Origin of the sequence: Mesorhizobium sp. M0904, from assembly GCF_040319475.1 — a bacterium.
In the GTDB taxonomy this organism is placed as follows: Bacteria; Pseudomonadota; Alphaproteobacteria; order Rhizobiales; family Rhizobiaceae; genus Mesorhizobium.
Genome location: NZ_JAMYOC010000012.1, coordinates 1 through 54,751, shown reverse-complemented (window position 1 = coordinate 54,751; position 54,751 = coordinate 1). Strand labels below are relative to the sequence as shown.

At 63.4% G+C, this 54,751-nt stretch carries 56 protein-coding genes, 1 tRNA gene and 2 pseudogenes (1 of these 59 cut by a window edge); 28 read left to right on the top strand and 31 right to left on the bottom strand.

Translation table 11 applies throughout. The features are described 5' to 3' along the window. A protein-coding gene (locus tag NKH80_RS14465; RefSeq protein ID WP_352649318.1) for a LysR family transcriptional regulator crosses the window boundary here: on the top strand, positions 1-60 show its end. It extends 798 nt beyond the left edge of the window; only the last 60 of its 858 coding nucleotides appear in the window; the start codon falls outside the window, past its left edge; it ends in the stop codon at positions 58-60. 71 nt (positions 61-131) lie between these two features. Here NKH80_RS14465 and NKH80_RS14460 read toward each other — a convergent pair whose 3' ends face one another. Both NKH80_RS14460 and NKH80_RS14455 read right to left on the bottom strand, forming a co-directional pair. Further along, the gene (locus NKH80_RS14460) at positions 132-2,747 is read right to left on the bottom strand and encodes a TIGR02302 family protein (protein ID WP_352801916.1); all 2,616 of its coding nucleotides are present in this window, start codon (positions 2,745-2,747) and stop codon (positions 132-134) included. Between the two features lie 212 nt (positions 2,748-2,959). Further along, a complete protein-coding gene (locus NKH80_RS14455; protein WP_352880601.1) occupies positions 2,960-3,901 on the bottom strand; it encodes a threonine/serine dehydratase in 942 nt (313 codons plus the stop codon). A gap of 63 nt (positions 3,902-3,964) precedes the next feature. Between NKH80_RS14455 and NKH80_RS14450 the strand changes: the two genes are divergently transcribed. Then, positions 3,965-4,267, top strand: coding sequence for an ArsR/SmtB family transcription factor (locus tag NKH80_RS14450; RefSeq protein WP_352992114.1), 303 nt, complete (start codon positions 3,965-3,967; stop codon positions 4,265-4,267). A gap of 10 nt (positions 4,268-4,277) precedes the next feature. Here the strand turns inward: NKH80_RS14450 and lysA are convergent, their stop codons facing one another. The 3 genes from lysA to argH form a co-directional block, all read right to left on the bottom strand. Continuing rightward, a complete protein-coding gene (gene lysA / locus NKH80_RS14445; RefSeq protein ID WP_352737914.1) occupies positions 4,278-5,549 on the bottom strand; it encodes a diaminopimelate decarboxylase in 1,272 nt (423 codons plus the stop codon). Positions 5,550-5,566: 17 nt separating this feature from the next. After that, on the bottom strand, positions 5,567-5,773 hold the full coding sequence (locus tag NKH80_RS14440) for a hypothetical protein (RefSeq protein WP_023677931.1): 207 nt from the start codon (positions 5,771-5,773) through the stop codon (positions 5,567-5,569). 71 nt (positions 5,774-5,844) lie between these two features. Further along, positions 5,845-7,245: an argininosuccinate lyase gene (gene argH, locus NKH80_RS14435; RefSeq protein WP_352880597.1), complete on the bottom strand. Its 1,401-nt coding sequence runs from the start codon at positions 7,243-7,245 to the stop codon at positions 5,845-5,847. 35 nt (positions 7,246-7,280) lie between these two features. Between argH and tlpA the strand changes: the two genes are divergently transcribed. Further along, the gene (gene tlpA / locus NKH80_RS14430; protein ID WP_352737912.1) at positions 7,281-7,964 is read left to right on the top strand and encodes a thiol:disulfide interchange protein TlpA; all 684 of its coding nucleotides are present in this window, start codon (positions 7,281-7,283) and stop codon (positions 7,962-7,964) included. Between the two features lie 2 nt (positions 7,965-7,966). On the opposite strand, the pseudogene NKH80_RS14425 reads toward tlpA, so the two are convergent. Next, positions 7,967-10,398: pseudogene (locus NKH80_RS14425) on the bottom strand (bifunctional diguanylate cyclase/phosphodiesterase). Positions 10,399-10,692: 294 nt separating this feature from the next. Here NKH80_RS14425 and ugpB point away from each other — a divergent pair. The 4 genes from ugpB to ugpC all read left to right on the top strand — a co-directional run bounded on the left by ugpB (position 10,693) and on the right by ugpC (position 14,901). Continuing rightward, positions 10,693-12,003, top strand: a complete 1,311-nt coding sequence (ugpB, locus tag NKH80_RS14420; RefSeq protein WP_352992112.1) for a sn-glycerol-3-phosphate ABC transporter substrate-binding protein UgpB — start codon at positions 10,693-10,695, stop codon at positions 12,001-12,003. 81 nt (positions 12,004-12,084) lie between these two features. After that, complete coding sequence (gene ugpA / locus NKH80_RS14415; RefSeq protein WP_352483564.1) at positions 12,085-12,969, top strand: sn-glycerol-3-phosphate ABC transporter permease UgpA; 885 nt, start codon at positions 12,085-12,087, stop codon at positions 12,967-12,969. A gap of 8 nt (positions 12,970-12,977) precedes the next feature. Next, positions 12,978-13,826, top strand: a complete 849-nt coding sequence (gene ugpE / locus NKH80_RS14410) for a sn-glycerol-3-phosphate ABC transporter permease UgpE (RefSeq protein ID WP_352992110.1) — start codon at positions 12,978-12,980, stop codon at positions 13,824-13,826. 7 nt (positions 13,827-13,833) lie between these two features. Beyond that, positions 13,834-14,901 (top strand): sn-glycerol-3-phosphate ABC transporter ATP-binding protein UgpC, encoded by a 1,068-nt coding sequence (ugpC, locus tag NKH80_RS14405; protein ID WP_352992108.1) that lies wholly within the window; start codon positions 13,834-13,836, stop codon positions 14,899-14,901. A 22-nt stretch (positions 14,902-14,923) separates the two neighbouring features. Here ugpC and NKH80_RS14400 read toward each other — a convergent pair whose 3' ends face one another. The 3 genes from NKH80_RS14400 to NKH80_RS14390 form a co-directional block, all read right to left on the bottom strand. Then, the gene (locus NKH80_RS14400; protein WP_352992106.1) at positions 14,924-16,006 is read right to left on the bottom strand and encodes an ABC transporter ATP-binding protein; all 1,083 of its coding nucleotides are present in this window, start codon (positions 16,004-16,006) and stop codon (positions 14,924-14,926) included. Continuing rightward, a complete protein-coding gene (locus NKH80_RS14395; protein ID WP_352992104.1) occupies positions 16,003-17,586 on the bottom strand; it encodes an ABC transporter permease in 1,584 nt (527 codons plus the stop codon). Before NKH80_RS14395 ends, NKH80_RS14400 begins: the two co-directional genes overlap by 4 nt. 166 nt (positions 17,587-17,752) lie before the next feature. Then, complete coding sequence (locus NKH80_RS14390) at positions 17,753-18,760, bottom strand: iron ABC transporter substrate-binding protein (RefSeq protein ID WP_352476288.1); 1,008 nt, start codon at positions 18,758-18,760, stop codon at positions 17,753-17,755. A gap of 202 nt (positions 18,761-18,962) precedes the next feature. Here NKH80_RS14390 and NKH80_RS14385 point away from each other — a divergent pair, with 202 nt between their 5' ends. Both NKH80_RS14385 and NKH80_RS14380 read left to right on the top strand, forming a co-directional pair. After that, on the top strand, positions 18,963-19,505 hold the full coding sequence (locus NKH80_RS14385) for a sigma-70 family RNA polymerase sigma factor (protein ID WP_352476289.1): 543 nt from the start codon (positions 18,963-18,965) through the stop codon (positions 19,503-19,505). Positions 19,506-19,507: 2 nt separating this feature from the next. After that, the gene (locus tag NKH80_RS14380) at positions 19,508-20,146 is read left to right on the top strand and encodes an NrsF family protein (RefSeq protein ID WP_352992102.1); all 639 of its coding nucleotides are present in this window, start codon (positions 19,508-19,510) and stop codon (positions 20,144-20,146) included. Positions 20,147-20,155: 9 nt separating this feature from the next. Here NKH80_RS14380 and NKH80_RS14375 read toward each other — a convergent pair whose 3' ends face one another. From NKH80_RS14375 to NKH80_RS14345, 7 genes are all read right to left on the bottom strand, one after another. Next, a complete protein-coding gene (locus tag NKH80_RS14375; RefSeq protein ID WP_352476291.1) occupies positions 20,156-21,034 on the bottom strand; it encodes a 3-hydroxybutyryl-CoA dehydrogenase in 879 nt (292 codons plus the stop codon). A 114-nt stretch (positions 21,035-21,148) separates the two neighbouring features. Next, on the bottom strand, positions 21,149-22,078 hold the full coding sequence (locus tag NKH80_RS14370; RefSeq protein WP_352737902.1) for an electron transfer flavoprotein subunit alpha/FixB family protein: 930 nt from the start codon (positions 22,076-22,078) through the stop codon (positions 21,149-21,151). A gap of 154 nt (positions 22,079-22,232) precedes the next feature. Then, positions 22,233-22,982: an electron transfer flavoprotein subunit beta/FixA family protein gene (locus NKH80_RS14365; RefSeq protein WP_352476294.1), complete on the bottom strand. Its 750-nt coding sequence runs from the start codon at positions 22,980-22,982 to the stop codon at positions 22,233-22,235. 206 nt (positions 22,983-23,188) lie between these two features. Beyond that, entirely contained in the window at positions 23,189-23,992 is an 804-nt protein-coding gene (locus NKH80_RS14360) for a rhomboid family intramembrane serine protease (protein ID WP_254816674.1), read from the bottom strand. A 22-nt stretch (positions 23,993-24,014) separates the two neighbouring features. Further along, positions 24,015-24,596 (bottom strand): cob(I)yrinic acid a,c-diamide adenosyltransferase, encoded by a 582-nt coding sequence (locus tag NKH80_RS14355; protein ID WP_254816675.1) that lies wholly within the window; start codon positions 24,594-24,596, stop codon positions 24,015-24,017. 25 nt (positions 24,597-24,621) lie between these two features. After that, positions 24,622-24,813 carry a twin transmembrane helix small protein gene (locus tag NKH80_RS14350; RefSeq protein WP_352505113.1) on the bottom strand — a complete coding sequence of 64 codons (192 nt, stop codon included), beginning with the start codon at positions 24,811-24,813 and terminating at the stop codon, positions 24,622-24,624. 23 nt (positions 24,814-24,836) lie between these two features. Beyond that, a complete protein-coding gene (locus NKH80_RS14345) occupies positions 24,837-25,703 on the bottom strand; it encodes an SDR family oxidoreductase (protein ID WP_352992099.1) in 867 nt (288 codons plus the stop codon). A gap of 57 nt (positions 25,704-25,760) precedes the next feature. Here NKH80_RS14345 and NKH80_RS14340 point away from each other — a divergent pair, with 57 nt between their 5' ends. Beyond that, positions 25,761-26,615, top strand: a complete 855-nt coding sequence (locus tag NKH80_RS14340; protein WP_352505115.1) for a YihY/virulence factor BrkB family protein — start codon at positions 25,761-25,763, stop codon at positions 26,613-26,615. Here the strand turns inward: NKH80_RS14340 and NKH80_RS14335 are convergent. Both NKH80_RS14335 and gluQRS read right to left on the bottom strand, forming a co-directional pair. Then, positions 26,582-27,472, bottom strand: coding sequence for a DMT family transporter (locus tag NKH80_RS14335; RefSeq protein WP_352505116.1), 891 nt, complete (start codon positions 27,470-27,472; stop codon positions 26,582-26,584). The two genes, NKH80_RS14340 and NKH80_RS14335, sit on opposite strands and share 34 nt — an antisense overlap. Before the next feature lie 149 nt (positions 27,473-27,621). Beyond that, positions 27,622-28,497 carry a tRNA glutamyl-Q(34) synthetase GluQRS gene (gene gluQRS / locus NKH80_RS14330; RefSeq protein ID WP_352992096.1) on the bottom strand — a complete coding sequence of 292 codons (876 nt, stop codon included), beginning with the start codon at positions 28,495-28,497 and terminating at the stop codon, positions 27,622-27,624. A gap of 123 nt (positions 28,498-28,620) precedes the next feature. Between gluQRS and NKH80_RS14325 the strand changes: the two genes are divergently transcribed. Together NKH80_RS14325 and NKH80_RS14320 are read left to right on the top strand one after the other, a co-directional pair. Continuing rightward, complete coding sequence (locus NKH80_RS14325; protein ID WP_254816680.1) at positions 28,621-29,262, top strand: DNA-3-methyladenine glycosylase family protein; 642 nt, start codon at positions 28,621-28,623, stop codon at positions 29,260-29,262. 129 nt (positions 29,263-29,391) lie between these two features. Next, positions 29,392-29,949 carry an HNH endonuclease gene (locus NKH80_RS14320; RefSeq protein WP_254816681.1) on the top strand — a complete coding sequence of 186 codons (558 nt, stop codon included), beginning with the start codon at positions 29,392-29,394 and terminating at the stop codon, positions 29,947-29,949. A 219-nt stretch (positions 29,950-30,168) separates the two neighbouring features. On the opposite strand, the gene NKH80_RS14315 is transcribed toward NKH80_RS14320, so the two are convergent. Together NKH80_RS14315 and NKH80_RS14310 are read right to left on the bottom strand one after the other, a co-directional pair. Further along, entirely contained in the window at positions 30,169-30,687 is a 519-nt protein-coding gene (locus NKH80_RS14315) for a disulfide bond formation protein B (RefSeq protein ID WP_352992094.1), read from the bottom strand. A 19-nt stretch (positions 30,688-30,706) separates the two neighbouring features. Further along, a complete protein-coding gene (locus tag NKH80_RS14310) occupies positions 30,707-31,294 on the bottom strand; it encodes a YqaA family protein (protein ID WP_023721063.1) in 588 nt (195 codons plus the stop codon). A 274-nt stretch (positions 31,295-31,568) separates the two neighbouring features. Between NKH80_RS14310 and NKH80_RS14305 the strand changes: the two genes are divergently transcribed. Next, positions 31,569-31,653 (top strand) — tRNA-Leu (locus NKH80_RS14305). Between the two features lie 379 nt (positions 31,654-32,032). Here NKH80_RS14305 and NKH80_RS14300 read toward each other — a convergent pair. Further along, the gene (locus tag NKH80_RS14300) at positions 32,033-32,464 is read right to left on the bottom strand and encodes a winged helix-turn-helix transcriptional regulator (RefSeq protein WP_352456668.1); all 432 of its coding nucleotides are present in this window, start codon (positions 32,462-32,464) and stop codon (positions 32,033-32,035) included. Positions 32,465-32,614: 150 nt separating this feature from the next. On the opposite strand from NKH80_RS14300, the gene NKH80_RS14295 reads away from it, so the two are divergent. Both NKH80_RS14295 and NKH80_RS14290 read left to right on the top strand, forming a co-directional pair. Then, the gene (locus NKH80_RS14295) at positions 32,615-33,433 is read left to right on the top strand and encodes an antibiotic biosynthesis monooxygenase (protein WP_352505127.1); all 819 of its coding nucleotides are present in this window, start codon (positions 32,615-32,617) and stop codon (positions 33,431-33,433) included. Between the two features lie 148 nt (positions 33,434-33,581). After that, positions 33,582-34,319 (top strand): SDR family NAD(P)-dependent oxidoreductase, encoded by a 738-nt coding sequence (locus NKH80_RS14290; protein WP_352456666.1) that lies wholly within the window; start codon positions 33,582-33,584, stop codon positions 34,317-34,319. Positions 34,320-34,406: 87 nt separating this feature from the next. Here NKH80_RS14290 and NKH80_RS14285 read toward each other — a convergent pair whose 3' ends face one another. The 5 genes from NKH80_RS14285 to NKH80_RS14265 all read right to left on the bottom strand — a co-directional run bounded on the left by NKH80_RS14285 (position 34,407) and on the right by NKH80_RS14265 (position 39,329). Next, on the bottom strand, positions 34,407-34,613 hold the full coding sequence (locus NKH80_RS14285) for a sugar phosphorylase (RefSeq protein WP_352646633.1): 207 nt from the start codon (positions 34,611-34,613) through the stop codon (positions 34,407-34,409). 182 nt (positions 34,614-34,795) lie between these two features. After that, positions 34,796-35,272 (bottom strand): hypothetical protein, encoded by a 477-nt coding sequence (locus NKH80_RS14280; RefSeq protein ID WP_352992091.1) that lies wholly within the window; start codon positions 35,270-35,272, stop codon positions 34,796-34,798. Between the two features lie 211 nt (positions 35,273-35,483). After that, complete coding sequence (locus tag NKH80_RS14275; RefSeq protein ID WP_352992089.1) at positions 35,484-36,092, bottom strand: hypothetical protein; 609 nt, start codon at positions 36,090-36,092, stop codon at positions 35,484-35,486. Positions 36,093-36,648: 556 nt separating this feature from the next. After that, positions 36,649-37,929, bottom strand: a complete 1,281-nt coding sequence (locus NKH80_RS14270) for a GNAT family N-acetyltransferase (RefSeq protein WP_352992087.1) — start codon at positions 37,927-37,929, stop codon at positions 36,649-36,651. Further along, a complete protein-coding gene (locus NKH80_RS14265) occupies positions 37,929-39,329 on the bottom strand; it encodes a lipopolysaccharide biosynthesis protein (protein WP_352992085.1) in 1,401 nt (466 codons plus the stop codon). The genes NKH80_RS14270 and NKH80_RS14265 overlap by 1 nt, the downstream gene beginning before the upstream one ends. 275 nt (positions 39,330-39,604) lie before the next feature. Here NKH80_RS14265 and NKH80_RS14260 point away from each other — a divergent pair, with 275 nt between their 5' ends. After that, positions 39,605-39,790 (top strand): hypothetical protein, encoded by a 186-nt coding sequence (locus NKH80_RS14260; protein ID WP_254816687.1) that lies wholly within the window; start codon positions 39,605-39,607, stop codon positions 39,788-39,790. A gap of 342 nt (positions 39,791-40,132) precedes the next feature. Here the strand turns inward: NKH80_RS14260 and secA are convergent, their stop codons facing one another. Continuing rightward, positions 40,133-42,865: a preprotein translocase subunit SecA gene (gene secA, locus NKH80_RS14255; protein ID WP_352900249.1), complete on the bottom strand. Its 2,733-nt coding sequence runs from the start codon at positions 42,863-42,865 to the stop codon at positions 40,133-40,135. A 252-nt stretch (positions 42,866-43,117) separates the two neighbouring features. Between secA and NKH80_RS14250 the strand changes: the two genes are divergently transcribed. Continuing rightward, a complete protein-coding gene (locus NKH80_RS14250) occupies positions 43,118-44,035 on the top strand; it encodes a peptidylprolyl isomerase (protein ID WP_352992081.1) in 918 nt (305 codons plus the stop codon). Positions 44,036-44,078: 43 nt separating this feature from the next. On the opposite strand, the gene NKH80_RS14245 is transcribed toward NKH80_RS14250, so the two are convergent. Further along, positions 44,079-44,735: a TetR/AcrR family transcriptional regulator gene (locus NKH80_RS14245; RefSeq protein ID WP_352992199.1), complete on the bottom strand. Its 657-nt coding sequence runs from the start codon at positions 44,733-44,735 to the stop codon at positions 44,079-44,081. Between the two features lie 110 nt (positions 44,736-44,845). On the opposite strand from NKH80_RS14245, the gene NKH80_RS14240 reads away from it, so the two are divergent. Further along, the gene (locus NKH80_RS14240; RefSeq protein WP_352505137.1) at positions 44,846-45,082 is read left to right on the top strand and encodes a putative antibiotic biosynthesis monooxygenase; all 237 of its coding nucleotides are present in this window, start codon (positions 44,846-44,848) and stop codon (positions 45,080-45,082) included. A gap of 3 nt (positions 45,083-45,085) precedes the next feature. Here the strand turns inward: NKH80_RS14240 and NKH80_RS14235 are convergent, their stop codons facing one another. After that, on the bottom strand, positions 45,086-46,312 hold the full coding sequence (locus NKH80_RS14235) for a caspase family protein (RefSeq protein ID WP_352992079.1): 1,227 nt from the start codon (positions 46,310-46,312) through the stop codon (positions 45,086-45,088). A 180-nt stretch (positions 46,313-46,492) separates the two neighbouring features. Between NKH80_RS14235 and argJ the strand changes: the two genes are divergently transcribed. From argJ to NKH80_RS14210, 5 genes are all read left to right on the top strand, one after another. Next, positions 46,493-47,734 carry a bifunctional glutamate N-acetyltransferase/amino-acid acetyltransferase ArgJ gene (argJ, locus tag NKH80_RS14230; RefSeq protein ID WP_352737896.1) on the top strand — a complete coding sequence of 414 codons (1,242 nt, stop codon included), beginning with the start codon at positions 46,493-46,495 and terminating at the stop codon, positions 47,732-47,734. Further along, positions 47,734-48,513: a GNAT family N-acetyltransferase gene (locus tag NKH80_RS14225; protein WP_352737895.1), complete on the top strand. Its 780-nt coding sequence runs from the start codon at positions 47,734-47,736 to the stop codon at positions 48,511-48,513. The genes argJ and NKH80_RS14225 overlap by 1 nt, the downstream gene beginning before the upstream one ends. After that, positions 48,510-48,932, top strand: coding sequence for a (deoxy)nucleoside triphosphate pyrophosphohydrolase (locus NKH80_RS14220; protein ID WP_352491816.1), 423 nt, complete (start codon positions 48,510-48,512; stop codon positions 48,930-48,932). Before NKH80_RS14225 ends, NKH80_RS14220 begins: the two co-directional genes overlap by 4 nt. Before the next feature lie 126 nt (positions 48,933-49,058). Then, positions 49,059-49,364 (top strand): hypothetical protein, encoded by a 306-nt coding sequence (locus NKH80_RS14215; RefSeq protein WP_352505141.1) that lies wholly within the window; start codon positions 49,059-49,061, stop codon positions 49,362-49,364. 126 nt (positions 49,365-49,490) lie between these two features. Next, positions 49,491-49,670, top strand: coding sequence for a Flp family type IVb pilin (locus NKH80_RS14210; protein ID WP_352476309.1), 180 nt, complete (start codon positions 49,491-49,493; stop codon positions 49,668-49,670). A gap of 48 nt (positions 49,671-49,718) precedes the next feature. Here NKH80_RS14210 and NKH80_RS14205 read toward each other — a convergent pair whose 3' ends face one another. Beyond that, a complete protein-coding gene (locus NKH80_RS14205; RefSeq protein ID WP_352737894.1) occupies positions 49,719-50,591 on the bottom strand; it encodes a methyltransferase domain-containing protein in 873 nt (290 codons plus the stop codon). 54 nt (positions 50,592-50,645) lie between these two features. On the opposite strand from NKH80_RS14205, the gene NKH80_RS14200 reads away from it, so the two are divergent. The 4 genes from NKH80_RS14200 to NKH80_RS14185 are packed head-to-tail and all read left to right on the top strand — an operon-like array spanning position 50,646 to position 53,070. Continuing rightward, positions 50,646-51,446, top strand: a complete 801-nt coding sequence (locus NKH80_RS14200) for a ComF family protein (protein ID WP_254816698.1) — start codon at positions 50,646-50,648, stop codon at positions 51,444-51,446. A 37-nt stretch (positions 51,447-51,483) separates the two neighbouring features. Further along, positions 51,484-51,753, top strand: coding sequence for a glutaredoxin 3 (gene grxC / locus NKH80_RS14195; RefSeq protein WP_254816699.1), 270 nt, complete (start codon positions 51,484-51,486; stop codon positions 51,751-51,753). Between the two features lie 10 nt (positions 51,754-51,763). Next, complete coding sequence (locus NKH80_RS14190; RefSeq protein WP_352649345.1) at positions 51,764-52,648, top strand: carbon-nitrogen hydrolase family protein; 885 nt, start codon at positions 51,764-51,766, stop codon at positions 52,646-52,648. Next, a complete protein-coding gene (locus NKH80_RS14185; RefSeq protein ID WP_352704427.1) occupies positions 52,645-53,070 on the top strand; it encodes a DUF1178 family protein in 426 nt (141 codons plus the stop codon). Before NKH80_RS14190 ends, NKH80_RS14185 begins: the two co-directional genes overlap by 4 nt. A gap of 107 nt (positions 53,071-53,177) precedes the next feature. On the opposite strand, the gene NKH80_RS14180 is transcribed toward NKH80_RS14185, so the two are convergent. Beyond that, positions 53,178-53,978 (bottom strand): SDR family NAD(P)-dependent oxidoreductase, encoded by an 801-nt coding sequence (locus tag NKH80_RS14180; RefSeq protein WP_352992076.1) that lies wholly within the window; start codon positions 53,976-53,978, stop codon positions 53,178-53,180. A gap of 180 nt (positions 53,979-54,158) precedes the next feature. On the opposite strand from NKH80_RS14180, the pseudogene NKH80_RS14175 reads away from it, so the two are divergent. Further along, positions 54,159-54,751: pseudogene (locus tag NKH80_RS14175) on the top strand (hypothetical protein); the annotation flags it as partial.

Below are 54,751 nucleotides of genomic sequence, written 5' to 3'. Positions count from 1 at the left end.
TCCGGCGAGGCCATCGACGGCATGGAAGAGGCGATCCGCGAGGCGTTCACCAACCGTTAAAGAATGCCGCTCAGTCCGGCGGTGGCGGCCACCACGGACCGCGCGCGGCGATCTTCCGAATACAGGCAGCCTTACTTCAGCTCCAGCAGCCGCTCCAGATAGCTGCGCTCGATATCGGGGCTGAGTGCATTGCCGAGCCGCTTGCGGATCGCTTCGAGGATTTGGCGGGCACGCTGCACGTCGATCTCGTCAGGCACTCTCACCGAACTCCCGTCATCGGGACCCTCGCTGGTGCGGGGCCGCCCGAGCGGGTCACGGTCGGCATTCTGCTGTCGTCCGCCCTGGCCGTTGCCGCCCTGGTCGCCTTGCATCGCCTGCAATTGCTTCATCATGTCCTTGGCGCCCCTGCGCAAGGCTTCCAATGCGCGGCCCTGGTGACCGACGGCCTGGTCGCCTTCGCCCTCGCCGAGCGCCTGTTCGGCATTGCCCATGGATTTGCCGGCCTCGCCAAACCCCTCATTGGGGTCGAGGCCCATGCCTTCGAGGCTCTTCCTCAATTGATCGAGCTCGCTCTGCAGCTTGCCCTGGCCTTCCTGCAACTGCTTCATCGCATCGGCGAATTCCTGCGGCGTCATCTGCCCCGGCCGGCCGAGCGGATCGCGGTCGTCGCCCAGGCCGGGCTTGCCCTGTTCGTCCATCGGGCCCGGCTCACCGTTCTCGCCGAGCTGCTCGTCGCGGTTCTGCCCGCGCTGTTGCTGGCCACGCTGCATCTGGTCCATGCGGAAGGTGTCGTTCATCATCTCCTGCTGGCGCCGCATGATCTCGCCCAGCTTATCCATCTGCTGACGCATCTCGCTGTCCTGCTGACCGCCTTGTTGCTGGCGGCCTGCCTGCAGATTGTTCATCATGTCCTGCAGCTCAGACAGCAATTGCTGCGCCTGGTCGCGATTGCCGGATTTCGCCAGGTTCTCGATCTGGTCCATCATGCGGTCGATGTCGCTCTGGCGCAGTTCCCGGCCGTTCTGCTGCATCTGTGGCGCATTCGGATTCTGCTGCGCCCGCGCCGCGAATTCCTGCAGGAACTGGTTCATCGCCTCGCGCAGTTCCTTCATCGCCTTCTCGATCTCCTGGTCGCTGGCGCCGTTCTTGATCGCATCCTGCAGCGCCTGCTGCGCCTGGCGCAGCCGCTTCTCGGCCGCCGACAGATTGCCTTCCTCGATGCCGAGCGCGATCTCCCAGAGGTAAGCGACCTCGTCGCGCAATTGGTCGTCGCTGTCAGCCATCTTCAGCCGGGTGCGGGCGCTCATGATGGCGAGGTAGTGCGTCATGTTGTCGAACGTGTCTTCGGGCCTGAGCGTGATCGCATCCATTAGGTCGAGCACCCGGTCCTTGGCATAGGCGTCGAGCGCCAGCATGCGGCGCTGCTCGACAACAGCCCGCGCCAACGGGTTGGAGAATGGCCGCTCCGGCATCACCAGCGTCTTGGTTTCGCTGGTCGCCGTGTGTCCGGCACCGTCGGTGGCGACAAGCGACAGCTTGACGTTACCACCGGCCCAGACATGGTCGGTCAGGTCCTTCGTCGTCTTAGCGGCATTCGCCTTCCCGCCGCGGCGCGGCAACGTCAGCGGCATTTCCGGCGGGCCATAGAGCGGATGCGCGTTGGGTGCCTGCGGATCGGCCAATGCGAAAACGGCCTTGGCGGAGGCCGCGCCATAGTCGTCGTCAATCTGGTAGTTGAGTTCGAAGGCGCCGTTGACGGCGCGCTTCGGCTCGCCGACAAAGCGGATCTGCGGCGGCTTGTCGGGAATTATGGCGAAGGCCCAGCGGCCGAGCTCGCCGTCGCCGGACTGCAGCGTCAGCGTGCCGTCGGCCGTCAACTTGCCGCTGAACTGGCGCACGGTGGAAGGCGTTGCCGGAGCTGCCTCAGTCTTGGCGGCTTGCGGCCCGGTCGGATCGATGGCGCGGGTGTTGCCGCCGGTGTCGGCGTAACTCAGCGTTTCCTCGCCCGAACCGCCGGTGACGCGCAGCGACACATCGCTGCCCTCCGGAACGGTGAAGGTCGGCGCCGTTTGAGTGGCGTTGTTGGCAAGCACTGGGGCGTTCAGGAATATCGGCGGCCTGCCGGTATAGGCCGGCGGCGTCACCCAGGCATCAATGCGCGGCGGCACGACGTCGCGGGCGGCACGGGCAACAAAGCCGTCGCCCAGCCTGCCGCCCGACGGCCCGAAGGAGAAGGCAAAGGCAGTGACCAACAAAAGCGCGGCAACGGCGCGCAACGCCCACGGGTCGCGTTCCGGCACGCGTGTGCGCGGCACGTCGCCGCCAAGCTCGCCCAGCCGGTCAGCCATGCGCCGCTGATGCTCGCGCCACAGGGCTTGCGAAAAAATGCTTTCCTTGCCGCTCGGGCGATCGGTCTGGACCTGCACCGGGCTGTGCAGCAGCCGGTTGGCCGCCTCGATGCGGCGGTCGACCTCGGCACTGGATGGCGTGCGGAAGAAACGCAGCGGGTAGAGTGCGGCAAGCGCTGCGACGCCGAATGCCGTGATAAGACCGATCCGCGCCAGATCGGGCAAAAATGGGAATAGGCCGAGCCACGAAATGCTGAGGAACAGGCTGGCGACGATGATCAGCGGCAGCAGCAATGGCCAGCCGCGTTCGACGATTATCGAGACCTGCGTCCCCAGCCGGCTCAAGGCAAGGCGCCTGGCCAGACTGCGATCGCTGGTGAAAATGGGTCGTTGCGTCATCGGCCCTTCCTGGCCGGGCGGGATAGCCCAGGCCTCACGAGTCTATCGCATGGGCCCGAAAAGTCGATTTCCGGGAAGCACGATGCGAAGACCTAAAATCTTAGCGCGTACTTCGTGCGTCCAAGCGGATGCACATCGCCCTAAGGATACCAACAAACACGGCGAAGGCGAGGCGGTTCCCCAAAACGTGAACAATAATGCCCCGGATATTGTCAGAATTTCGCCGGATTGGCGTTTGCGCCGCAGACCAGTACGGCAACGTGCTCGCCTCTAGCCGGTGCGTAGCGGCCGGACAGGAGCGCCGCGAAGGCGGCCGCACCGCCCGGCTCGGAGATGATTCGCACGCGGTCCCACAGCGCCGCCTGGGCGGCGATAATGTCGTCGTCGCCGACCAGGATCGAGCGCTCGACAAATGCCTCGGCGATAGGAAACATCATTTCGCCGACACGCTTTGGCGCGAGCGAATCGGCGGCGACGCCCTCAGCCGGCGCGTCGACGGGTCGGCCCGCGGCGAACGCGCGATGAAGCGTCGGCGCACCCTCCGGCTCGACCGCGATGATCCTGATGCGGCCGGAAAACCAGGCGGCGATGCCGCCGATCAGGCCGCCGCCGCCGACAGCAACCAGCAGGGTGTCGAGCTTCGGAAGGTCGGCCTCGATTTCGAGGCCGAGCGTGCCCTGCCCGACCAGCGTCTCCTCCTGGTTGAAGGCGTGGATCTGCAGGGCGCCGGATTTTTCGGCGAAGCTCTCGCTGGCGGCCAGCGCCTCGGCATAACGGGCGCCGCCGACGATCAGCTCGGCGCCGTAGCCGCGGATGCGGTCCAGCTTGGCCTGCGGGCTCACTTCGGGAACAAAGATGGTCGCCTTGTGGCCGAGTCGCATGGCGGCATAGGCGACGGCGGCGCCGTGATTGCCGCCCGATGCGGCGACGACGCCGGCCGCAGGAACCGGCCGTTCGAGGAGATTGGTGAACGCACCACGCGCCTTGAACGAGCCGGAATGCTGCAAGCACTCAAGCTTCAGGTCGACCGGCAGAGCCGGGCGGCCGAAATCGGCCATGTCGACGCGCAGCACCGGCGTGTGGCGCACGAAGGGTCGGATGCGTGGTTCCATCGCCGCAATGCGCTCGCGTGTGATCGTGTGGCCGTGCAGCATGCTTTCACTCCCAGGGCTGACATTCAGAGTTGACATTACTTAGTAACTTGGCAAAGTAGCTAAATGCAAGAGGTCGACTTCTTCAAAGCGATTGCCAACGAGCGCAGGCTGCAGATCCTCGATTGGCTCAAGGACCCGCTCGCGCACTTTCCGCCGCAGGCGGACGGCGATCTGGTCGACGACGGAGTCTGCGCGCTGCTGATCGCTGAAAAGCTGGGGATCACCCAGGCGACGCTCAGCGAACATATGCGCGTGCTCACCCAGGCAGGGCTTTTGCGCAGCAAGCGCATCAAGCAGTGGACATTCTATCGCCGGAACGAGAACAGGATCGCCGAAACCAGGGCGCTCATTCAGCACCGCCTGTAGCTGCAGAGTTCTACTCCAACCAGTCCGGCACCGAATCCAGTCCGATCAGCTCGTCATAGGTCTGGCGCGGGCGCACAACGTGGAAGCGGTCGCCGTCGACCAGCACTTCCGGTACCAGCAGCCTGGTATTGTAGGTGCCGGCCTGGACGGCGCCATAGGCGCCGGCGGTGGCGACAGCGATCAGGTCGCCGGATTTCAGCCGGGGCAGGTCACGGTCGAGCCCGAGATAGTCACCGGTCTCGCAAACCGGGCCGACGACGTCGACCTTCATGCGCGGTGCTGCGGCCGGCTGCTGCGCCACCGGCTTGATGTCGTGGAAAGCGTCGTAAAGCGTCGGCCGGATCAGGTCGTTCATCGCGGCGTCGACGACGAGGAAGTTCTTGGCGTCGCCCTCCTTCACGAAGATTACCTCCGAGACCAGGATGCCGGCATTGCCGACGATCAGCCGGCCTGGCTCGAACATCACTTTCAGCCCGAGTTCGGCGACGACATGCTTTCTGACGATCCGGGCATAGGCATCGGGCAAAGGCGGCGGGTTGTTGTCGACGCGGTAGGGAATGCCAAGGCCGCCACCGACATCGATGTGCTCGATGGCATGACCGTCGGAGCGCAAGGCGCCGACCAGCTCCACCAGCAGCGCAAAGGCCTCGTCGAAGGGCTGCAATTCGGTGATCTGGCTGCCGATATGGGTGTCTATGCCGGTGACCTTGATGCCCGGCAGCTCAGCCGCGCGCGCATAAACCTTTCGTGCCTGCTGCCAGGGAATGCCGAACTTGTTCTCGGCCTTCCCAGTCGAAATCTTGTTGTGCGTCCTGGCGTCGACATCCGGATTGATGCGCAGCGAGATCGGCGCGATCTTGCCCAGCGCGGTCGCGCGGGCCGACAGCAGCTCCAGCTCCGGTTCGGATTCGACGTTGAAACAGAGAATGCCGGCCGAGAGCGCAAAATCCATTTCGCGCGCGGTCTTGCCGACGCCCGAAAACAGGATCTTGCTTGCCGGAATGCCGGCCGCCAAAGCGCGGCGCAATTCGCCCTCCGAGACCACGTCGGCGCCGGCGCCGAGTCTTGCCAACACCTTCAGCACGGCCTGGTTCGAATTCGCCTTCATGGCATAGCAGACGAGGGCGTCGAGCCCGGCAAAGGCCTCTGTGAAGACGCGAAAATGCCTGGTCAGCGTCGCCGTCGAATAACAATAGAACGGCGTGCCGACGCTGGCGGCGATGTCTGATATCGCCACGTCCTCGGCATGCAGCGCGCCGTCGCGGTAGTCGAAATGGTTCACGAGATTGGTCCGAAAAATCAGAGCAGCGGGTCGAGGATGAATTTCTTGTCCTCAACAGGTTTTTCCGGCTCCGGCGGCAAAGGTTGCTTGGCCTTCTCGGCGTCCTTGCGGGCCTGCACGGCGGCCGCGTAGGGCGTATCAAGCGCAGCCTTCCTGCCGCAGGCCGCAACGGTGGCCATTGCTGCCAACAGCGTCAGCGTCACCAAAATCCTGCTTCCGGTCATCGTGCCATCCGTCCGAAACTTTTGCCCGCAGCCGCTTCTAGCCGAGTTTTGCGGCCATTGCACCCCGCGTCTTACGCCTTGGCGAGCCGCTTTTTCCAGTAGCGGATCTGCTTGCGCACCTCGGACGGCGCGGTGCCGCCGAAGCTCGTGCGGCTCTTTACAGAATTCTGCACGGCAAGGACCGAAAACACGTCGGCGCTGATACCGGGGTGAATGGACTGCAGATCCTCCAGCGAAAGCCTGTCGAGCCCGATCTTCCTGTCCTCGGCCAGCGCCACCGCCCGGCCAGTGATATGGTGCGCCTCGCGGAACGGCAGGCCGAGCGTGCGCACCAGCCAGTCGGCGAGGTCGGTCGCAGTCGAATAGCCGGCGCCGGCGGCCTTTTTCATCGCCGCGGTGTTCACCGTCATGTCGCGCACCATGCCGGTCATTGCCGCCAGCATCAGGTCGAGCGTCTCGGCCGCGTCGAAGACGGATTCCTTGTCTTCCTGCATGTCCTTGCCATAGGTCAGCGGCATGCCCTTCATTACTGTCAGCAAGCCGACGAGGTGCCCGGTGACGCGGCCGGTCTTGCCGCGCACCAGTTCGGCAGCGTCGGGATTCTTCTTCTGCGGCATGATCGACGAACCCGTCGAGAAACTATCCGACAGCCTGACGAAGCCGAATTGCGGCGTCGACCAGATGATGATCTCTTCAGCCAGTCGCGACAGATGCGTCGCGCAGATCGCTGCTACGCCCAGGAACTCGAGCGCGAAATCGCGATCCGAAACGCTGTCGAGCGAATTGCGCATCGGCTCGCGGAAGCCAAGCGCCTTCGCTGTCTCGTGCCTGTCAATCGGAAAGCTGGTGCCGGCAAGGGCGGCAGCGCCGAGCGGGCTTTCATCCATACGCTCAATCGCATCGCGGACGCGAGACAGGTCGCGCGCAAACATCTCGACATAGGCCATGCAGTGGTGGCCGAAGGTCACCGGCTGCGCCGCCTGCATGTGGGTGAAGCCCGGCATCACCGTTGCCGCATGCTCCTCGGCGCGATCTAGGAACGCCGTGATCAGCCCCTTCAGCGCCTCGGCGACGCGAAAGCACTCGTCCTTGACCCACAGCCTGAGGTCGACCGCCACCTGGTCATTGCGCGAGCGGGCGGTATGCAGGCGGCCAGCTGCGGGCCCGATCAAATCGGCCAGACGGGCCTCGATATTCATGTGGATGTCTTCCAGCCTGGTGGAGAACTCGAATGTGCCGGCCTCGATCTCTGCCAGGATCGTGTTCAGCCCGTGAGTGATTTTTTCTTGATCGGCCGCCGAAATAATGCCCGTTTGCGCCAGCATCTGGCAATGGGCGATCGAGCCGCGAATATCCTGCGCATAGAGTTTGCGGTCGAACGAGATCGACGCGTTGATCGCTTCCATGATTGCGGCCGGACCCGAGGCAAAACGTCCGCCCCACATCTGGTTGCTGGCCTTCTTGTCGTTCATCGCTATAACCCGTGCTCCGGAGCAGTTTTTCAAAAATGGCAGACGGCAATAGATTTTTCCCGGCTTTGCGTCTCATCCTCGCCGCTTTGGTTGCGGGCGTGCTGGCCGGCGCGGTCGCGGTATATGTCAGGGAAAGCAGTTCTGGCAACAAGGCGCCCGCGCCAGTGGCCGCCGGCGGCGGCAAGGACGACGCCGCCTGCGTCGCCAAGACCGACCGTGCCAAGAAGATCGCCGCCGCTGCTACCGGCCAGGTTGCCGCGCTTTTGCCGGCGGATCCGCCGCAATCGCTGAAAAGCCTTGCCTTCAACGGCCCCGACGGGGAGCCGACGATGATCGCCGATCATGCCGGCAAGACGGTGCTGCTCAATCTGTGGGCGACATGGTGTGCGCCTTGCCGCGCCGAAATGCCGGCGCTCGATGCGCTGCAGAAGGAGATGGGCAGCGATGCGTTTCAGGTTGTTGCCGTCAACGTCGATGCCGGCGACGATGCCAAACCGAAGAAATTCCTGGAGGACACCGGCGTCAAGTCGCTCGGCTACTATCGCGATGCCACGATGGCGCTGTTCAACGACGTCAAGACGCGCGGCCTGGCGCTAGGTCTGCCCGTCACCATGCTGATCGATGGGCAAGGCTGCCTCATCGCCCATATGAACGGCCCGGCCGAATGGTCGGGGCCGGATGCCAAGCGTCTGGTCGAGGCGGCGCTTCAGCCGGGATAGGCTCAGACCGTGCGCAGGCGCGGCTTGAGCACGGCAATGCTTGCGCCGCGTCGGCTGGCTGTGCGGATTGCCGGAGCAGCCACGCCCGTCAGTTCGCCGAACGTCTCGATCGGAGCCGGTTTGCCGAGGTAATAGCCTTGCCCGATCTCGCAAGCCTCGGCGTCCAGGAACTGCAATTCACCCGGCGTCTCGATGCCCTCCGCAAGGACCGGTAGGCCGAGACCGCGTCCAAGCCCCAGCACGGCGCGGACGATCGCCGCGAACTGGGCGTTCTTGTCGACCGATTTGATGAACGACCCGTCGATCTTGATCTTGTCGAAGGGAAAGGCGCTAAGGTTGGACAGCGAAGAGTAGCCGGTGCCAAAATCGTCCATCGCTACATGCACGCCAAGCGCCTTGACCTGCCTCAAGGCCGCCAGCGCGCGTGGCATATCCTTCACCAGGGCTGTTTCGGTGATCTCCAGTTCCAGCCTGCCGGGTGCCAGGCCGGACCTCGCCAGTGCGTCATGCACCTTGCGGCTGAAGTTCGGATTGTGAAGCTGCACGGCGGAGACGTTGACTGCGACCATCAGCGGATTTGTCCAGCGAGCAGCATCGTTACAAGCCGTCGTCAGCACCCAGTCGCCGATCTGGGCGATCGCGCCACTGTCCTCGGCCACGGGGATGAAAACAGCCGGAGAAATATCACCCCGCTCAGGGTGCTGCCACCGGACCAGGGCTTCGAAGCCGATCATCCTGCCGCCGCGGATTTCCTTCTGAGGCTGGTAGACGAGGTGGAACTCCTTGCGGGCGATGGCCTGGCGCAATTCATGCTCCATCACGCGCTTGTCGCGGGCCGCGGTGCCCATGGCTATCTCGAAAAACCGGTAAGTGTCCCTGCCTTCGGTTTTGGCGCGATGGAGTGCCGTGTCGGCGTGGCTGATCAGGCCGGCCTGGTCTTCGGCATCCAGCGGAAAGAAGGCGATGCCGATGCTGGCCGAGACGAGGCCGGAGCCGACCGAAACCCTGTTTTCCTCGCGGATCGCCGCCAGCAAGTCCTCGGCTATCCGGCCTGCGGCCAGGGGGTCGGGGAGGTTCGGAGCTATGATGGCAAATTCGTCGCCGCCGAGACGCGCGAGCATTTGTCCGTGGCGCGGAATGCCGGAAATGCAGTGCGCGAGTTTCTGCAGCATCGCGTCACCGGCGCTGTGGCCGTAGAGGTCGTTGACTTGCTTGAACCGGTCGAGGTCAAGCAGCAGGAGCGCCAGATATCCATCCCTGCCGCCACGATCCATCGAGGCGAATTCTGCTTCCAGCCGGGAAGAAAAGCTCCGCCGATTGGCAGCCCGGTAAGCGGATCGAAATGCGCGAGGCGGAGGATCTCTTCTTCTGCTTTCTTGCGCTCACGGATGTCGCGAACGGCAAGCACCGTATGAGGCCTGCCGCAGTAGGTGATCTTCCTGGCGATCAGCTCGACAGGAATTCTCGCGCCGTCGCTGCCCCTTAATGTCGCTTCCTGCGCCTGTTCGCCGAAGCCGGACATAGCGGCTGCGCTCTGTCCGTCGAAAAGCTCGCCGAGTTGCATCGTATTCAGGGTGGCTGTCGCTGTTCCGGTCAGCTTCGCCATACTGTCATTGGCGCTGACGATGCGGGTGCCATCGCAAACGATCAGACCTTCCACCGCCGCATTGGCGAGATCGTGCATGCGCTCGGCCTCGAGCTTCTGGTGGCGAAAGCGCAGATCGATCCACAGCGCGGCACCTGACAGCACAAGGATTACAAGGCTGGCGACCGCTGCGGCAAAGGCCTGGGAAATGGGCTCGATGGAATGTTCGGATATTTCAATCGAGGAATCCGGAATGATCGACACCGCGGCCATCGCGATGAAATGCAAGCTGCAAATGGCCAGCGTCAAAAGCGCGGCGCCGCCGAGAGTCGCGAGTGCTGACGGGCGGCGCAAGACGACCAGGAGCGCCAGTGCCGCAAGGGTCACGCCGGCCAGAAGCGATATCGCGACAAGGAGCAGGTTCCATACGACCCGGCCTTCGACCTCGAAAGCTGCCATGCCGATGTAGTGCATCGTCGCGATGGCGCCACCGAGAATGGCGCCACCGACGAGGAAATGGTCGATGCCGCGGCGCAAGGTGGCGACCCACATCCCAAGCGCGGTCAGGATGACGGCGGCGGCAAGCGAAAAGGCGGATAATCCCGGATTGTATGCGTTCGGTATTCCCGGCGTAAACGCGGTCATGGCGATGAAATGCGTCGCCCATATGCCGAACCCGGTCGAAGCTGCGGCGATCATCAGCCAGACAAGCCGGTTTCGCTCGGTCGATCGGCCGACATGCTTAAGGAGATTAACCGCAGAGAAACAAGAAATTCCACAGACGAGTGCGGCGAGCGCAACCAGTCTCAGGTCGTGCTGATTTACGATACAATTATAGACCGTCAGCATCCTGGTTCACTCGGTCAAAACTAACAGGGGAGGTGTGACGGATTAGCTCTTGGAGATTTTAACGAATGGTTAACCCGCGGGCCATGAGACGGGTCTTTTCGGGGGAAAACCGACGCCCGCTGCGCCGAAAAGACGGTGATGTGATTTCTGGCGCCCGGTTTCGGTAGCGAGTGCACTTTAGGAAGGAATGATGTTCATTGATCGGCAACAAAACCGTTGTCCGATTGTCATCAGCGCCACATATTGGCTTTGCGGAGGTGCCCCCTTTCGCCAATGACAAACGGGAGATGAAACATGAAGTTCTTCGGCTTTGCGGCCGGTATCGCCGCCACCGTGACCCTGCTTTCCACCACCTCTGCCTTCGCCGTCACGCAGATCAGCTGGTGGCACGCCATGACCGGCGCCAACGCCGAGGTCGTCGCCAAGATCTCCAAGGATTTCAACGCCAGCCAGAGCGACTATGAGCTCGTTCCGGTGTTCAAGGGCACCTATCCGGAGACGCTGAATGCCGGCATCGCTGCCTTTCGTGCCGGGCAAGCGCCCGATATCCTCCAGGTGTTCGACGTCGGCACCGGCGTGATGATGGCGGCCGAGGGTGCGATAAAGCCGGTGGCCGATGTGATGACCGGCGCCGGGATGACTTTCGACAAGAGCCAGTATCTGCCCGGCATCGTCAGCTATTATTCCAAGCCGGACGGCACCATGCTGTCCTTCCCCTACAACTCCTCCTCGCCGATCCTCTACTACAACAAGGACATCTTCCAGAAGGCAGGCCTCGACGTGAACAATCCGCCCAAGACCTGGAACGAGGTTTGGAAAGCCGCCAAGAAGATCAAAACGAGCGGCGCCGCCTCTTGCGGCTATACCTCGACCTGGCTGACCTGGATCCATCTGGAGAATTTCGCGGCGTGGAATGACGTGCCTTGGGCCACCCAGCAGAATGGCCTGGCCGGCGGCGACGTCGAACTCAAGATCAATGCGCCGATTTTCGTCAACCACTTCCAGGCGCTCGCCGACCTGGCCAAGGACGGCACGTTCAAATATGGCGGACGCACCTCCGAAGCCAAGCAGATATTCCTCGCCGGCGAATGCGGCATCTTCACCGAATCGTCGGGCGGCCTCGGCGATATCGTCAAGTCCGGCATGAACTATGGCATCGGCCAGCTTCCCTACGACAGTGACGCCAAGGGTGCCCCGCAGAACACGACGCCGGGCGGTGCCAGCCTATGGGTGTTCGGCAACAAGTCGGACGAGGAATACAAGGGCGTTGCCGCCTTCTTTGCCTATCTGTCCAAGACCGATGTACAGGAATACCTGCACCAGAAGTCGGGATACCTGCCTGTGACGCTCGCCGCGTACGAGGCGACCAAGAAATCAGGCTTCTATGACAAGAACCCGGGCCGCGAGACACCCATCCTGCAGATGATCGGCAAGTCGCCGACCGACAATTCGAAGGGCGTGCGTCTGCCCAATCTGCCGCAGGTGCGTGATATCCAGAACGAGGAGCTGGAGAAGATGCTGGCCGGCCAGCAAACCGCCCAGCAGGCGCTCGACAATGCGGTCGCGCGCGGCAACGCCGCGATCAAGGAAGCCCTGGACAACTAACGAGATCGTCTCGGTCAGTCGGTTGGAATATCGCCCACGCGAGCGCGCGTGGGCGATGCCTGGATAGCGAGGGAAATCAGCCTGTCTCCACGCGTCGTCTTTCCCAACAAGATCCTGCCCTACCTGCTGGTGGCGCCACAGCTCGCCATAACCCTGGTTTTCTTCTACTGGCCGGCTGGTCAGGCGCTTTACCAGTCGATGCTCAGGCAAGACCCGTTCGGACTGAAGAGCAGGTTCGTCTGGTTTGCCAATTTCCGGAAGGTGCTGGCCGATCCGGCCTACCTCAACTCGATCAAGGTCACGGTGGTGTTCTCGCTTGCGACCGCGATCGTTGCCATGGTTGTGGCCCTGCTGCTCGCGGTCATGGCCGAGAAGGCCGTGCGCGGCAAAGGCCTCTACCGCACACTGTTGATATGGCCTTATGCCGTGGCGCCGGCGATCGCCGGCATGCTGTGGCTGTTTCTGTTCAACCCTTCGATAGGCTCGTTGGCCTATTTGCTGAGAAGCCTCGGCATCGCATGGGACCCACTGCTCAACGGCACCCACGCCATGATCCTGCTGGTGTCGGCGGCTGCCTGGAAGCAGATCAGCTACAATTTCCTGTTCTTCGTCGCCGGCCTGCAGGCGGTGCCGAAAACGCTGATCGAAGCGGCGGCCATGGACGGCGCCGGCGAAACCAAGCGCTTCTGGACCATCGTCTTCCCGCTGCTTGCGCCGACAACGTTTTTCCTGCTGGTCGTCAACACCGTCTATGCCCTGTTCGACACGTTCGGCATCGTTCATGCCGTCACCGGCGGCGGGCCGGGCAAGACGACCGAGACGCTGGTCTACAAGGTCTACAATGACGGCTTCGTCAATCTGATCCTGGGCGACTCGGCGGCGCAGTCGGTCATCCTGATGGCCATCGTCATCGCGCTCACAGCGATCCAGTTCCGCTATGTGGAACGCAAAGTCCACTACGGCTGAGCGCAGCGATGATCGGCCAGTCCCCGCTCCGTACCTTCATCGCCCATGCCGTGCTCATCCTCGGCATATTGATTGTGGCTTTTCCGATCTACTACACCTTCGTGGCCTCGACGCACACGCTGCAAACGATCCTCAGGCCGCCGCTGCCGCTCTTGCCGGGCGGCCAGCTATGGAACAACTACAGCGAGGCGCTGTTCGGCGGCATCGGCCGTATCGGCGGGGTCAGCGTCGGCAGGCTGCTCCTCAACACCACGATCATGGCGCTCGGCGTTGCGGTCGGAAAGATCTTCATCTCGATCCTGTCGGCCTACGCGATCGTGTTCTTTCGCTTTCCGCTGCGCATGACCTTCTTCTGGCTGATCTTCATCACCTTGATGCTTCCAGTCGAGGTGCGCATCCTGCCGACCTACAAGGTGATGGTCGATCTCGGCATGATCGACACCTATGCCGGCCTGATCGTCCCGCTGATCGCCTCAGCCACCGCAACGCTGCTGTTTCGCCAGTTCTTCATGACCATACCGGGCGAATTGGTCGAGGCGGCGCGTGTCGACGGTGCCGGGCCATGGCGCTTCTTCTTTGATATCCTCCTGCCGCTGTCGCGGACAAACATCGCCGCGCTGTTCGTGATCCTCTTCATCTATGGCTGGACGCAGTATCTTTGGCCGCTGCTCGTCACCAACAGCAGCGACATGAACACCATCGTCATCGCGCTGAGAAAGATGGTTTCCTTCGCCGATGCCGACACCCAATGGCACCTCGTGATGGTCACGGCAATGCTGGCCATCGTGCCACCGATCCTCGTCGTGGTGATGATGCAACGCTGGTTCGTGCGCGGCCTGGTCGAATCCGAAAAGTGAGACTCTGATGGCGACCGTCGATCTGAAACACGTGAAGAAGGTCTATCCCAGCGGCGTCGAAGCCGTGAAGGGCGTCTCCATCACCATTCCCGACAAGGAGCTTTGCGTGCTGGTCGGCCCGTCAGGTTGCGGCAAGTCCACGCTGCTGAGGATGATCGCCGGGTTGGAGACCATTTCGGCCGGTACAGTCGCCATCGACGGCAAGGTGGTCAACGCCATCGGCCCGACCGAGCGCGACATCGCCATGGTGTTCCAGAATTACGCGCTCTACCCACATATGAAGGTCTATGACAACATGGCCTATGGCCTGCGCAACCGCGGCACGCCGAAGGACGAGATCGATAGCAGGGTACGCTCGACGGCCAAGGTGCTGGAGCTTTCGGCGCTGCTCGACCGGCGCCCGCGCGAGCTTTCAGGCGGTCAGCGCCAGCGCGTCGCCATGGGTCGCGCCATCGTGCGCAACCCGAAGGTCTTCCTGTTCGACGAACCACTGTCCAACCTCGATGCGAAATTGCGCGGGCAGATGCGCATCGAGATCAAGAATCTGCAGCGCTCGCTTGGCGTCACCTCGGTTTATGTCACGCACGACCAGCTTGAGGCGATGACGCTGGCCGACATCCTCGTCGTCATGAACGCCGGACTGGTCGAGCAGACCGGCGCTCCGCTTGATGTGTACGAGAGACCGGCCTCGACCTTCGTCGCTTCGTTCATAGGCGCACCGCCGATGAATCTGCTGGCGCTCACAGGGGCCTCCCCAAGCTCGGTATTGGCCGACGGTACGGTGATTGGCTTGGCGCCTCGACAGGGCAAGGCAGTGACACTAGGCTTTCGTCCGGAGGACGCCGATATCACCTTCGCGGCAGAGGCGCCGGCCGGCGCGCTCGCGCTGACGGCGACAGTGGAAGCGGTCGAACCGGTCGGTGCCGAAAGCTTCCTCCATTGCGTGGCAGCCGGCAGCCGTATCGTGGTGCGCGTCTCAGGCCGCGCCAGCGCCAAGCCAGGCGACCGATTGCGCGTCGTGGCCAGGTCCGAAAAGCTGCATTGGTTCGATCAAGCGGGCAAACGGGTCGATTGAAATCGGCCCTGCGCAAAACCGTTCAGGCAAACACATGCGCCTTGCCCGACACGGTCAGCCGCACGATCTCGCCGACGGCCGGCGCGTCCATGCCCGGCTTGCGCAGGATCAATGGCGTGTTGCCGATGGCGGCCGCGTCGGGCGGATCGGGACTGTTCAAGAGACGCACGGCGATGGTGCATATCGAGCCGGCGAATTCGGATTCCGTGACCTCGCCGAACAGCATGTCCGGCGTGCCCGACATGCCTTCACGCGAGGTTCGTTTCAGCAGCACCTGCTCGGGCCGCAGCATGATGCGGGCGATGTCGCGCCGCTCGGTGCTGTCGACGGCGATGCGGCCGAGCAGCGAGGTGGCGAAGCCATCGGCGATCCTGGCCGGCAAGACGATGGCGTCGCCGAGGAACTCGGCGATCATCCTGTCCCTCGGCCTGAAATAGAGCTCGCGCGGCGTGCCGACCTGCGAGAATTTGCCGTCGCGCATCACCGCGACCTGGCTGGCGAATGACAGCGCCTCGGCCTGATCATGGGTGACCAGGATGGTGGTGATGCCGGCGGTCTCAAGGAGCTCGGCCACGGCCTTGCGCATCGAGGCGCGCAGGCCGGTGTCGAGCGCCGAGAACGGCTCGTCGAGCAGCATCAGCCGCGGCTTCATGGCCATGGCGCGGGCGAGCGCGACGCGCTGCTGCTGGCCGCCGGAGAGCTCATGCGGGCGGCGCCTCAGGATTCCTTTGTCCAGTCCGACGACATAGGCGAGCTCGGCGATGCGCTCACTGCGCTTTTCCTCGTGACGCCCCATGCCGAAGCCGATATTGGCGGCGATGCTCAGATGCGGGAACAGAGCGCCGTCCTGCGCCACCAGCCCGATGCCGCGGCGATGCGCCGGCACGGCCGTGTCGCCATCGGCCAGCACCTCGCCATCGAGCACGATGCGGCCCTGGTCCGGCGCCTCGAAGCCGGCTATCAGCCGCAGCAAGGTGGTCTTGCCGCAACCGGATGGCCCGACGATTGCCGTACGGCTGCCGCTGACCACGCTGAGGTCGACGCCGGCAAGTGCTGCGACGGGCCCGTAGTGCTTGTGGATGCCGCTCAGCTCGAGAAAGCTCATCGCCCGGCCATCCGCTTCGACTGGACGTAGAGCAGCCAGGTCAAAGGCAGCGACATCGCCACCATGATCAGGGCATAAGGCGCCGCCGACGCATAGTCGATCTCGCCGCTATAGGACCAGAACGCCATGGCCAGAGTGCGGGTGCCGTTGGGCGCCAGCATCTGGGTTGCGGTCAATTCGTTCATGATGCCCAGCGCGACCAACGCCATGCCGGCTGCGGCGCCCGGCGCCGACAGGCGGATGGTCGTCGACCACAGCGCCTTGAGCGGCGATCGGCCGAGGCTGGAGGCGGCGCGTTCGAGCTCGACCGGCGCCTGTGCGATCGACGCCCTGAGGCTAATCAGGGCGCGCGGCAGGAACATCAGCGCATAGGCAACCAGGATAGTGAACAGGGTCTGGTAGAGCGGCATGGCGATACGCACGGCGATGGTGACCAGCGCCAGGGCGATGACAACGCCTGGCAACGCGCCGACGATGTAGTTGCAGGCCTCCAGGACGCGTTGCAGCCTTCCCGGCGCGCGGATCGAGATCCACGCCATCGGCATTGCCGCGATGGTGGCGAGCAGCGCCCCAGCAATCGCCAGGAACAGCGTTTGGCCAAGCGCCAGGCCGATCTCGTCGAGCCGCCAGACATCGGCGCCGCCGGCCATGAGCCAGCGGCCGATGGTGGCGAACGGCACGCCGAGCGCCAGTAGCGTGGTAATGGCAGGCAGCAGCAGGCAAGGAATGGTGGCGCGCCCAAGGCTCGTGCGCTGCTGCTGGCGCGCAGCACCCGAACCGACGCGGGCATAGCGCTCTTCGCCGCGCACCAGCACCTCCAGCCCGAGCAGCATAAGGCAGCAGGTCACCAGCACGCCGGCCAGCATGTTGGCGGCGGGACCGTTGAAGGTTGACTGAAACTGGTCGACGATCGCGGTGGTGAAGGTGTCGAAGCGGATGAAGACATAGAGCCCGTATTCGGCCAGGAGGTGCAGGCCGACCAGCAGCGAGCCGCCGCAAATGGCGAGTCGGAGCTGCGGCAGCACGACACGCCGAAACACGCGCCATGGGCCAAGCCCGAGGGCCGCTGCTGCATCTTCGAGAGCGGGATCGAGCCGGCGCAAAGCTGCCGCTATCGGCAGATAGAGGAACGGGAAATAAGCGATGACCGATACAAGCACGCCGGCCCACAGGCCGTGCAGTCTGGGCGCCATGGTGATCCAGGCGTAACTGTGGACGAAGGCGGGAATGGCGAGCGGCGCCACCGACAACCAGGCCCATAGGCGGGCCCCCGGCAGATCGCTGCGCTCGGTGAGCCAGGCCAGCGCCACCGACAGCACGATCGAAATCGGCACGGTCAGCACCACCAGCAGACTGGTGTTGACCAGAAGTTCGCCGACGCGCGGCCTGAACACCAGCGCCGCCATGGTTTCCCAGCCAGTCTGCACCGCCACCCAGACGATGAAGGCAAGTGGCAGCAGCGCGAAAAGCGAGACAAAGACGGCGGCCAGCGCAATCCATGAGACCGACCAACGACGTGCCCGCACGGCCGTGGTATCGGCTGGCAAGCCTGAAGGTGCGAGATCGATCGCCGACTGCATCAGATCAGACGTTGTGCCGTTTCCGCCCGAAGGCGGAAACAATCGTCGGCGAATGCGGCGAGCAGCTTGTGGTCATGGACAAATGCCATCTTGAAAACAGAGCGCTCCCGCGGAAAGCGAATTCCCACAGGAGCGCAGTCGGTTGCCCTTTTAGGACGAACGCCGGCTAAAGCAAGCCGGCCGCCGTCATCAGGTCGGTCACCTTCTTCGAGTTCAGCGTCGTCGGGTCGACTTTCGGCGCCTGCAGATCGGCCAGCGGCACCAGCTTCGGATTGGACTCGGCGCCCTTGCCGACTGCGTATTCGAACGAATCGCCTGTCTTCAGCACGTCCTGGCCACCCTTGCCAGTGACCCATTTCAGGAAAGCCTGCGCTTCCTTCGGGTGCTTGCTCGAGGCCAGCACGCCACCGCCGGAAACCGAGACGAAAGCACCGGGATCCTGATGCTTGAAATAGTGCAGCTCGACATTCTTGCTGTTCTCGCCGGTCTTGGCCTGATCGCCGTAATAGTAATAGTGATAGATCACGCCGCCTTCGACCTCGCCGGCATTGACCGCCTTCATCACCGTGCTGTTGCCCTTATAGCCGGTAAAATTCTCCTTCATCGCCTTTAGCCATTCGGCCGTCGCTGCCTCACCCTTGAGCTGCAAAAGCGCGCTGACGATCGCCTGGAAATCGGCGCCGGAGGGCGATGCGGCCCAACGGCCCTTCCAGCTCGGATCGGCGAGATCGAGAAGCGATTTGGGCAGCTGGTCGGCGGCCAGCTTGGTCTTGTTGTAGGCAAAGACCGTGCTGCGCGCGGCGACGCCGACCCATTTGCCGCTCGCCGGCTGGTACTCCTGCGGAACCTGGGCCAGCGTCTCGGTGTCGACCGGTGCGAACAGGCCGGCCGCCTCGACTAATGCCATGGCCGGCGAATTCTCCGTCAGGAACACATCGGCGGGCGAAGCGGTGCCTTCCGCAACGATCTGATTGGAGAAATCGCTGTCGCCGCCATTGCGGACGGTAACCTTGATGCCGGTTTCCTTGGTGAATCCCTCCGCCCAGGCTTTGGTCAGGTTTTCGTGCTGGGCGTTGTAGACGACGATGCCCTCGTCCTCTGCTATTGCCGGGCCGGCGATCAGGCTGATTGCAAGTGCTGTCGCACCGGCAAGGGCGGAAAGAGCATATTTCATGGCGTCGTCCTCGATTTCGATGGTCATTGGCTTGGCACGCTGCACCTACCAATACATGACTAGCGCAGTCAACATTGCTGGCGCGCTCAATTGCTCAAAAGGAGCAAACTTTCGTGATGCTCAGCTAATTTGCCTTGGACATTATTTCGCCGGCCCCGTAACAAATCAGCGCCGAGACGCGAATATCGGGGAGTGAACTCTTGTGAGCGGCAAGGACGAAGCCGAGCTTTCACGGCTGCTGCGGGCCGCGATCGCTGGAGACGAAAGGGCCTATGCCGACTTTCTGCACCGGATCGCCGCGCTCGTTCGTGGCTTTGCCCGGCGCAAGATCGTGCAGGGTGGGGTGGATCCCGAGGATGTCGTGCAGGAAACCTTGCTGGCCATTCATGTGAAACGACACACCTGGCGCCATAATGCGCCGGTGCTGCCTTGGGTCTATGCAATAGCCCGCTTCAAGCTGATCGACGCGTTCCGGCGGCGCGGCCGGCGGATCGAGGTCGAGATCGACGAAATCGCCGAGACCTTTGCCGAGCCGGAATCGGAGACGGTGAGCGAGCGCGACGTCAACCGGGCGCTCGACAGCCTGTCGCCGGCACAGCGTTCCGTCGTCTCGGCCGTATCGGTCGAAGGCCGTTCGATCGGCGAGACGGCGGCCAAATTCGGCATCAGCGAGACGGCTGTGCGGGTGTCACTGCACCGCGGGCTTGCCGCCATTGCCAAACGGTTCGGGGCGGGGCGGGAATAAAAATGAGGACCGAAGATCTCATCAAGGCGCTCGACGCCGATGCCCGCAGCAAGGCGCTGCCGCTAGGCGCCGCCTGGTGGCTTGCCGCCGGTGCGGCCATGGTGATCGCGGCCGCGGTTTTCTGGCTGACGATCGGCCCGCGCCCCGACATTGCGATCGCCATGCACACGATGCGGTTCCTGTCCAAATTCGTCTTCACGATCGCTCTTGCCGCCAGCGCCTTTGCCCTGGTGCATGCGCTGTCGACGCCCGGTGCATCGACCCGCCGAGCGGCAAGCTGGATGATCGCCGCCCCGCTGCTGGTGATTGTGGCCGTGATTCTCGAACTCTTCGCCGTGCCTGCGTCCGACTGGGGCACACGCCTGGTCGGGACGAACATGGTCATCTGCCTGACCTTCATTCCGTTGATCGGGATCGGCCCGCTTGCCGTCTTTCTTGCGGTGCTGCGCCATGGCGCGCCGACAAGGCCGGTGCTTGCCGGTGCGGCCGCGGGCCTGCTTGCCGGCGGGCTGGCGGCGACCTTCTATGCGGCGCATTGCTTCGACGATTCGCCGCTTTTCGTCGGCATCTGGTACACGATTGCGGTCGCCATCCTTGCCGTGCTCGGGGCGCTCGGCGGACGACTTTTTGTGCGCTGGTAGCGATAAGGATCAGCGTGTCGGAACGGGATGCTCGCCGCGATAGTCGTAAAAGCCGCGCCCGGTCTTGCGTCCGAGCCAGCCGGCCTCGACATATTTGACCAGCAGCGGGCAGGGGCGGTATTTCGAATCCGACAGTCCGTCATGCAGCACCTGCATGATCGACAGGCAGGTATCGAGCCCGATGAAATCGGCAAGCTGCAGCGGCCCCATCGGATGGTTGGCTCCGAGCTTCATGGCGGTATCGATGGCGTCGACCGAGCCGACACCTTCATAGAGCGTGTAGATCGCCTCGTTAATCATCGGCAGCAGGATGCGGTTGACGATGAAGGCCGGGAAATCCTCCGAGACGGTGATCGTCTTGTCGAGCTGCTTCACATAGGTTTTTGCCGCCTCGAAGGTCTGGTCCTCGGTGGCGATGCCGCGCACCAGCTCGACCAGCTTCATCACCGGAACCGGATTCATGAAATGTATGCCGATGAAGCGTTCCGGCCGGTCGGTCTGGGAAGCCAGCCGTGTGATCGAGATCGATGATGTGTTCGTCGCCAGGATGGCCTCGGGGTTGAGCTGCGGGCAGAGCTGGGCATAAATCTTGCGCTTGACCGTCTCGTCCTCGGTCGCTGCTTCGATCACCAGATCGGCGCCCGCAAGGTCGGCCATGGCCGGCGCCGCCGAAATGCGCGCCATCGCTTCATTGCGCAGCGTTTCCTCGAGCTTGCCGGAGCCGACCTGACGGGCCATGTTGCCGCTGATCGTAGCGATGCCCTTTTCGATGCGGTCGGGCGAAATATCGTAAACCAGCACCTTATAGCCCGCCAGCGCCGACACATGGGCGATGCCGCCGCCCATCTGGCCCGCGCCGATGATGCCGATCGTCTCGATCTTGCTCATTACCCGATCCCGTCGAGGCCTTTGCGGCCCGTTTTTTGTGCAGTGCAAACTAAAAGGGCGGGGCGACTTCGTCTACCCCACCCCTCGGAATTTAATACGCTTTGGCAGAAGGCGTCAAAGCGCCTTTTGCAGTTCCGGCAGAATGACGAAGAGATCGCCGACGAGACCGTAGTCGGCGACCTGGAAGATCGGCGCCTCCTCGTCCTTGTTGATGGCAACGATCACCTTCGAATCCTTCATGCCAGCAAGGTGCTGGATGGCACCGGAGATGCCGACGGCAATATAAAGGTCGGGCGCTACCACCTTGCCGGTCTGGCCGACCTGCCAGTCGTTCGGCGCATAGCCGGCATCGACGGCGGCGCGAGATGCGCCAACCGCCGCACCGAGCTTGTCGGCGACCGGCAGGATGACCTCCTGGAACTTCTCGGAGGAGCCCAGCGCACGGCCACCCGAGATGATGATCTTGGCCGAGGTCAGCTCTGGACGGTCGGTCTCGGAGAGCTTGTTCTCGACAAAGCTCGACAGGCCGGGATTGGCCGCCGCCTGAACCGTCTCGACCGGCGCGGAACCACCCTCGGGTGCTGCCTGGAAGGAAGCGGTGCGCACCGTGATGACCTTCTTGGCGTCACTCGACTGCACCGTCTGGATGGCGTTGCCGGCATAGATCGGCCGCTTGAAGGTGTCGGGCGACAAGACTTCGATGATTTCCGATATCTGGGCGACATCGAGCAGCGCCGCCACGCGGGGCGCGACATTCTTGCCCGACGAGGTCGCCGGCGCGATGATTGTCTCGTATGGCTCAGCAAGCGAAACGACGAGTGCCGCCAGCGGTTCGGCGAGACGCTCGGTCAGTTCGTCAGCGTCGGCGAGCAGCACCTTGGTAACGCCCTTGAGCTTGGCGGCTGCGTCCGCTGCCGGCTTGGCATCTTTACCGGCAACCAGCACATGCACGTCCGAACCGATCTGCAGCGCCGCCGAAAGCGCCTTGGCGGTCTGGTCGGAAAGCGCAGCGTTGTCGTGTTCGGCAATCAGAAGAATAGCCATGATGTTTTCCTGACTTTCGTCTTCGAGGCTCCTGAAATCCGGTCAGGCCGAGTCGAAAACGGTTGGTTTCGAGAACCGGAGCGGAGCGTACTTCAGTACGTGGCACCGGAAGCGGAGACACCGGCCGTTTGCCGGCCGGCCTCATCGGAATTCCTTAGAGCACGCCGGCTTCGTTCTTCAGCTTGTCGACCAGTTCGGCGACGCTCTTGACCTTGACGCCCGCCTTGCGGCCGCCCGGCTCCTCGGTTTTGATCACCTTCAGCCGCGGCTTGACGTCGGCGCCGTAGTCGGCAGGGCTCTTCTCGTCGAGCGGCTTCTTCTTGGCCTTCATGATGTTGGGCAGCGACGCGTAGCGTGGCTGGTTCAGGCGCAAATCGGCGGTGACGATTGCCGGCATCTTCAGTTCCAGCGTCTGCAGGCCGCCATCGACCTCGCGCGTCACCGTGGCCTTTTCACCGTCGAGCACGATCTTGGAGGCGAAGGTGCCCTGCGCCCAGCCGAGAAGTGCGGCCAGCATCTGGCCGGTCTGGTTGGAATCGTCGTCGATCGCCTGCTTGCCGAGAATGACAAGGCCGGGCTGTTCTGCCTCGACGACGCCCTTCAGCACCTTGGCGACGCCCAGCGGCTCAGTCTGCTCGTCGGTCTTGACCAGGATGGCGCGGTCGGCGCCCATGGCGAGCGCCGTGCGCAAGGTCTCCTGTGCCTGCTGCGGCCCGATCGACACGACGATGATCTCTTCGGCCTTACCAGCTTCCTTCAGCCGGATCGCCTCTTCCACCGCGATCTCGTCGAACGGGTTCATCGCCATCTTGACATTGGCGAGTTCCACCGCCGAACCGTCCGCTTTCACCCGGACCTTGACGTTCGCATCCACAACCCGCTTCACGGGCACAAGGATCTTCATTTGCCTGTCACCTCTTTCACGATAGTCTCTCACGCTCGTCGGACGCGCTATAGCAGCGTGCACCTCTTCAGAGTTGTCGAAAGCCGACATTCCGGACGGAATTCTGGTCTTCGGCGCGCCAGTAGGGTGGCGCTTGCGTAGTTGCGGCGACCCCGCGCGTCAATATCCGGGCGCACTCGGATCCTCGGCGAAGCACTCAAATCAGTTCAGTCCGGACCGGAAACGCTTCCCCGGCCCCAGCGCGGCGCCTGCTGCGCAGGTTGTGGTTCGCTTGGCGCCGGCTCTACGGCAACGGGCACATGGCCGGCGACCACCACAGTCTCTTCATCCGCAGCGGCGAGCAGCGGCACGCCGCGGCTGCGCAAGACAAGCACCAGCACGGCTCCGGCGATGATGCCGCCGATATGGCAGGCCCAGGAGACCTGATCCTCGCCTCCCTGGGCAAACATGAAGATCTGGAACAGGATCCACAGGATGAGCGGGATGAAAGCCGGGATACGCAACGGGATGCGGGCGAAGGCCAGCACCCACACCTTCACGCGCGGATAAAGGATCAGATAGGCAGCGACGACACCGGCGATGGCGCCCGACGCGCCGATCAGCGGCACTTGCGAATCCCAGGCCACCAGACCCTGGAAGAAAGCGCCGGCAATGGCGCAAAGCAGGTAGAAGATGAGGTAGCGGATGTGGCCGAGTGCATCCTCGACATTGTCGCCGAATACCCACAGGAAAAGCATGTTGCCGCCGAGGTGGAAGATATCCGCGTGCAGGAAGGAATAAGTCAGGTAGCTCAGGCTCTCGGGAATGACGACGAATTGCGGAGCGAGCTCGACGCTGTCATGCACGACCGACGGGATGAAGCCGAGGCCCAGCACCGCGGCGTTGGAGAAGTCCTCACCGCCAAGCGTGGTGACAAGGTAGATCAACACATTGAGCGCGATCAGGCCGATGGTCACATATTGCAGCTTGATGTGCCGCAGCCTGTTGGTGTCGTAAAGCGGGATGAACATCGGGTCCCCAGCTCGGCGGATTTCAGCGGTTCTTGCCGGGAACCCATAGCACGTCGGCGTTTCCGTTGTCATTGACCGCGCGCGCGGCAACGAACAGGAAGTCCGAGACGCGGTTGATGTACCTTATTGCCTCGCGGTTGACGGGCTCGTTTGGGTCTTGCGACAGCGCCACCATGATGCGCTCGGCGCGGCGCGCGACCGTGCGGGCGAGGTGAAGGGCGGCGGCGGCCGGCGTGCCGCCATTGAGCACGAAGGATTTGAGCGGCTGCAGATTTTTGTTGAGGAGGTCGATGTCCTGTTCGACGCGGTCGGTCTGCGAGGCGACGATGCGCAGCGGCTCGTAGTCCAGCGGCTTGCCATTATCGGGGACTGCCAGATCGGCTCCGAGATCGAAAAGATCGTTCTGGATGCGGCCGAGCATCGCATCGATCGCCGGATTTACTGCCGCCGTATGGATGCGGGCCATGCCGATGCAGGCATTGGCCTCGTCTACCGTGCCGTAGGCGTCGATGCGAAGGTCGGATTTCAGCCGCCGCTCGCCGGAGCCGAGACCGGTGGTGCCGTCGTCGCCAGTGCGGGTGTAGATCTTGTTGAGCTTGACCACGGGGTACCTCCCGACTGGTGCTGCGTCACTTACGGGTGAAATACACCGCCAGCATGATCAGCACCAAGGCTACGAACTGCAAGAGCACGCGCGTCTGCATCAGCTTGTTGGAGGTCATGCTGGAGCCGCCGCGCATCATGTTGATGAGGCCGCGCATCAGCACGATCACCACTGCGACCATGACAAGAACGGCGAGGATGTTGAAGACGGTTGCCATGGTGTGTTCCAGTTGAATTGCGTTCAGGCGCGTTTGGCGAGCAGACGGTAGAGTGCAGATGCCGGCAGGATGCGTTTAAGGATCGCGCCGATCCTGGCCGGCACTGTTACCACATAATGCGGGCGCGGGCGCCGCGACAGAAGCGCATGGTGCAAGGCGGCATAAACCACCTCCGGCCCGGGCTTCAGCCGCGATGTGCTGCCGCCGGCCCGCAGGCGTTTGAGTTGCGCCGCATAGGCGAGGCGATGAACGGAATTTTCGTGATCGATATTCGCCAGGAACCATGCGAGGCTGTTGCTGGCGATCTTCGATTTTACCGGCCCCGGCTCGATCAGCGAAACATGGATGCCGCTACCCCGGAGTTCTTGATAGAGGGACAGCATCAGCCCTTCGATAGCGTGCTTCGATGCCGAGTAGGCGCCGCGAAAAGGCACCGGCGCGAGGCCGAGGATCGACGAGCAATGAACGAGACGACCATGGCCCTGGCGGCGCATCACCGGTACGACGCGGCGAGTGAGATCATGCCAGCCAAAGACATTGGCCTCGAACTGCTGCCGCAAAGCCTCGACCGGCAGGTCCTCGACGGCGCCGGGCTGTCCGTATGCGCCATTGTTGAAGAGCGCATCGAGCCGGCCGCCGGTCCGTTCCAGCACCGCCGTCACCAGCGCCTCGATCGATCCGGGCTCGGTGTAGTCCAGATAGAAGGCCTCAATGCCGTCGGCCTCGAGCGCGGCGATATCCTCGGGCTTTCGGGCCGTTGCGAACACCCGCCAGCCTTCCTTCTTAAGAGCATGGGCGCAATAGGCGCCTATACCGGAAGAGGCACCTGTGACAATGATGGTGCGCAACTCTTCTCCGGGAGGAATGGTGGTTTGACCTAGGGTTGTCATTTACTGCAAACCCTTCCCATATTCGCGGCATCCGGACAATCGAAGGGAACGCGGTTCTTGTTGCGGAAGATCGTAGCCCTTAAACGCGTCCTCTACGACGCGCTCGGCCATTTCAACACCGACGACGGCTGGGCAATGGCCAGCCATCTGGCGATCACCGCGCTGATGGCGCTTTTTCCTTTCCTGATCTTCGCTACGACGCTGGCGAGTTTTTTCGGCGCGCAGGCCTTCGCCGACACCGCCGTGCACCTTGTGTTCGACACATGGCCCGAGCAGATCGCCAAACCGATCGCACGCGAAGTGCTCAACGTGCTTACCGTTAGGCGCAGCGACCTGTTGACGTACGGTATCGTGCTTGCCGGATACTTCGCCTCGAACGGCATCGAGGCGCTGCGCACTTCGCTCAACCGCGCCTATCGTGTCTCGGAAACTCGGGGCATCATCTACCGGCGGGTGCAGAGCATCATCTTCGTGCTGATCGCGACGGCCGGGTTTTTGGCGATCAGCGTGCTGCTGGTCTTCGCGCCGTTGCTGGCACGGCTGGCCGAGTCGCATTTCGAATGGATAAAGCCCTACATGGGCACGATCACGCTGTGGCGTTACGTCATCGCCTCGGTCGTCATCATCGGCGGCCTGTTCGCCGTGCATTTCTGGTTGCCGGCCGGCAAGCGCCGCTTCGTTTCGATCGTGCCTGGCATCATCTTCACGCTGATCGGCTGGCTTATCGGGTCGACCATCTTCGCCGCCTATCTCGATCATTTCTCGTCCTATGTGACGACCTATGCCGGCCTCGCCTCGATCATGATCGCCGTCGTATTCCTCTATATCGTCTCGGCGATCTTCATCCTCGGTGGCGAGCTCAACGCCGCGATCAGCCGCTATTTAGAGGCGCGTGCGAGAGTCGGCGGCTGAGCCGTCGCCAGCCCGACGCCGAGCGTCGCGATTGCCATGCCGGCGATCTGGAGCGGGCTCAATTGCTCACCGAACAATGCCCAGGCGATGACGGCAGTGACGGCCGGCACGAGGTAAAACAGCGAGGCGACCTTCGACATCTCGCCGTCGCGGATCATCACCATCAACAGGAAGATGGCGCCGATCGATAGCACCAGCACGAGCCAGGCCATGGCGAAGATCAGTTCGCCGTTGACGATGACCGTTCGGGTCTCGAAGGCGAGCGAGGCCAGAGCCATCACCGATGCGCCGCCGACATATTGCCAGAATGTGGCAGCCACCAGATCGCCGCCGGAGGCGAAACGCTTCTGCCAGATCGTGCCGGCGCTCATGCCGAGCACGGAGACCAGCGAGGCGCCCAATGTTTCGGCCGTCACCCCGCCGCCGAGCGCGCCGAGCTTCGGCCAGAGCACGATCACCACGCCGATCAACCCGAGGCCGAGACCGGCCCAGTGGCGCGGCAGGATGGCCTCGCCCAGAATCCGGCCGGCGAGCACTGCCGTGATCAGGGGCTGCAGGCCGACGATCAGGGCTGAAAGCCCAGCGGGCATGCCCCGGTGGATGGCCCAGAACACGCCGCCGAGATAGACCCCATGCATCAGGATGCCGGCGCCGGTCGCGTGCAGCGCCTCGTCGCGGGTGGCGCGGCTCGAACCAAGTGCGGCCATCAAAGCGACAAGCAGGATTGCGGCCAGGACAAAGCGCGCGGCCAGGAAAGTAAAGGGCTCCGCCCACGGCATGGCATAGCGCGCGCCGATGAAGCCGGTCGCCCACAGGAGGACGAAAGAGGCGGGGATGAACCGCTTGAGGCTGTGCATTTTCAGGAGGCCGCGGTGAATTCGGGTGAGGGATCGACTGCGGCGACTGCTTAATGCCGTTCGGGCCGGCAAGCAAAACCAAACGGTTGATCCATAGAGTCATTTGAATTGAAGGAGCGCCGTTGATGGCCGTCAGCTCGCCGGTCTAGCTAGAGACCGACCAGCCGCCTTACGTCGTCGGGCGAGGCGCCCGCCGCACGCTGGGCGGCAAGGCTGGTATCGCCAAGACTCTTCGACAGTTTTCGTCCGTCCGGGCCGAGGATCAGGCGATGGTGAAAATAGGCCGGCTGCGGCAGGCCAAGCAGCTGCTGAAGCAGCCGCTGCACGCTGGTCGCGGAATAAAGATCCTGGCCGCGCACGACATGGCTGACGCCCTGCAGCGCGTCGTCCATGGTGACAGCGAGGTGATAGCTGGTCGGGATTTCGCGGCGCGCCACGACCACATCGCCCCAATACTGCGGATGGGCTTCGACACGACGCGCCGCGGAGAGCGTCTCGTCCGTGTATTCGGCCCATGACAGGTCCTTGCCGGCGCGCTCTATTGCCGCATCGACGTTCAACCGCCAGGCAAATGGCACATTTTCGGCGATGCGCCGTTTGCGTTCGCTCGGCGGCAGTGCCTTGTCGGCGGCGGGATAGAGCGGCACGCCGTCCGGGTCGCGCGGCCAGTCGCGGCCGCGCTTTTCGCTGTCGGCGATGAAGGCGCGGATCTCACTTCTGCTCATGAAGGCCGGATAGACAAGCTCCGCTTCGATCAGCCGCTCGAGCATCGCCCGATATTCGGCAAAATGCTCGGACTGGCGGCGCACCGGCTCCTCCCAGCCAAGCCCCAGCCATTTCAGGTCGCGAAAAATGCCTGCCTCGAATTCCGGCGTGCAGCGCGTCGTGTCGATGTCCTCGATGCGCAGCAGCAGGCGTCCGCCCGCCGCCTTTGCCAATTTCTGATTGAGCAGCGCCGAATAGGCATGGCCGAGATGCAGTTCGCCGTTCGGGCTCGGCGCGAAGCGGAATGTCAGCAGTGTCATTGTCCGGCGGGCAATCGGGTTGTGCGGCGCTTTCGCCAATTGCTACTTTGCGCCGGCGGCGTCGTGCGTCCAGAGGGACACGTGACGAAACGTGCGGCACTTTTGATTTTGGAACAAGCAGACATGCAACGCATCGCCAGCCTCGACGACATTGCGCAAGGGCTGGATAGGCTATGCTTGCTCGACCCGCGCCTGGAAAAAGTACGCGGCATGGCTGGCGAGGTGCCGCTCAGGCTGTCGGAGCCGGGGTTCAGGAGCCTTGCTTCCATCGTCGTTTCGCAACAAGTGTCCCGCGCGAGCGCCGATGCCATCTTCGGCCGCCTGACGGAACTGCTCGATCCGCTGACGCCGCAGGCGATCCTTGCCGCCGATGAGGCGATCTTTCGCAACGCGGGACTGTCGCGGCCCAAGCAGCGCGGCCTGATTGCCGTCGCACAGGCGGTGGCCGACGGGCTCGACCTCGATCACCTCTGCCGGCTCGATGCAAGCGAGGCTATCGCGGCCATGACCAGAGTGCCGGGCATCGGCCCGTGGACGGCTGAAGTCTACCTTTTGTTTGCCGCCGGACACCCGGATATCTTTCCGGCGCGCGACGTTGCTTTGCAGAGCGCGGTCGGCCATGCGCTCGGCATCGACCCGCGTCCGCCGGAGAAAATGCTGATCCGGCTTGCCGAATCATGGAGCCCGTGGCGCGGTGTCGCATCGCGGCTTTTCTGGGCTTATTATCGAGAATTGAAGGGCAGGGATGCCGCGCCTCCGGCCTGAATCCTCAAAAAAGCATTGAAATCATGCATTTTTGAGACCGGGCATGATCGACAATCCGCTTCACATCCCTGTCATGTCGGGCTTACAGTATCCGCGTCGACCGGTTCTAGGGTGAAGGAGGTCAACGACGTGACGGTTGCCGTATCTCCGGATGGGCTTCCAGCGCTGGTGCTGAATGCGGATTACCGTCCGCTCAGCTATTACCCCTTGTCGCTCTGGTCCTGGCAGGATGCCATCAAGGCGGTGTTCCTCGAGAGGGTGAACATCGTCGCCGAATACGAACACGCCGTCTCGTCGCCGACCTTTTCGATGAAGCTGCCGAGCGTCGTCAGCCTGAAGGCTTACGTGAAGCCGTCGAGGCATCCGGCGTTTACCCGTTTCAACGTCTTCCTGCGCGACCGTTTCCAGTGCCAATATTGCGGCACGCCGGACGATCTGACGTTCGACCATGTCATTCCGCGCCATCGCGGCGGCGCCACGACCTGGGAGAATGTCGTCGCTGCCTGTTCCCCCTGCAATCTGAGGAAGGGCGGCATGATGCCGGCCCACGCCAAGATGTGGCCGCTGCAAAAGCCCTACCAGCCGACGGTGCATGATTTGCATAATAACGGCCGGCTGTTCCCGCCCAACCATCTGCACCAAAGCTGGATGGATTATCTGTACTGGGATGTCGAACTCGAACCGTAGAGTTCGGCAGAAATCCGCCATGCCGGTCGCCTGACGCGGCTTTCTGCGCTTCCGGCCTTCGCCGGCCGAAGCATTCATGAGCGGTCGTGGCGTGGTAGTTAAGGCTACGGCCGGCGTAGGCCGGTGCTCACGTAGCTTAGCATGCTCCGCTCCGGTTCTCGAAGCTACGTCATGCACTCCGGCCTGACGAATTTCTGAACGAATTCTGCGTTCTGCCACTCAGTCGCGGGCAAAGGCGCCGCGGAACGCGACGGCGGCGAGGACAAAGCTGGCGATGGCATTCCAGCCCGCCAGCGACAGGCCGAGGATGCGGACCGCCGCCTTGTCGCAGGAAGGCGGGACGAATTTGTCGAGCGCGTCGAGCACGCCCTTGCCGCCGGTGTCCACCGGCCCGGCGGCTGCGGTGCAATCGGTCGGGCCCGGCCACCACCCCCATTCGACGCCGGAGTGATAAACGCCGAGATAGACGCCGTAGAGCATCAGCAGGCCGCCAATGGCCAGCAGGCCACGGCTTACCCAGGCTGGTGCCCGAAGCGCCGACGCAAGCACCGCCAGCAGCATCAAGGGCACGCCGACGTAGTAAGGCGTGCGCTGCTCGAGGCAGAGCTTGCAGGGGATGTAGCCGCCAACATACTGGAAGGCCAGCGCCGAGCCGACGGTCGCGGCCATGGCGACGGCGAGAAACAGGGCGGTGCGCAGCCGCTGGCGTCCGGTATCGGCATTCACGGTCGCTGTCATCGGGCTCAGTCCGTTCGGTTCAGACGGCGTATTTGACGACGATATAGAGCAAAATCAGGGCAGCGGCGCCGGCGCCCGCAATCTGGCCAAGGCGCTTTTCGATGAAGTGGCGGATCGGCTCGCCATAGCGGCGCAACAGCCACGCGAGAAACAGGAAGCGAGCACCGCGCGCCACGATTGCCAGCACGATGAACAGCAGCAAAGGAACACCGATGACGCCCGACAGGATCGTCACTACCTTGATCGGCGGCAGATGGGCGAGGCCGGAGGTGACCAGCATCAGGATGATGAAGCCGACACCCGATGAGACGCGCATCGCTTCGAACTCGTCATATTTGCCATAAAATTCGAGGATCGGCCGCGCCACCGCATCATAGGCATAATGGCCGATGAACCAGCCGGCGATGCCGCCCAGCACCGAGGCGACGGTGGCGACCAGCGCGTAACGATAGGCGCGATCCGGCCGCGACAGCGCCATCGGCAGATAGAGGACGTCGGCCGGCACCAGGAACACCGAACTCTCGACGAAGGCGATGAAGGCCAGCCACCATTCGGCGGATTTGCTCGCCGCCAGCGACAAGGTCCAGTCGTAAAGTCCGCGAAGCATCGGCACTCCTAATGCACGCCCAAACCAGAAGCGGTCTTGGGATCACGACATGTACAAACAAGACTTGGAAGCGCCCCGCATCAACCTCGTCGGACAAGGTGCGCTTCAATGACATGCGCCGCCTGTCTAGAAAGATTTTCCGCGCTGCACAATGGCAGCTGCTTCACGAAATCGAAAGGCTGAGGCTTGAGCGAGCCGAGATGTCGGGATTTGGCCAGTTGACGAACAGGCCTCCAACCGTATAGTCCGCGCCCATCCAGGCCGCCCGGCCTGAGCCCCTATGGCGGAATTGGTAGACGCGCTCGACTCAAAATCGAGTTCCGCAAGGAGTGCTGGTTCGATCCCGGCTAGGGGCACCATTTCCTAAAATTCCCACGCCACTTCCTGTTAAGTCCAATGGCGTGGGTGGGATCGTCCAGCGGCGCGCCCGACCGTGGCCGAATGATTGCACCTTGCCTGCTGCCGCGAGCTGCTCGAGCTTCCGCTGAACGGTGCGCGGACCAGCCCCAAGCGCAATCTGGCGTTCCTCACCGCACGCGATCAGGCGTGCCGCGGTCCCGCAAAAAGACGCTGCCGCAAAGTCGATCGCTGCCCGACGGACATGTTTCCTCCCGCGAACTACCCACCAGACCCGGCCCACGGATGCAACCTCGGGAGGTGAGATACGCGGTAACATTATGGCACGATGCGAAACAGCTTCGTCTTGGATCGTGCTGCGGGCCGGAGCCGCCGCCGTGCCTAGCGCAGGGCCGCCACGACGTCGGCGAAGTCGGCCCGCTTGCCATTGCCGGCGCGACGCAATTGCACCTCGACCGGCTTGCCGTCGGATTGGTCGCAGTAGACGATGGGTCCGGGCCGCACCCATTTGTCGCCCCACTCGGTCAGCGCGATAATGACCGTTTTGAATTCCAGCCCCTTCCGGGTCAGGACGTAGTCGGCCTGCTCGCCGGCGGCACCCGGGCGACGGTCCATCAGGCCGGCCTCGACGAAATCCTCGAGGCGCTTGGCCAGGATGTTGGTGGCGATCCCCAGGCTCTTCTGGAATTGCGAAAAGCGCGTACAGCCGCCGAATATCGCGTCGCGCAGGATCAACAGGCTCCAGCGCTCGCCGACCAGCTCCAGGGCGCGTGAGGCCGAGCAGTTTTGTTTTTCATAGAGACGACCAAGCATGGTGTGAACATACCGTATTGACTTGCATCATGCAAGTATGCATTGTGCTTGCATGATGCAAGCGACAGAGGCCGAGAGAGCGTCGCTCCACTTCATCGCCCGAGATTTCGGGTGTCCATCAACCAATCAGATCCAGACAGGAGATATGTTATGAAAAAGGAAGAAGATTACACGACGTCATTCGTCGTTAAGCAAAACCCCGAAGAGGTTTTTGCCGCGGTTGTCAATCCGCGAGCCTGGTGGTCGGAAGATATAGATGGCGATACCAACAAACTCGGTGCGATATTCTATTATCATTTCAAGGATATCCACCGCGGCACATTCAAGGTCACGGAGCTTGTGCCTGGCAAGAAGGTCGTCTGGCGCGTCGTCCAGAACTACTTCAACTTCGTCAAGGATGCGACCGAGTGGACCGGCACGAACGTGGTCTTCGAGATCGCGCCGACCGAAAAGGGGACCGAACTGCGTTTCACCCATGTCGGGCTGAAGCCGAGTGAAGAATGCTACGATGTCTGCCATGACTCCTGGCGCTTCTATGTCGCGAGTCTTCGCGACCTGATTTCGACGGGCAAGGGGCAACCCAACAAGGGCGAAGAGAACGCCAACCCAACGGTTGTGCCGCAAAACGAGGACCTCGGCGCCGCCGAGCGCAAGGCGGCAGGCGATGGCGCCGGGATGATCGTCATGACGACGGCAGCGGCGAAGCCCGGCATCGAAAGCAAGGTGCGGAATGCCCTGCGGGACGTGGCGGGGGCGGCCCGCAAGCAAAGCGGGTGCATCGACTATAGCGTCTTTCGCTCGGAGGCAGAGCCCCATGTTACCATCTGCGTCGAGCGCTGGGCATCGAAGCAGGAGCGCGACGCTTTTCTACGCTCGGCGGACGCGAAGAATTTCGTTTCGGCCATAACCGGCGCCTTCCTGGAGCGGCCTTCGCCGATCTCCTACACGACGTTGGAAGTCGGGTCCTAGTTGCAAGGTTCGCCTGGTCACGGCGCCGGCTGCCCTGGAGCAATGCAACGGGGGAGACGGCGTCCAAGCGTGGGAACAGAAAACCATAGCCTACTTGCATGATGCAAGAACGATGGCTTGCATTTATGCAAGAGGAGGAGAGATCGTCGTGCCGAAATCGATGGAAGTCACAAACAAAGCCGTTCTCGTGACCGGGGCCAACCGCGGCCTCGGCAAGGCGCTGGTCGAGGAAATATTGAGGCGGGGTGCCAAGCGCGTCTATGCCGGCGCGCGCAAACCGCTCGCCCACGCGGATCGGCGCGTCACGCCGCTGATCCTGGACGTGACCGATGCGGTGCAGATTGGGGCGGCTGTCGAGCGGATCGGGTCTCTCGATATCCTCATCAACAACGCCGGCATCGGGCTCTACGACGATCTTGGCGATCGTGCTGCGCTCGAGCGACACCTCGCCGTCAACCTGCTCGGCGTGCATGGCGTAACCCACGCATTCCTGCCGCTGCTCACGCATTCGCGCGGCGCCGTGGTCAACATCCTGTCGGAAGCGGCTCTCGTTCCGTTCCCGATTATTCCGTCTTACTCACTATCGAAGGCCGCCGCGTTTTCCATGACGCAATCGCTGCGTGCTCTCGCCGGCGCTCGTGGCGTGAGCGTTCATGCAGTCCTGTCCGGTCCCATAGACACCGACATGAGCAGAGACGCCGATATACCGAAGAGCTCCGCGGAGAGCGTCGCGAAAGGCATCCTGGACGGCATGGCGCGAGGGGAAGAGGAAATCTTCCCTGATCCAAAATCGGCATCCATGGCCGAGAGCTGGCGCGGCAGCGCGTTCAAAGCGCTCGAACGCCAAATGGCGGCTTTTGTCCAAGCCATGCCCACCAAGCCATAGGCGACTGGCCATCGATGCGCTGCCAGCATTTGCAGCGCCCCACAGTGGAGCGGAACATCATGCTGTTGAACGCAACTTCCCCGGTTTTCACCAGCGGATCACGATGACTTTCTCGGTCCCGTTGGCGAGTTCGACAGCTTCGGTGCCATCCGGTTTGCGGCTTTGGATTCTGGCGCTCTCGACAGCTTCAACGCCAACAACGTTGACGGCAAAGGCTTCATCGATTTCGGCGGCACAGACCAAGGTGTCCGGCGGCAGGTCCTTTACTTGATCCAACAACTCGCGAAGCTTCATGGTCGAATCTCCTTGGCGATAGCAGGAATGAGCAGCACGCTTTCGCCGCACATTCGGAACCATGTCCCTTGAGAAAGGTTCCCGATGAGGTGGAGATGCCGCAGAATGGGACGAGCGCGGCGATCCGCCCGTCGCGATGACGTGAACGGGCCGTGCGAAGCATCTGTCTCAAATCCCTGTCCCTAATGCTGCCGGCGCAATTCCTTGTTGATCATGCCGCCCATCGCTAGACCGACCGCCATCACCGCAAAAGTCGCCGCGATAGATCGCTTCGGCAGCACCGTCTCCCAACCTGGCGTCAACCGCTTCGGCACGAAGCCATAATCTGTCGCCGCGGCAATGGCCGCTGCCGCCAACGCATCGCGAAATATCAGAAGCGACGGACGCGGCGGCCTCGAGGCGAGCCATAGTTCGAAAAGGAATGCCCAGAAGATGGAGGAAGCGTGATGCGTGCCATAGCCGACGAGCGTGTGCGCCACGTCACCGCGCCGCACCGACGCGGCTTGCTCGCCATAGAGCCAGTGGCTGGTCGCATTCGTGGGCTGCAGAGCGCCTTTGCCTTTCCGCCTGGCAAGCAGGGCCAGCGCAGCTGTCGTGGCGAAGCTGACGATCGTACCCGAAACGGCTGCGGACAATCCTGTCTGGATCAGACTTTTCACTTGGTCCTCCGTCGTTTCACGGTCGGCTCCTTGGAACGCCTTTTGTCAACCCGCGGCAGGGTCGAGTCGTGATTGCCAAACGGCGAAACGAGTCCGAAGTTCCGGGAACGGACTTTTGGTTGGACGTTATCCCAGGAGCGTCCTCCGGGATAACGCCTTTGAAGTCCGGCTGCCTTACCTAGCAAGCTATGGATCGCAGCCTGAGCCGTTATTACATCGGCCCCGGCACCATCTTGGTCGGCTGCTCAGGCATCGGAAACGGATAGTTGTCGCATTTCACGTCCGGGTTCGTCGGGCTGAACATTCCGAGCGGGTTGTCCTTGAACAGCCAGGCGTGAAGGTCGTAGTGGTGGAACTCCTTCGGGATGAGCGGATAATGCCCCTCCATCGGCCCCTGGAATGTCTGGCCGAAGAGCTTCGGCGGCTCCTTTGTGTCCGGCGTCAAGGGCACGAGCCATTCCGCGCCGACCAGGCGCAATTCGCCGCCGACCGGCTCATAGATCAGGACATTGGGGCGCGTCGGATCCGCGGTCGGGCCGACAGTCGTGACATTGACGAAATGGATGCCCATTGCGCCTTTCGGGTAGTCCATCGCCCCTTCCACCTTTTCGCCGCTGTAGAAGACGCATCCAACCGTCGACAGATAAAGTTCGCGAACGGCAACCTTGTAGTCTTCATATCTGGACAGCGATTTGCGCAGGGCATCTATCTCGGCCTTGTCGGGTTCGGCGGCCCGAGGCGCGGCGGCGCTCAGACACGCGCCAACGAGACCTGCCAAGGCGAGGATACCGAGACGCCTGAGGTTGGATGTTTTCGTCATGAATTCCTCCCAGATTTTCTTCTGGCCGTGCAAGATCGAGGCGGCAATGATGCTGGACGCGCGGCCGAAATTGATCGCCTCATCCCTGTTGGGACTGCGTTGATGCTAGTCCCTTCCGGTGATTGGGAGAATTAACCCTGACGACCTAGGTCGTCGGCACAGAGGATTTGGTTCTGCGACTGAGTCTGAAAGGGACTGTCGACGGTTGCTGCCGACCGGCTTCCTTCGTCATCCCGGGGTCTGCGCCGGAGCGAAGCGACGTCGCGTAGACTCTGGGTTCGAGCTCTTTCGCGGGAACGGCGTGGTAGCGTTCGGTTCTCGTCCGCCGGAGCACTGCCGCCAGGTAACGGCATGGATCCCAGGGTCTGCGCCGCGTCGCTTCGCTCCTTGCTCCGCCCTGGGATGACGAAGGGAGGGATGTCTCGGCTAATCTCGAAGGTTTGCGATTTGCCGCTGACAGGAATTCTTGACGTTAATTATCGACGTTCGCTGCTGATTGGCCCGACCTGTCAAAATCACCGTGTCGAGGAACTAGGCCCCAGCAGGACCCCCAAGTCTACCGCCGCCGCAGCAAGCTCTTCATCCGGTTGCGCAGCAGGCGGGCCATGTTGCGGGTCTCGCGGTAGAGGTGAAGCTGCGATGCCGCCTGGCGGGCAGGGCGGTCGGCATCCGGCGTCAGCCCGATCACCAGCGTGCCCATCGGCCTGCGCTCCGTCCACAGCCGGCTCATCACCGGATGGTCGGGCACGGCGCAGGAATCGGTCATCATGATGTTGGGGTCGTCGAGATGCTGCCTGGTCACCTCGATCATCAGCAGCGTGCCTGGCGAATAGGCAGCGAGCGTCTCGTCATAGGCGGTCTTCCAGGTGTAGCCGACGCCGGCCTCGACGAAGACGACCAGGCAGGCGATGGTGCGGCCGTCGAGCGTCAGCGAATGGATACGGCAAAGATCCTGCTCGGCCAGCCGGTGCACCGCCTCGCGGGCGAAGGCGGCGCGGTAGCGGTCGATGGCCATGGCGGTGCGCTCGCGGCCTTTCCAGCCAGCGGCCTCCAATGTCAGGAAATTCTCGATGGCATGGCGGATCTCGTCCGGCCCGCGCGCCACCACATGCTCCAGCCGGCCGAGGTCGGCGAGGCGGCGCTTCAGGCGGCGGAACTCGCGATAATGGTGGGCGCGCAGTGAAGCTTTCAGATATTCCTCGCCGTCGAGCGCGCTGTCGAGCACCGGGCGCTCGGCCTTGCCGGTGGTGACCAGCGTCAGGCCGCGCGTTTCGGCGACGCTGGCGAGCAGGCTGGCCACCGGGCCGTCCAGCCTTATGTCGGGCAGCACGAAGACCTTCGGCAGCTTGAGATGCGGCCGCGACAGCATCGAGAAGAAATCCTCGATGACGCCGATCGGATCGTCGCGGTCGACCAGCGGCGTGCCGATCGGGCCGAACGGGCTCGACCAGGTGCGCATGACGGGAATCCCGAGCGGCACCGCCGGTCGCTCGACCGAGAACGGCACCAGCAGGCGCAGCCGGTTGCGGTACTGGTCGCCGTCGCGGATGACGGCCAGCCGCACCTCACGGTCCTCCAGCCTGGGCATGGCCGGCGCCAGGAAGCGCGGGTTGAAGAAGACGTTGGGCTCGATTGTGCGGGTGCAGAGATAGTCGAGCTCCTCGACCAGGTCGAAGCCGGCGGAGGCTGGATAGATGGCAAGCTTGCGCTCGGGCCGGTTGTTGGCGAGGATCTCGATATGGGCGGGATCGGCCTCGCGGGCAAGCCCGGCAAGACCGGACACCATGGCACCGGCCGGGCCGCCGCTGGTTTCCTCGAGCAGGGGGACGGCAGCCATCAGGCGGCTCCTTTGGCGGATACGAAAATGACCATGACGATGCCGAGCTTGCGCCAGACCGTGAAGGACAGCGCGCCGGCCTCGAAGATCATGGCGAAGACGGTGGCCATCGCCGCGCCCCACAGACCGAAGAGCGGGATCAGCACGACGCTCAGCGCGATGTTGAAGGCCAGCGTCATGGCATAGACAGCGGCGCAGATGTTCTGGTTGCCGCTCATGGTGAGCAGGCTTTCGCAAGGGCCGACGGCGGCCCGCGCCACGACGCCGAACACCAGCAGGAACAGCAGCGGATAGCCGGCGGAAAATTCGGGGCCGAACAAGGTCAGCATTGGCTCGCCCAGTGCCAGCACCAGCAGCGCCATCGCCAGCGACGGCCAGAAGGTCCACGACACCGTCTCGCGGGCAAAGGCGGCGAGCTTTTGCGGCTCGCCATGGGTGAACTGGGCATAGCGCTGGGCGACGCCGGCCTTGACCGCGAAATAGACGAAATGCACCAGCGCCAGCGTCTTGACCGTGGCGAAATAGACGGCGACGTCGTTGGGATCGAGGTAGGCGCCGACCATCAGCACGTCGGCATTGGTGAGCAGGAAGAAAAAGCTCTCGACCAGGAAGATCGGAAGCGAGACGATGAACCATTGGCCGAAATGCAATTTCATCGGCCCGGCCGGGATCCTTCTGTCCATGCGCGACGTCACGCCGATGAGCTGACCGAGCGTGGTGGCATAGGTGGCGGCGATCGCGGCGAAGATCGCCGTCCTGGCGTCGGCCGCGTAGCCCACCAGCAGCATCAGCGCCATGAAGGCCAGGATCAGCACCGGCCGCACCAGAAAGGTCGGCGACAGCGCAAACAGCGCCCAGGAATTGGCCCGCGCCAGCCCTTGCAGAAGGTCCGACATGGCGATCATCGGCAGGCAGATGATGCCGAGGATGAACGGCACGACGTAATAGTCTTCGATAAAGGCCGACAGCAGCCAGACGGCGAACGCGCCGAGGCCGGCGATCGCAGTCGAGGCAACCAGCACGAACAGCCGGCTGGCCCGCACGATGCCGCGCAATTCGGCCATCATGCCGCGAGCGCGATATTCGGGGATGAAGCGGATGACCGAGGTGTGGAAGCCGAGGCAGGCGAGATTGCCGACGATGACCATGGTCACCCAGACGAGGACGAAAATGCCGTACTCGAACGAGCCCATCCAGCGCGCCATCAGGACCTGGCTGACGAAGGCGATGACGGCGCTGACGATGCGGACCGAAAAGGCGATCAGCGACATGCGGCCGGCCTCGCCGCGCTCGCCGGCGGTGAACAGCACGGCATCGATCAGGCCGAGCAGCGGCCTTATGCGCAGCGCAAGGCGCTGCGGCAGGAACCGCCCGGCTGTCGTTGCCGCGGAAAAGCGCACCCCGATTACACTCCGTTTTCCGCCAATTTACAGGGGCTTGGTGTAGCGGAGACACATTAAGAAACGGTTGGGTGGGCTTTCCTTCGCCCTGTCTCTATACGGGGAGAAGCTGCCGGCAGGCGGATGAGGGGCGGCGCTGGCTGCTTCATATTCATCATTCGCGCAACCCTTCAACCTGCTCGGGAGTGTCTCAGTTTGAAATCCGCGGAAACGCCTATCCCGTTTGCCCTATATGCGAAACGCCTATATGCTGAGCGGAACGCACGGCAGCAACAATGGTCTACACTGTCATCTGGTATGGAAGGCAGGGCATCGTCGACAAGTTGATCTTCGACGACGAGAAGACCGCGAAAGATCATGCAACCTCCATGTTTCAAACCCGAAAGGGTGACGATGGAATCGTGTCCGTTGAAGTTCGTAAGGACAACGGCGCTGTCGTCTTTAGCCATGCCGAGAACTAGGAAATGCCAACCGGACCTAAAGGCCAGAAGCGTCCTGCCGACGTGATCGGCAATGCCGCCCGCGTCATGCGTATTGCTACAGGCGAGGACTCCGATGACGTGGTTGACGACGGTAAAGACCTGCCGCGAAAGCGCTGGGCGCGAAAGGCGGCACGAAGCGGGCCGAGAATATGACGCCAGAGCGTCGCCCTAAGATCGCCAAAAAGGCTGAGCGCCCCCCTCTGGCCTGCCGGCCATCTCCCCCTCAGGTGGGGAGATTGGCTAATTGCCAACGCCTCCGCCGCCCCTCATTCGCCCTTCGGACACCTTCTCCCCGTGAACGGGGCGAAGGAACGCAGTGCCTTACGCAAACGCCCCATGACAATGCTTGTACTTCTTGCCCGACCCGCACGGGCAGGCTTCGTTGCGGCCGATCTTGCCCCAGGTGGCCGGGTTCTTCGGGTCGCGGTTTTCGGGGGCGACGATGGCGTTGGTCTCCTGGCGGACCAGGACGGCCGTCTCGCCGCCTTCGAAATCGTCCTCGCCGGTCGAGCCGTCGATATGGCTGCCGAACATGTCGGGCGCCTCTGGCGGTGGCGCTTCCGCCGCCTGGCGGACCAGCTCGACGCGCATCAGCTGCGCCGTGACGGCCTGGCGCAGATTGCCCAGCATCGCCTGGAACAGCTCGAACGCCTCGCTCTTGTACTCCTGCAGCGGATCGCGCTGGGCGTAGCCGCGGAAGCCGACGACCGAGCGCAGATGGTCGAGATTGACGATGTGCTCGCGCCACAGATGGTCGAGCGTCTGCAGCACCACGGAGCGCTCGACATAGGTCATCACGTCGGGGCCGAAGCGCTCGGCGCGCTCCTTGGCGGCAGCATCGGCGGCCTGGCTGATGCGCTCGCGGATGTCGTCCTCGGCAATGCCTTCTTCCTTGACCCAGTCTTCTACCGGCAGGTCGAGGTTGAGGAATTCGGCGATCTCGGCCTTGAGCCCGGCGACGTTCCACTGCTCGGCATAGGCGTTTTCGGGAATGTTCTTGGCAACGATCTCCTCGATGACGCCTTCGCGCATCTCGGTGATCGTCTCGGACAGGCCTTCGCCGTCCATCAATTCGAGGCGCTGCTCGAACACCACCTTGCGTTGGTCGTTGGAGACGTCGTCATATTTCAACAGGTTCTTGCGGATGTCGAAGTTGCGCGCCTCGACCTTCTTTTGCGCCTTTTCCAGCGCCTTGTTGATCCAGGGATGGATGATCGCCTCGTCTTCCTTGAGGCCGAGCTTCTGCAGCATGCCGTCCATGCGCTCGGAACCGAAGATGCGCATCAGATCGTCCTGCAGCGACAGAAAGAACTTTGATCGCCCGGGATCGCCCTGACGGCCTGAGCGGCCGCGCAACTGGTTGTCGATGCGGCGCGATTCATGGCGTTCGGTGGCCAGCACGTAGAGGCCGCCGGCGGCAAGCGCCTTTTCCTTCAGCCGGGCGATGTCGTCGCGGATTTGCTTTTCCCGGGCCTCGCGCTCGGGGCCGGCCGGCATGTCGCCAAGCTCCTCGGCGATGCGCATGTCGGCATTGCCGCCGAGCTGGATGTCGGTGCCGCGGCCGGCCATGTTGGTGGCGATGGTGATGGCGCCGGGTTTGCCGGCCTGAGCGACGATCGCCGCCTCGCGCTCGTGGTGGCGGGCGTTCAGCACCTCGAAATCCTTGAAACCTTCCTTGCGAAGGCGCTCGGCCAGTTGCTCGGATTTCTCGATCGAGGTGGTGCCGACCAGCGTCGGCTGACCCTTGGCGCGGGCCTCCTTGATCTCCTTGACGATCGCCTTGTATTTCTCCTCGACCGTTCGGTAGACCTCGTCGTCTTCGTCAATGCGGATGACCGGCAGGTTGGTCGGGATCTCGGTGACGTCGAGATTGTAGATGTTGGCGAATTCTTCGGCCTCAGTCAGCGCCGTGCCGGTCATGCCGGCGAGCTTCTTGTAGAGGCGGAAATAGTTCTGGAAGGTGACCGAGGCGAGCGTCTGGTTCTCCGGCTGGATCGCCACATGCTCCTTGGCTTCGAGCGCCTGGTGCAGGCCTTCCGAATAGCGGCGGCCGGGCATCATGCGGCCGGTGAACTCGTCGATGATGACGATCTCGCCGTTGCGGACAATGTAGTCCTTGTCCTTCTGGAACAGCCGGTGCGCCTTCAGCGCGTTATTGACGTGGTGGACGATGGCGACGTTCTCGACATCATAGAGCGACTCGCCCTTGAGCAGACCGGCATCGCGCAGCATGTTCTCCAGCTTCTCGGTGCCTTCCTCGGTGAAGATCGAGGTCTTCTGCTTCTCGTCGATCTCGTAGTCCTGCGGCTGCAGCTGGACGATGAAGGTATCGATGGTGTTGTACATTTCCGAACGGTCCTCGAGCGGACCGGAAATGATCAGCGGCGTGCGGGCTTCGTCGACCAGGATGGAATCGACCTCGTCGACAATGGCGTAGCTATGGCCGCGCTGCACCATCTGGGCGCGCTCGTACTTCATGTTGTCGCGCAGATAGTCGAAGCCGAGCTCGTTGTTTGTGGCGTAGGTGACGTCGGCGGCGTAGGCGACGCGGCGCTCCTCGTCGGACAGGCCATGGACGATGACGCCGACCTTAAGGCCGAGGAATTTGTAAACGCGGCCCATCCATTCGGAGTCGCGCGTGGCCAGATAATCGTTGACGGTGACGACATGGACGCCATTGCCGGCGAGCGCGTTGAGGTAGACCGGCAGCGTCGCCACCAGCGTCTTGCCTTCACCGGTCCGCATCTCGGCAATACCGCCATTGTGCAGCACCATGCCGCCGATCAGCTGCACGTCGAACGGCCGCATGCCGAGCACGCGGCGGGCGGCCTCGCGCACGGTCGCGAAGGCCGGCACCAGAAGGTCGTCGAGGCTGGCGCCGTTGGCGATGTCCTGGCGGAATTTGTCGGTGCGGGCCTGAAGCTCGGCGTCGGAGAGCGCCCGCATCTCGTTTTCCATGGCATTGATCGCCTCGACGCGGGGCCGGGTCGATTTGACCCGACGATCGTTGGAGGAGCCGAAAACCTTACGGGCGAGACCGCCGAGACTGACCATCCAATGGCCCTTTCGATAGCATTCCAAGTCGTTGCGACGGGCGCCGGCTGGCCCCATCAAATCCACGTGAACGCGGACAAACGCAAAAAGCGCCCGGAAAACGGTTCTGGACGCAAAGTCGTTGGACAGATAAGAGGGGGCTCATTCGATGTCAACGCCGCGCTCGCCCTGTCGACCGCGCCAAATTCCGCCACAATCCTGCTGGTCTGGAAGCCATTCCGCTCTAGCTACCCCGCTTTGGAGATAATCGTAATGTCTGTATTGTTCCGCCGTGCGTCGCTCGCCAGCCTTGGTCTGGCATTCGGCCTGTCGGCCCTCTCGCTGTCGCCGCTGATGGCACAGGAAGCCGCCCCTGCCCAGCCGGCAGCACCCGCCCCGGCGGCCAAGCCGGTCGATCCGAACGCCGTGGTCGCCACCATCAACGGCCAGACGCTGACCGAGGCAGACCTTGGGCTTGCCGAGGGCGAGCTGTCGCAGCAGTTCGCGCAGCTTCCGCCCGAGCAGCGCCGCGCCGCGGCACTGTCGGCGGCGATCGAAATCCGCGTCATGGCGGCTCAGGCGGTGACCACCGGCCTCGACAAGGATCCCGACTTCCAGCGCCGCATGGCCTTCCTGCAGCAGCGCGCGCTGCATGGCGAAATGGTCGAGAAGGGCGTCATCGACAAGGTTACCGATGCAGAGGTCCGCGCCCGCTACGACCAGGAAATCGCCAACACGCCGCCCGCCAACGAGGTGCACGCCCGTCACATCCTCGTGAAGACGAAGGAAGAGGCCGACGCCATCATCAAGCAGCTCGACGGCGGCGCCGACTTCCAGAAACTCGCCAACGAGCACACCAGCGATCCGAGCGGCAAGACCAGCGGCGGCGATCTCGGCTGGTTCGGACCTGGCCAGATGGTGCCGGAGTTCGACAAGGCGGCGTTTGCGCTGGCGGTCGGCAAATACACCGAGCAGCCGGTGCAGTCGCAGTTCGGCTGGCATGTCATCAAGGTTGAGGACAAACGCACCAAGCAGCCGCCGGCGTTCGACCAGGTCAAGGACCAGGCGCGCCAGGCGGTCATCCGCGACAAGTATTTCGCGCTGGTCAAGTCGCTGCGTGCCAACGCCAAGGTCGACATCCCGGATGCGAACCTGAAGAAGACGGTCGACGCGTTGGAAAGCGCCAAATAAGCCAGGTTGGGCTACGACAGGGCGCGCTGCCGCCCTGTCGCTTCTATTTGGTAGGGCGAGCGAGGATGCGTCGACGCCGCCGCCGGACCGCCGTGGCGTCGCCGGCATACTCAGCGACGATGCCCTTCAAGATATAGCCGACCGCCCTGCGTAAGATCGCCTCGTCCTCGTCCAGGCGGTCTGTCAGAAGGTGCGCCCAGGCAAACGACGCGACCAGGTCGGCGACGACAGTGGCATGGACATCGGCTGCCACCTCTCCCCTTGCCTTGGCGCGTTCGACCATCTGGCCGGTGTGGATGCGACGCCCTCTCGCGTATTCGGCAAGGGCGGCGGCGGCTTTTTCGTCCGACTGCGCCTCGGCGATCAGCGATCTGAACACGCTGCCCGACGATGTGTCGCGCCAGTGCGCGAACAAGCTCTTCAGGAAGCCGACGAGATCCTCCGCAAGGTTCCCGGTATCGGGATTGTCGACGCGCTTTTGCCGCTGGTAAACGTCGAGCAGCAAGGCGGCCTTGCTTGGCCACCAGCGATAGATCGTCGGTTTTCCGGCACGCGCGCGGCGCGCCACCGCCTCGATCGAGAAGCCGGAATAGCCGGCCTCGACCAGCACCGCCTCGGCGGCATCGAGAATGGCATCGGCGCTTTCGGGGCTGCGCCGTGCGCCGGCCGACTTGCGCCCGGGATCGGTGATTTCGCCCATTTCTTTGTCCTTGCCCGCGATTTCAGCAGCCATCATATACAACTCTTGACGAAACGAAACGATCCGTTTCACACGTAACGGAACGTTCCGTTACGATAAGGGAGACAGCAATGACTTCGACCGTCGCCACATGTTTTTCGCGCCTGCGCTTCGCCCTGCTGGTGCTGCTCGGCGTCTATCCGCTGATCACTGCCATTCTGTACGTGGTTTTTCCGCTGACGCAGGAATGGCAGATCTGGCAGCGTACACTGGTCATCGCGCCGCTGATGGTCTCGATCATGATTTGGGGACTGATTCCGGGCGTGCAGCGGATGTTTCGTGGCTTCCTCAACCCGACCGTCCGGTGACGGTCATTCCAGCGCTTGCGACGTTTCCGACGCAACGCGCCATTCGCCGTCGGCCAGCACGAGTTCCAGCATCACCCGCGCCTTGCCGGTCAGGCGCTGCGCCGATTTGTCTTTCGGCACATAGTCGTAGCTCATGGCGAAAACCACGTCGGCACGATCCTTACCGTGCGGCGTCACCTCGAGGCTGCCGGGCTCGAGACCGAACGACCACGACGCCCATTGCGCGAACCAGTCGGTCTTGACCTTGACGATGGCCTCGCTGTCGTAACGCGTGCCGTAGATGGTGGCCGACGAACCGTAAAGCCGCTTGACGGTTTCGCGCATTCTCCTGGCATCAGGCGCCAGATAGTTTTCGCGCAAGAATTTTTCGATGGCACCCTCGTCGCCGACGGAGCGTTCGAGCGCAGCCACCTGCGACGCGGGAGCCGGGCTGACGGCCGGTTTCGGTTGCTGGGCAGTGTCTCCGCCCGGAACGAATTCGAAACGCTCGAGCAGCGACCCCTGCTCCCAGGGACGCTGCGACTCGCGCGTTGCGGAAACGACGTCGAGGCGCACCGCGATCATCATGTCGTTGATGCTTTGTCCGGGCTCGGCCATGTGCCGCAAAAGCGCCGCGGCGAAGGGCGAGTTGCGCCCCGTCCCGTCTATTGCCACAGCGCCGGGCGCCGTCGAGAAGGCGATGAAGGAGCCGCGTGTCGACTCGAACTGGGCAAGGCCGGCGAGAGCCGTCGCCGAGCGCGTCGTGGCGCCGCGGCTGAGACTTCGGGCAAACGGGTTGTTGCGGCAGGCATCGAGGAAGACCAGGCTGACCTTGGTCTGCTGCTCCATGATGTCGAGAACCTCGTCGATCGGCACCGCCTCGAGTTGCAGCTTGACCGGCATGTCCAACCGGGCGTCGACCGGCACGATGAAGTTGCGCCCGTCGACCTGCAGGCCGTGGCCGGCATAGTAGAACAGCCCGGCACCGGCACCTTGCAGCGCATCTGAGAATTCGCCGATCTTGCGCTCGAGCTCGCGCTTGCCGAGATCGTTGCCTTCGATCACCTCGAAACCGATGGTGCGCAGCTTGTCGGCGATGTCGAGCGCATCGTTGACCGGATTGGCCAGCGTGCCGGCTTCGGCGTAGCTGCCGTTGCCGACCACAAGCGCTACGCGCCGCGCCGTCTGCGCATCGGCGCGCAGCAGCAGAAAGCCCAGAAACGCCAGTGCCAAGACCACAAGCCTGCCCATGGGGCAGGATCATAGCGCTATCGATCGCAGCGATACCAACAAATTTGCAACAGCCTGCTTGCGGCATGAGGCGGTGTCAGGCTTCCGGTACCCATAACGGCTGTGAAAACGCCTTGCGCCGGCGCGTGCTATCGGGCAAACCGGCGTTCCTTTCTCGATTTTTCCCGCCCGGGGTCTTCCATGTCCGCACAGGTTTCGCCGCTCGCGCCGAAGAAATATCCCAAGATGCCGGTGATCGAGGGCGTGCGCATCGCCACCGCCGAGGCCGGCATAAAATACAAGAACCGCACCGACTTGCTGGCCATGGTGTTCGACGCCGGCACCACCGTCGGCGGCGTGTTCACCAGGTCGAAATGCCCGTCGGCGCCGGTCGATTTCTGCCGGCAGAACCTCGTGGCTGGCAAGGCACGCGTGCTGGTGGTCAATTCCGGCAATGCCAATGCCTTTACCGGCCAGAAGGGCCGCGCCTCGACGGCACTCACGGGCGAGGTGGCGGCGAAGGCGGCCGGCTGCACAGCGGGCGAGGTGTTCCTAGCCTCGACCGGCGTGATCGGCGAACCGCTCGACGCCGGAAAGTTCAGCCATCTGCTGGCCGGCCTAGTCAAGGACGGCAAGCCGGAATTGTGGACCGAAGCCGCCAAGGCGATCATGACCACCGACACCTATCCCAAACTGGCGACCGTGACGGTCCAGCTCGGCGATGCCGACGTCACCATCAACGGTATCGCAAAGGGTGCCGGCATGATCGCGCCCGATATGGCGACGATGCTTTCCTTCGTCGCCACCGACGCGCCGATCGCAGCACCCGTGCTGCAGGATCTCTTGTCGCGCGGCACGGCCAAGACCTTCAACGCGGTTACCGTCGACAGTGACACCTCGACCAGCGACACGCTGCTGATGTTCGCCACGGGTGCTGCCGCCAGGCGCGGCGCGCCGGCAATTTCCGACCCCAAGGATGCGCGCCTCGGCGCCTTCCGCCGTGCCCTCGGCAAGGTGCTGAAATCGCTGGCACTGCAGGTGGTGCGCGACGGCGAGGGCGCCCGCAAGCAGGTCGAGGTCACCGTCACCGGGGCCAAATCGGCCCGCTCGGCCAAGCGCATCGCGCTGTCGATCGCCAATTCGCCGCTGGTCAAGACGGCGGTCGCCGGCGAGGACGCCAATTGGGGCCGCGTCGTCATGGCCGTCGGCAAGGCCGGCGAGCCGGCCGACCGCGACCTTCTGTCGATCTGGTTCGGCGACAACCGCCTGGCCTATCAGGGCGAGCGCGACGCCGCCTATTCCGAGGAGGCGACTTCGGCGTATATGAAGCGCGACGAGATCCGCATCCGCGCCGATATCGGCATCGGCCGCGGCAAGGCGACGGTGTGGACCTGCGATCTCACCAAGGAATATGTCGCCATAAACGGCGATTATCGGAGCTGATGGCGTTGGCTTCCAGACATCCGGCAAGCGTGTTGGCGATCGTGCGCCGCTACGAGGCGGCCGGCTTCCGCGCCTGGCCGGCGGCCGCCGTCCATTATGACGGCACCTGGGTGGTTCGGCTGACGGCCGGCCACCCGGCCAAGCGGCTGAACTCGGTCAATCCGCTCGATCCGGGCGACATCCAGCACATTGCCGAGCGCATCGGTCGCGCCAGCCGCCGCTTCGACGCTTATGGCAGGCCGCTGACCTTTCGCATCTCACCGCTGTCGGGGCCTGATCTTTCAAAGTACCTCGACGGCGAAGGCTGGAGCACGTTCGCGGAGTCGCTGGTCATGCGGCTGCCGCTCGCCGACGCCGCGCTCGACGACGCCATGGACCAGATTCCGTTGAGGGACATCAGCCGTTTCATCGGCGCGGCGCTCAAGGTGAGCGGTTCTGATGTGTCGCTGCGGCCGGGCCTGTCGGAGATCATCGGCGCCATCCAGCCGGAGGCCGGGCTGTTTGCGCTGGAGGCCGGCAGCGAGCCGCTGGCGACGTTGATCTGCGTGCATGACGGCGACCTTGCCGGCCTGTTCGAGATTGCCACCGACAGGTCGGTGCGCAACCAGGGCCATGGCCGCCACCTCATCCGTTCGGCGTTGAAATGGGCGCGGCTGCGCGGGGCGCGGGAAGCCTGGCTGCAGGTCGAGGCGGACAACGCGCCGGCGCTGGCGCTTTATCGCTCGCTCGGATTCGACGAAGTCTATCGCTATCACTATCGCCGGCCACAAGGCGCATGAGCGGCTTGGATACGGTCGGCAAACGCCTGCTCCTGGTCGCCGCCTGCGCGCTGGTCGATGCCGACGGGCGCGTCCTCTTGGCGCAGCGGCCCGAAGGCAAGCAACTCGCCGGCCTGTGGGAGTTTCCGGGCGGCAAGGTCGAGCCCGGTGAGACGCCGGAACAATGCCTAATCCGCGAATTGTACGAGGAGATCGGCATCGAGACCGATATCCCTTGCCTGGCGCCGCTCACCTTCGCCAGCCATTCCTACGACGATTTTCACCTGCTGATGCCGCTGTTCGTCTGCCGTCGATTCCGCGGCATTGCCCAGCCGAAGGAAGGCCAGGTGCTGAAATGGGTGCGGCCGCGCCAGATGCGCGATTTTCCAATGCCGCCGGCCGACGCCCCGCTGATCCAGTTCCTCATCGATCTGCTCTAACGGCCGGCCTGCCGTAAACCGGCAACTCCTCAACGCGATATCGGCAGCATTAATGAAAGATTTATCTGGTCGTGAAAAATTGACGCAAAGCGGTTACGCCGATTCCACCGCTGGGGAGCGATTTGCATGAGCCTCGACAAGGACTGGGACTCGCCTTGGCCCGACCGCCTTCCTGGCGCGGCCAATGCCGGCATGGGAATATTGCGCATCGCCCTTTTGTTCGGCTCGGCCGCGGTGGCTCTGGCCTTGATCGCGACGCCCTACCTCGACAGCCGGACCCGCTCGCAGTTTGCCCGCGATGGGCTTGATACGATGAGCACCGGCTCGATCGGCCAGCGCGATAGCTATACGCTCCGCAAGAGCGTGCTGCAGCCGCTGCCCAGTTCGGTCTGCGTTATACGGGCCGATGGCAGAAGCAGCGGCGACTGCTGACTCCTCAACAACTATCTAGGATTCGGCTGTTTCCTAGAATGCGGCTGGTTCACCGCGCGTTAAGCCTGTCACGTTAACCTTTCTTAACGGGTCGGCGCTAGGTTCGGGCAAGAGGGATGGGCGCCCATGAAAATCTTGCTGCAACGATTTTTAGAAGACGAGAGGGGTGCGACGGTTATCGAATATGGTCTGATCGTTGCCGTGCTGTCGCTTGCCATTGTCGCTGGTGTCGGCCGGGCTGCCGATGCGATTCAGTGGCTGTTCAGCGACAACAGCAGCAGGCTTGCCAACGCTTTTGCGCAGTGACCCGCTTAGCTTTGATGGGATACGCTTAGCTTTTGCGCAAGGATACGCTCAGGGGCCGCCGGGGTTTTCCAGGATTGTCTTCAGCGATATTTTTGCGGAGCCCGGCTTCAGCGGCTTTTGCTGAGAGGCATCGGGCGCCCAGCCTGACATCCAGACCACCGAGAAACTCGCCCTGACGCGGCCATCGGCATCCGAAAACCGCTCCGCATAGATTTCGGCGGCGCGCGCGAACAGCGCTCGCGTGCCCGGCCGCCTGCTGCGGTCGACAAGCGCGCTGGTCTCACCCATGGCGCGCAGGTCGGCGACCAGGCCAAATAGCGAATCGTAGCGCACCGTGATCGTCTCGACGTCGGCAACCGGCAGTGCCAGGCCGGCGCGCTGCAGCAGCGCGCCGGCGTCGCGGACGTCGGTGAACGGGATCACACGCGGGCTGGCGCCGCCATAGAGCTCGGTCTCGGCGGCAAGCAGGCTTTCGCGCAGCTCGGAAAGCGTACCTGTGCCGGCGAAGGCACCGAGGAAAAGCCCGTCCGGCTTCAGCGCCCGGCGGATCTGCACCAGCATGCCGGGAATGTCGTTCATCGCCTGCAGCGACAGCAGCGAGACTGCGAGGTCGAGGCTTTCCGGTTCGAATGGCACGGTTTCCAACGGCGCTACTACTCCTGGCTGGCCAGCCAGGAAAGCGGCGTCGGCCTCGACGCGCACGTTTTCCGTCACCTTGCCGCTTTCGGCGAGCACCTCTGCTGCTGCCGGCGTCTGGCAAAACAATGAGGCCGCCTTGCCGAACCTGCGTTCGACGGCGCCGAGCCGGTCGGCCAGATCCTCGGCCGCCCGCCGCATGAGGAAATCCGCGCCGGCGATGGGACGGGTCAGTGCCCGGCGCTTGCGCGCCAGCCAGAGCGAGGTGTCGATTACAGGCTGCAATGGGCAGGTCCTTGTGCTTCGCTCTCTGATATAGTGATGCGGAGGACCAACCACGTGGCCGATCCCATGCCAGAGATCAAGCGTATTGCGATCAAGAGCATTGCCCGCAAGGCATTGGGCTGGCCGGCGCGCCTCTTGTTCCCGCCGGTCTGCGCCGGCTGCCGCCGCCATGTCTCGCAGCCCGGCGTGTTGTGCGGCGCCTGCTGGCCGAAACTCAGGCTGCTGGAACGGCCATGGTGCCCGGTGATGGGCACGCCGTTCACCCACAGTATGGGTGAGGGTTTCCTGTCGGCGGAGGCGATAGCCGACCCGCCGCCGTTCGAGCGCGCGCGGGCGGCGGTCGCCTATTCCGGCGTTGCCCGCCAGATGGTGCAAGGGCTGAAATACCAGGACCGCACCGATCTGGCGCCGTGGATGGCGCGCTGGATGCTTCGCGCCGGTGCCGAGCTCATCGCCGAGGCCGACGTGGTCGTGCCGGTGCCGCTGCACTGGCGGCGTTTCTTCCGACGGCAGTTCAACCAGTCCGCGGAACTGGCGCGGGCGGTGGCGCAGCTCGGGGAGCGGCCGTTCGCGCCATCAGCCATCAAGCGCGTCAAACTCACGCGCCAGCAAGTCGGGCTGGAGCGGCGGGAACGCGAGGAAAATGTTCGCGCCGCATTCAAAGTGCCGGATGAGGCGGAGATCGAAATCGCCGGCCGCCGGGTGCTGTTGATCGATGATGTCTACACCACCGGCGCCACCGTCCGCGCGGTCGCTAGGGCATTGACGAAGGGCGGTGCCGGCGCGGTCGACGTACTGACCTTCGCGCGCGTGCTGCCGGGGGACTTTCGGGCCGACGAATCGGCGCCTATATAGCCTATATGACAGCAGAACGAGGCAGGATTGCTGACCGATGGTCGATGTGACGATCTACACGCGGATGATGTGCGGCTATTGCACCGCGGCCAAGCGGCTGCTCGACAGGAAGGGCGTCGCCTATACCGAGCACGACGCCTCCTTCTCGCCGGAATTGCGCCAGGAAATGATTTCCCGGGCCCATGGCCGTTCCACCTTTCCGCAGATATTCATCGGCGACACGCATGTCGGCGGCTCTGACGATCTCCACGAATTGGAGGCGGAAGGACGGCTGGACGGATTGCTCGCCAACGGCTCGACCAGGTAAGGACATGACCATGGGTGCTTTCAAGACGGGGGGTGCTTTCAAGGCTGCGGCGATCCAGATGCGTTCGGGAACCAGTCCGGAGCGCAATGCGGTCGATCTGGAACGGCTGGTCCGCGAGGCGGCAGGTCTTGGCGCGTCCTATGTCCAGACGCCGGAAATGACCGGCGCGCTGATCCGCGACAGCCAAGCGCGGGCCGCTTCCTTCACATCCGAAGACAAGGACATCGTCGTCTCGACGTCGCGGAGGCTGGCCAAGGAGCTCGGCATCTTCCTGCATATCGGCTCGACCGCCATTCTGCGCGCCGACGGCAAGCTTGCCAACCGCGCCCTTCTGTTCGGGCCGGACGGTGCCACGATTGCCACCTACGACAAGATCCACATGTTCGATGTCGATCTCGACAATGGCGAGAGCTGGCGCGAATCCGCCGCCTATGAGCCTGGCACCGAGGCCGTCGTCGCCGAAATCAATGGCGTGAAGCTCGGCTTTGCCGTCTGCTACGATCTACGCTTTCCGCAGCTGTTCCGTGCCGAGGCGCTGGCCGGCGCCAATCTGCTTTCGGTGCCCGCCGCCTTCACCCGCCAGACCGGCGAAGCGCATTGGCATGTGCTGCTCAGGGCGCGCGCCATCGAGAACGGCGCCTATGTGGTTGCCGCCGCGCAAGGCGGCGTGCACGAGGACGGCCGCGAAACCTATGGCCATTCGCTGATCGTCGATCCCTGGGGCCGCATCGTCGCCGAGGCGGCGCATGACGAGCCGGCGGTGATTGTCGCCGAGATCGACCCGGTGCAGTCAGTCGCCGCGCGCAAGAAGATACCGAATCTCAAAAACGCACGCGATTTTGCCGTAAACGCCGGTTCGGCGGAGGCAATGCCGCTCAGGGGTGCCGCCTCTTGATCCGCTTTTCCCTGATCTGCGAACACGAGCACGAATTCGAGGCCTGGTTCCGCAGCAACGACGATTTCGACACACAGAAGAGGCGCGGCTTCGTCGATTGCCCGGCCTGCGGCTCGCACAAGGTCGAGAAGGCGCTGATGGCGCCGGCCGTCTCGACCGGGCGCAGCCAGGAGAAGATTGCGCTCGCCATGGGCGAGGCGCAAAAGCAGGCGCTGGCGCAGCTCAAGGCGCTTGCCGAGAAGGTGCGCGAGAACGCCGATTATGTTGGCGACAAATTTGCCGAGGAAGCGCGCAAGATCCATTTTGGCGAGAGCGATCCGCGCGGCATTTATGGCGAGGCGACGCTGGAGGAGGCCAAGAGCCTCGCCGAGGATGGCGTCGAATTCTTGCCTATTCCAAGTTTCCCCGACGACCGCAACTGATCGGTCAACTTGCTCCGGACATCAGGAGGCATCTCTGCGCGCCGTGAGGGGTCGGGGCGGCGCCGAGGGGCGGCGATGCCGCGACCCCTGCATAAGCGTCCGCAGTTTCAGGCCGAGCAGCAAGGATGGGCCTCGCGGGTAATCGTTTCGCTCTTTCCTTCATGCCCACTGCTCGACGGGCTTGCTTCCCTTGCCGGGCTTGCTTCCGCATAGGCTGCAAACTGGCGTTCAAGCGCCTTGACCGCGCTGCTGCGCCAGCCCTCCGCCACGGATTCCGACATGGGATCGGGGAAGATCTCCTCCTCGCCATTCTCCACGCCGTCCAGGATTGCCCGCGCAACAGACTCCGGAGAGGCCTTCGCTATGTCCAGGCCCCGGGTCATGTCCGTGTCCACGGGGCCAGGAAGGACCCTGTGGACGCTGACACCCTGTCCGGCCAAAAGGGTGCGTAACGACTGCGACAGCGAGAATGAGGCCGCCTTCGAGACCGAATAAGCCGGACTGAACGGCACGGCGGCAATCGAGGCCAGCGACAGAATGTTGACGATGGCTCCCCGCGACCGGGCCAGCAACGGCAGCAGAGCCTGGGTAACGTCATACGATCCGAAGAGGTTTACGGCGAGTTGTTGTTCGAGCACACGACGGTCGCTGAGGTCATCGAAGGGCGATACGCCGGCGTTGTTGATGAGGATATCGAGAGCATCGATCTTCTCGACGGCCTCCCGGATCTGCGCAACGTTGGTCACATCCATGGTCAGGGACGTCACACGCCGGTCCGGGTGGGCCATGGATTGGCGAGTTGCGGCATAGACGCGCTTTACGCCTCTGCTCAGGGCTTCCTCGACCAGTGCCCGACCGATGCCCCGATTGGCGCCAGTCACCAGGATGGCTGTACCTTCGATCTTCACTGCGTCTCTCCTAGTGCTTATCGTTGCGTTCGAGCCCAGTGCACAATCTAGCCGCGACTCAAGGTTGGCGCGCCGCAACTCAGGTTGGCTACAGTCGCCGTTGTCGATACGACTGGTTGGTGAGATGGACTTAGCGCCGAATGTCGAAGCCATGGGAGTGACAAGTGTGACGGGATTCCGATGGACTCGCTGATCACGGCCGCGGCGCATGCGCTTGCGGCGGGCGATCCGCTCGGCGCCTTGAAGCGGGTTGCGCTGCGCGACGATGCGCCGGCACTGGCGTTGCGCGGTATCGCAATGGCGCAGCTTGGCGACCTGGTTCGGGCGAAGGTTCTTCTAAAAAGGGCGGCACACGCATTCAGCCCGAGGGAGGCCGTGGCCCGCGCGAGGTGTATAGTCGCCGAGGCCGAGATCGCGCTCGTCTCGCGGGACCTCGCCTGGCCGGCCAAGACACTCGACGCCGCGCGGGCGACGCTTGAAAGGCATGGCGACCGCGTCAATGCCGCACATGCGCGCAACCTCGAAGTCCGGCGCTTGCTGCTGATCGGCCATCTCGACGAAGCCGAGCGCAGGCTGGACGGCTTCGATCCCTCGCCGCTGCCGCCGGCATCGCGGGCCGCCCACGAGCTGGCTGTCGCCGGCATCGCCATCCGCCGCTTGCGGACCGGTCCTGGGCGCGCCCCCCCCCCCCCCGGCCGGCCGCGGGGGGCCCCGCCCCCCCCCCCCCCCCCCGCGCCCGGCGGGGGGGCCGGCCCGGGGGGGGGGGGTGGTGT

What these genes read in the sequence shown, in the direction of transcription:
- NKH80_RS14460 (WP_352801916.1), bottom strand. Translation starts at nt 2,747, where the DNA reads ATGACGCAACGACCCATTTTCACCAGCGATCGCAGTCTGGCCAGGCGC.
- NKH80_RS14455 (WP_352880601.1), bottom strand. Translation starts at nt 3,901, where the DNA reads ATGCTGCACGGCCACACGATCACACGCGAGCGCATTGCGGCGATGGAA.
- NKH80_RS14450 (WP_352992114.1), top strand. Translation starts at nt 3,965, where the DNA reads ATGCAAGAGGTCGACTTCTTCAAAGCGATTGCCAACGAGCGCAGGCTG.
- NKH80_RS14440 (WP_023677931.1), bottom strand. Translation starts at nt 5,773, where the DNA reads ATGACCGGAAGCAGGATTTTGGTGACGCTGACGCTGTTGGCAGCAATG.
- argH (WP_352880597.1), bottom strand. Translation starts at nt 7,245, where the DNA reads ATGAACGACAAGAAGGCCAGCAACCAGATGTGGGGCGGACGTTTTGCC.
- tlpA (WP_352737912.1), top strand. Translation starts at nt 7,281, where the DNA reads ATGGCAGACGGCAATAGATTTTTCCCGGCTTTGCGTCTCATCCTCGCC.
- ugpB (WP_352992112.1), top strand. Translation starts at nt 10,693, where the DNA reads ATGAAGTTCTTCGGCTTTGCGGCCGGTATCGCCGCCACCGTGACCCTG.
- ugpE (WP_352992110.1), top strand. Translation starts at nt 12,978, where the DNA reads ATGATCGGCCAGTCCCCGCTCCGTACCTTCATCGCCCATGCCGTGCTC.
- ugpC (WP_352992108.1), top strand. Translation starts at nt 13,834, where the DNA reads ATGGCGACCGTCGATCTGAAACACGTGAAGAAGGTCTATCCCAGCGGC.
- NKH80_RS14400 (WP_352992106.1), bottom strand. Translation starts at nt 16,006, where the DNA reads ATGAGCTTTCTCGAGCTGAGCGGCATCCACAAGCACTACGGGCCCGTC.
- NKH80_RS14395 (WP_352992104.1), bottom strand. Translation starts at nt 17,586, where the DNA reads ATGCAGTCGGCGATCGATCTCGCACCTTCAGGCTTGCCAGCCGATACC.
- NKH80_RS14390 (WP_352476288.1), bottom strand. Translation starts at nt 18,760, where the DNA reads ATGAAATATGCTCTTTCCGCCCTTGCCGGTGCGACAGCACTTGCAATC.
- NKH80_RS14380 (WP_352992102.1), top strand. Translation starts at nt 19,508, where the DNA reads ATGAGGACCGAAGATCTCATCAAGGCGCTCGACGCCGATGCCCGCAGC.
- NKH80_RS14375 (WP_352476291.1), bottom strand. Translation starts at nt 21,034, where the DNA reads ATGAGCAAGATCGAGACGATCGGCATCATCGGCGCGGGCCAGATGGGC.
- NKH80_RS14370 (WP_352737902.1), bottom strand. Translation starts at nt 22,078, where the DNA reads ATGGCTATTCTTCTGATTGCCGAACACGACAACGCTGCGCTTTCCGAC.
- NKH80_RS14365 (WP_352476294.1), bottom strand. Translation starts at nt 22,982, where the DNA reads ATGAAGATCCTTGTGCCCGTGAAGCGGGTTGTGGATGCGAACGTCAAG.
- NKH80_RS14360 (WP_254816674.1), bottom strand. Translation starts at nt 23,992, where the DNA reads ATGTTCATCCCGCTTTACGACACCAACAGGCTGCGGCACATCAAGCTG.
- NKH80_RS14350 (WP_352505113.1), bottom strand. Translation starts at nt 24,813, where the DNA reads ATGGCAACCGTCTTCAACATCCTCGCCGTTCTTGTCATGGTCGCAGTG.
- NKH80_RS14345 (WP_352992099.1), bottom strand. Translation starts at nt 25,703, where the DNA reads ATGACAACCCTAGGTCAAACCACCATTCCTCCCGGAGAAGAGTTGCGC.
- NKH80_RS14335 (WP_352505116.1), bottom strand. Translation starts at nt 27,472, where the DNA reads ATGCACAGCCTCAAGCGGTTCATCCCCGCCTCTTTCGTCCTCCTGTGG.
- gluQRS (WP_352992096.1), bottom strand. Translation starts at nt 28,497, where the DNA reads ATGACACTGCTGACATTCCGCTTCGCGCCGAGCCCGAACGGCGAACTG.
- NKH80_RS14325 (WP_254816680.1), top strand. Translation starts at nt 28,621, where the DNA reads ATGCAACGCATCGCCAGCCTCGACGACATTGCGCAAGGGCTGGATAGG.
- NKH80_RS14315 (WP_352992094.1), bottom strand. Translation starts at nt 30,687, where the DNA reads ATGACAGCGACCGTGAATGCCGATACCGGACGCCAGCGGCTGCGCACC.
- NKH80_RS14310 (WP_023721063.1), bottom strand. Translation starts at nt 31,294, where the DNA reads ATGCTTCGCGGACTTTACGACTGGACCTTGTCGCTGGCGGCGAGCAAA.
- NKH80_RS14300 (WP_352456668.1), bottom strand. Translation starts at nt 32,464, where the DNA reads ATGCTTGGTCGTCTCTATGAAAAACAAAACTGCTCGGCCTCACGCGCC.
- NKH80_RS14295 (WP_352505127.1), top strand. Translation starts at nt 32,615, where the DNA reads ATGAAAAAGGAAGAAGATTACACGACGTCATTCGTCGTTAAGCAAAAC.
- NKH80_RS14285 (WP_352646633.1), bottom strand. Translation starts at nt 34,613, where the DNA reads ATGAAGCTTCGCGAGTTGTTGGATCAAGTAAAGGACCTGCCGCCGGAC.
- NKH80_RS14275 (WP_352992089.1), bottom strand. Translation starts at nt 36,092, where the DNA reads ATGACGAAAACATCCAACCTCAGGCGTCTCGGTATCCTCGCCTTGGCA.
- NKH80_RS14270 (WP_352992087.1), bottom strand. Translation starts at nt 37,929, where the DNA reads ATGGCTGCCGTCCCCCTGCTCGAGGAAACCAGCGGCGGCCCGGCCGGT.
- NKH80_RS14260 (WP_254816687.1), top strand. Translation starts at nt 39,605, where the DNA reads ATGGTCTACACTGTCATCTGGTATGGAAGGCAGGGCATCGTCGACAAG.
- secA (WP_352900249.1), bottom strand. Translation starts at nt 42,865, where the DNA reads ATGGTCAGTCTCGGCGGTCTCGCCCGTAAGGTTTTCGGCTCCTCCAAC.
- NKH80_RS14250 (WP_352992081.1), top strand. Translation starts at nt 43,118, where the DNA reads ATGTCTGTATTGTTCCGCCGTGCGTCGCTCGCCAGCCTTGGTCTGGCA.
- NKH80_RS14245 (WP_352992199.1), bottom strand. Translation starts at nt 44,735, where the DNA reads ATGGGCGAAATCACCGATCCCGGGCGCAAGTCGGCCGGCGCACGGCGC.
- NKH80_RS14240 (WP_352505137.1), top strand. Translation starts at nt 44,846, where the DNA reads ATGACTTCGACCGTCGCCACATGTTTTTCGCGCCTGCGCTTCGCCCTG.
- NKH80_RS14235 (WP_352992079.1), bottom strand. Translation starts at nt 46,312, where the DNA reads ATGGGCAGGCTTGTGGTCTTGGCACTGGCGTTTCTGGGCTTTCTGCTG.
- argJ (WP_352737896.1), top strand. Translation starts at nt 46,493, where the DNA reads ATGTCCGCACAGGTTTCGCCGCTCGCGCCGAAGAAATATCCCAAGATG.
- NKH80_RS14225 (WP_352737895.1), top strand. Translation starts at nt 47,734, where the DNA reads ATGGCGTTGGCTTCCAGACATCCGGCAAGCGTGTTGGCGATCGTGCGC.
- NKH80_RS14220 (WP_352491816.1), top strand. Translation starts at nt 48,510, where the DNA reads ATGAGCGGCTTGGATACGGTCGGCAAACGCCTGCTCCTGGTCGCCGCC.
- NKH80_RS14215 (WP_352505141.1), top strand. Translation starts at nt 49,059, where the DNA reads ATGAGCCTCGACAAGGACTGGGACTCGCCTTGGCCCGACCGCCTTCCT.
- NKH80_RS14210 (WP_352476309.1), top strand. Translation starts at nt 49,491, where the DNA reads ATGAAAATCTTGCTGCAACGATTTTTAGAAGACGAGAGGGGTGCGACG.
- grxC (WP_254816699.1), top strand. Translation starts at nt 51,484, where the DNA reads ATGGTCGATGTGACGATCTACACGCGGATGATGTGCGGCTATTGCACC.
- NKH80_RS14190 (WP_352649345.1), top strand. Translation starts at nt 51,764, where the DNA reads ATGGGTGCTTTCAAGACGGGGGGTGCTTTCAAGGCTGCGGCGATCCAG.